Here is a 57,671-nt window from a genome sequence, read left to right as displayed (position 1 = left end):
CCGGCGCTCTCCGCCTTGCGGCGGGCGGCGTTGAAGACCTTCTCGAAGATGTACGGGACGGCCAGGATGAACGACGGCCGGAAAGCGGCCAGGTCGGGCAACAGCGCGCTCGCCTGGAGCACCGGCTGGTGGCCCAGTTTGACCCGCCCGCGAATCGCGGCCACCTCGACCATCCGGCCGAAGACGTGCGACAGCGGCAGGAACAGCAGGGTGGAGGCCTCGTCGCCCGGCTTGGAGTGGAACACCGGCTCCCACCGGCCGATCATCGTGTCCGCCTCGAACATGAAGTTGGAGTGGGTGATCACGCAGCCTTTGGGGCGGCCCGTGGTGCCGGACGTGTAGATGATCGTGGCCACCGAGTCGGGCGTCACCGCCCGCCGGTGCCGGTGCACCACGTCGTCGTCGATGTGCGCGCCCGCCGCGACCAACTGCTCCACCGCGCCCGCGTCCAGCTGCCACAGCCGCTTCATCAGCGGCAGCCGGTCGATCACCGAGCCGATCGTCATGGCGTGGTCCTCGTACTCGACCATGCACGCGGAGACCTCGGAGTCGTGCAGCATCCAGAAGACCTGCTCGGCCGAGGATGTCGGGTACAGCGGCACGGACTGGGCCCCGACGGTCCACAGCGCGAAGTCGAACAGCGTCCACTCGTAGCGCGTACGGCACATCAGGGCGACCCGGTCGCCGAACCGCACGCCGTGCGCGAGCAGCCCTTTGGCCAGCGCCAGCACCTCGTCGCGGAACTGCGCCGACGTCACGTCCTGCCAGCGGCCCTCACTGTCCTTGCGGCCGAGCGCGACGTGGTCGGGGTCGTCGAGGGCATGGTCGAAGACCGCGTCCGCAAGTCCACCGACCTGAGGCGCCGCGGCCATGGGTGGGACAGTGAACTCGCGCAATGGCTGCTCCTTGTGGCGCTCCGCACAGCGCCGTGACCGTACCCCACGATTTCGTCGGGCGGGAGGGTCCCCGTGAACTGTGGACGAAAGACGTAGACACAGGTCAGGGGTGGTGGACGGAGAGCGGACGGCCGCACGGGAGCCGATTACTGACCGGTGGGTAAGGAGTCCGGCTCCCAATCTCCACCGAATCTGTACGGCGTGATCACCGCCGCTCTACGGGCGACGGTCCCGGTCCGTACCGGATGGAACGCTTCCGTCGAGTTTGCGGCGCACGGTGTCCGGTCGGGGGTCGCTGTCGCCGGTCGCCGGTCGGCCGCCGTTGCCGTCAGCCGGGCGCGGGGCCGTGGAGCCGGTCGCCCGCCGCCAGCAGCGAGGCGGCCAGCGCCGTGGCGGCCTCCTTGGCCGCGTCCCTGCGGCGGCCCTGGAGAAGCACGAAGTCGACGGTACCCAGCTCGGGCAGTCCCGCCCGGTCGGGAACGGTCACCAGGCCGGGCGGGATCAGCCCCCGGGTGTGCGCCATCACGCCCAGACCGGCGCGGGCGGCGGCCACCAGCCCGCTGAGACTGCCGCTCGTACAGGCGATCCGCCAGGACCGGCCCGACTGCTCCAGCACCTCCAGGGCCCGCGCCCGGGTGACGGCCGGCGGCGGGAAGAGGATCAGCGGCAGCGGGCGCTCGGGATCCACCCGCAGTCCCTCTGCCGAGATCCACACCATGCGGTCCCGCCAGACCAGCTCGCCGTGCGTGGCGCCAGGGCCGCGCTTGGCGAGCACCAGGTCCAGCCGGCCCGCCTCCAGCCGCTTGTGCAGGGTGCCGGACAGCTCCACGGTGAGCTCGAGGTCCACCTCGGGATGGTCGCGGCGGAACGCCTCGAGGATCTCCGGCAGCCGGGTCAGTACGAAGTCCTCCGACGCGCCGAACCGCAGCCGCCCGCGCAGCCGGGTGCCCGCGAACCAGGCGGCGGCGCGCTCCTGCGCCTGAAGGATCGTGCGGGCGAAGCCGAGCATGGCCTCGCCGTCCTCCGTCAGCTCCACGCTGTGGGTGTCGCGGCTGAACAGCGGCCGGCCGGTTGCGTCCTCCAGCCGGCGCACGTGCTGGCTGACCGTCGACTGGCGAAGCCCGAGCCGGCGGGCGGCCTGCGTGAAGTTCAGCGTCTGCGCCACGGCCAGGAACGTGCGCAGCTGGGTCGGGTCGTACACGCCGTCCATCGTAGACGCGGTCATCGCGGAACGTGATGGCAGTGAGTGCGGTGTACGGGATTCCCGATCGGCCGCGCGGAGAGGAGCATGGAGAGGGCACGACCCTGACCGAGAGCAAGTGGAGCACATGAGCCGCCGCCGTACCCCGCGCCTGCCGTCCTGGCTGCCGATCGACCCGTACATCCTGGCGCTGCTCGGGACCGTGGCTCTCGCGGCACTCCTGCCGGCCTCCGGCCGGGCGGCCGACGTCGCGGGCGGGGCGTCGACCGGCGCGGTGGCCCTCTTGTTCTTCCTCTACGGCGCGCGGCTCTCCACGCGCGAGGCGCTCGACGGACTGCGGCACTGGCGACTGCACGTCACCGTGCTCGCGGCCACGTTCGTGGTCTTCCCGCTGCTGGGACTCGCCGCCCGCGGGCTCGAACCGGCCGTGCTCACGCCCGCGCTCTACAGCGGGCTGCTCTTCCTGTGCCTGGTGCCCTCCACGATCCAGTCGTCGATCGCCTTCACCTCGATGGCGCGGGGCAATGTGCCCGCGGCGATCTGCGCGGGCTCCTTCTCCAGCCTCGCCGGCATCGTCCTCACGCCGCTGCTGGCGGCCCTGCTGCTGGGCGGCGGCGCCGGAGGCTTCTCCGCGGACTCGCTGCTGCGGATCGTGCTGCAACTCCTTGTGCCCTTCCTTGCGGGCCAGTTGCTGCGCCGCTGGGTGAGCGGCTTCCTGGTCCGCCACAAGAAGGTGCTCGGATACGTCGACCGGGGCTCGATCCTGCTCGTCGTCTACACGGCCTTCAGCGAAGGCATGACCGCCGGCGTCTGGCAGCAGGTCACCCCCGTGCGGCTCGGCGCGCTGCTCGCCGTCGAGGCGGTGCTGCTGGCGGCGATGCTGACGGTCACCTGGTTCGGCGCGAAGCGCCTCGGCTTCGGGCGGGCGGACCGGATCGCGATCCAGTTCGCGGGCTCCAAGAAGAGCCTCGCGGCGGGACTGCCCATGGCGACCGTGCTGTTCGGGGCGCAGGCGAGTCTCGCGGTGCTGCCGCTGATGCTCTTCCACCAGATGCAGCTGATGGTCTGCGCGGTGATCGCGAAGCGCCGCGCCCACGACCCGGACCCCACCGCGCCGGCCCCGCGCCGTGCGACGTCCGCGCCCGACGCGCCTGCCGCGCCTGCCGCGCCTGCCGCGCCTGCCGCGCTGCGAAGCCGATGAACGCCGCGAAGCCGGTGAGCCCTGCGAACCGATGAACCTGCGCACCCGGTGAACGCGGTCCGACCGGCCGCGCCGACGCGAAGACGCCGACCGGTCCGGTCCTTGGAGCCGCGGACGCGTACGGTGCCGTGGGCGCGGCGAACTCTGTCGCATCACACGACGGCGACGGCATCGCGGTGACCGCGTGTCCGGCCGCCCGCCGGCTCGGCGGGCGGCCGAACACATGGGCTCAGGGCCCCTGGACGTGTCCGGCGTCACCGCGGCCCCGGGCCGGGTACGGGGTGCACGGCTGGGAAGATCACCCGGTGACGACGTTCGCCATACGCCCTTTCGGCGCCCGCCCCTGCACCCTTGTCGTCTGCCGTGGCTGCTGCTGCGGCGACGCACGCAAGAACCCCGGTACCGACCACGCCGGGCAGCTCGCCAGACTGCGGGACGCCGCCGCCGCGTCCGGGGGGCGGCTCGCGGTGCGGACCAGTGACTGTCTCGGACCGTGCGGTCAGGCCAACGTGATCGTCGTGCAGCCGTCGACCGAGGGCCGCCGCCGCGGGGCGCGTGCCGCGTGGATCGGCTGGGCGCTCGACGACGACGCCACCGACGACGTGCTGGCGTGGGCGGCGGCCGGCGGGCCCGGGATCGCCGAACCGCCGGCGACGCTCACGCTCCAGATGATCCCGCCGCCGTCCGGCGGCGTCCGCACGCGGTAGCCGCGCTCGCCGCCGCCGTCCCGGCGACTCGGGACCGCGCCCGGTCGGCCGGGACGGCGGCGGGACAGGTCCACTTCGGCATCGTCCGCGGCGGAGCGGACGTCGGCGAGCCCACTGGGCGTGCGCCCCGGCGTCGACCGGTCCGCCCGCCCGGTGGTCGGTGTCCTCCAGGTTGCAGCCGACCGCGCCGATGTCCAGCAGCCGGTCCACCAGTTCACGCGGCCGCATGCCGGATCCCGCTTCTGCGTCCACCGTGACCGGGACCGACACCGTCCGAGCGACCGGCCGGCCGCGGCGAACATCTCCTGCCACGGCGCGCCCTCGCCGTCGGGACGACCGAGCACCGCCCAGACGGCGGCGTGGGAACCCGGCTTCGGCCACGACCGCCGCGCCGGCCGCGTCCCATACGTTGGGCAGGACGAGCGTCTCTTTGCCGTGCGGCTCGCGGAGCCTTGCGGCGCGAGCCTTCAGAGGTTCCGCCACGAGCGAGGTCGAGGGGGTGCCCCCGCCGAGCGGCGCTTCCTGCTTCGGGCCTGCCGTCGCGGTGCCGCGTGACCTGACCGTCCTCGACATCCCCGCCGCCCGTTCGGACGCGTGTCGGTTGCCCGCCGTTCGGGTCGCCGGTGGTATGGCAGGGGCCGCTGTCGCAGGGCCGACTCCCGTCAGCCGCGAGGGAAGGGCCCGTCCATGCCAAGGACCGTCATGGGGATACCGCTCAAAGGGACCGCGGGCACGGTGGCCGGGGCGTTGGTGATGCTCCTCGGAGCGGTCGGCCCGGCGTCCGCCGGCGGCCCCGGCGGCGACGCCACCGTGGTCCTGAAGTGGAAGTCCTGCAAGGGCGAGGCGCAGGCCGGGTTCGAATGCGCGGTGGCGAACGTGCCGCTCGACCACGCCCGCCCCGATTACCGCAGCATCGAGCTCGCCGTGATCCGTCACCGCAGCGCCGAGCCGGCCGAGCGGCTCGGCACGCTGTTCTTCAACCCCGGTGGTCCGGGCGGCCCCGGGACCGTCGGGCTGCCGGAACTGTACGAGAAGTTCCCACGCGCACTGCGCGACCGCTACGACATCGTCAGCTGGGACCCGCGAGGCGTCGGCGAGAGCACGGCCGTGCGCTGCTTCGTCACCGCGGAGGAAGCCACCGTCTGGCACGCCCAGGTGCCCCCGTTCCCGGTGGGCGAGAAGGAACAGCGCGCGTTCACAGCGGCGTACTCCGATCTTGCCCAGCGCTGTGAGCGGCGCGATCCGGAGCTGCTCCGCCACGTCTCGACCGCCGACACGGCCCGCGACCTGGACCTGCTGCGCCGTGCGGTGGGGGAGGAACGGCTGCATTACTGGGGCATCTCCTACGGCACACTGATCGGCGCGACCTACGCGAACCTGTTCCCCGAGCGGGTCGGGCGCCTGGTGGTCGACGGGAACGTGGACCCGCGTGCATGGGCGAACGGGGGAGCGACCGGTGAGCCCGAGCTGAACACCTTCCTGCGGCTCGGCTCCCACCGGGGCTCCGCCGAGACGCTGGGACAGTTCCTCGACCACTGCGGCCGCGCACCCGTGGAGCGCTGTGTGTTCTCGGCAGGCAGTCCGAAGGCGACCCGTGCCAAGTACGACTCCCTGCTCCGGCGCTTGGAGAGCCGGCCGGTAGGGGAGTGGACGTACGCACGGACAGTGAGCGAGGTGCGCGGCGAGCTCTACACCGTGCACCCCGGCTGGGCCGGGACCGCGGACACGCTGGAAGCGCTGTGGGACGGCCGGGCGCCCGTGGAGCCCACGGCTTCGGCAGGGCCGGCGCGGTACCCGGGCTTCGAGCAGTCGCTCGCGGTCCTGTGCGCGGAGAGCCCCAACCCGCGGTCGCCGGGACGCTACCTTGACCTGGAACGGCGGGCGGTGGCGGAGGCAGGGGCGCTGGGTCGCTGGTGGGCGTGGGCCAACGAGCCGTGTGCCGCTTGGCCTGCCCGGGCGGCGCACCCTTACACCGGCCCGTGGAACCGGCCGACCGCCCACCCGGTGCTGGTGGTCAACCCGACCTACGACCCCTCCACCCCGTACACCGCGGGCCGCGCGATGGCCGAGGAACTGGGCAGGGCGCGGCTGCTGACACTCGACGGGTACGGGCACACCGCTCTGGACAATCCGAGCGCATGCGTGGCGCGTCATGTGGTGCGCTACTTCCTCACCGGTGCCCTGCCGCCGGAGGGGACCCGGTGTGCCCAGGACCTCCCCCCGTTCGTCGAGCGGGCCGCGGATCCGGCGGCGCCGACCGTGTCGGCGGGCACGCCGTCCGAGCGCCGGCTGCCGGGCGCTGCGACTGAGGGATCGCTGCCGTACAGCGTGTGGCCGCCGGCGGTCTCGGGCCTGTTGCCCGCGTACCGTGCCCCGGCCCCCTGATCAGCGGCCTCCGGACAGGCCGCTGAGCGGCCGCGCACACGGAGGGACCCGGCCGGCGCAGGGGGCGCTCCCCGCCGGCCGGGTCCGTATCCCGTGCAGCGGGGCGCGTCAGACCCCAGTGCGCAGGGCGATGCGCTCGTCGCCCGCGTACACGTTCATGTTGTTGCCGCGCAGGAAGCCGACCAGCGTCAGACCGGTCTCCGCCGCCAGGTCCACCGCCAGCGACGACGGCGCGGAGACGGCCGCCAGCACCGGGATGCCCGCCATCACCGCCTTCTGCGCCAGTTCGAAGGACGCCCGACCGGAGACAAGGAGGATCGACCGGGAGAGCGGCAGCCGGTCGTCCGTCAGCGCCCGGCCGACGAGCTTGTCGACCGCGTTGTGCCGGCCCACGTCCTCCCGGATGTCGAGCAGCTCGCCCTCCGGGGAGAACAGCGCCGCCGCGTGCAGGCCCCCGGTCCGGTCGAACACCCGCTGCGCCGCGCGAAGCCGGTCGGGGAGGCCGGCGAGCAGAGCGGGCTCGACGCGGACCGGGGGAGTGTCGGCGATCGGGAAGTGCGCCGTGGTGCGTACGGCGTCCAGGCTGGCCTTGCCGCACAGGCCGCAGGACGACGTGGTGTAGACGTTCCGCTCGAGGGTGATGTCCGGGACCGGGACACCGTCCGCGAGCGCCACGTCCACCACGTTGTACGTGTTGGTGCCGTCCTCCTTGGCGCCCGCGCAGTACACGATCGACCGCACCTGGGAGCCGGCGTGCAGCACGCCCTCGCTGACCAGGAAACCCGCCGCGAGCGCGAAGTCGTCGCCCGGGGTGCGCATGGTGATGGCGAGCGGCTTGCCGTTCAGCCGGATCTCCAGCGGCTCCTCGGCCACCAGTGTGTCGGGACGGGACGTGACCACCCCGTCCCTGATGCGGATGGTGCGGCGGCGCTCCGTGACCCGTCCCATGGCGATCAGTCCCATTCGTTCGATCAGCGCTGCTGTACGTGTTGGTAGCCGAAACGGCCCTTGATGCAGAGGTTGCCGTGGGTCACCGGGTTGTCGTGCGGCGAGGTGACCTTGACGATCTCATTCTCCTGCACATGCAGGGTGAGGTTGCAGCCGACGCCGCAGTACGCGCACACGGTCGTCGTCTCGGTCTGGGCCGACTCGTCCCAGGTCCCGGCCGCGCGCATGTCGAACTCGGACTTGAAGGACAGCGCCCCCGTCGGGCACACCTCGATGCAGTTGCCGCAGTACACGCACGCCGAGTCGGTCAGCGGCGCGTCGTGCTCCGTGGAGATACGGGCGTCGAAGCCGCGCCCCGCGACGGCGATGGCGAACGTGTTCTGCCACTGCTCGCCGCAGGCGTCGACGCACTTGTAGCAGAGGATGCATTTGTCGTAGTCGCGGACGTAGAGGTCGTTGTCGATCTTCGGTTCCTCGTTCACACGGGCCGCTTCCGGGCCGAAGCGGTCCGGCTTGGCCTCGTACTCCTTGATCCACTCCGCGGCCCGCGGCGTCGTGGACAGGTCCGTGGACGAGGCCAGCAGCTCCAGCACGACCTTTCGGCTGTGCCGGGCGCGCTCCGTGTCGGTCAGCACCGTCATGCCGGGCTCTGCGCGCCGGGAGCACGCGGGCGCGAGGGTACGTGCGCCCTCGACCTCCACGACGCACACCCGGCAGGCGTTCTTGGGGGTCAGCGTGTCGCCCTGGCAGAGCGTCGGTATGTCCTTGCCGGCGGCACGGCACGCGTCGAGGATCGTGTCGCCCTCGGGGACTCTGACCTCCTGGCCGTCGAGGGTGAACTCGACCAGCCGGCGCGGCATGTGGAGGGGGATGGCGGTCATTCGTAGGCTCCCAGCCGGTCGATGGCGGATTCGACGGCGTTCCAGGCGGTCTGCCCGAGGCCGCAGATGGAGGCGTCCCGCATGGCCCGGCCGACCTCGCGCAGCAGGGCGATGTCACCGGCCGCGTCGGCGCCCGTACGGTCCTTGATGCGGTGCAGCGCCTCCTCCTGTCGGACCGTGCCCACCCGGCAGGGCACGCACTGGCCGCAGGACTCGTCGCGGAAGAACTCCGCGATGCGCAGCAGGACGCGCGGCAGTTCGACGGTGTCGTCGAGGACGAGCACCACACCGGACCCCAGCGTCGTACCGGCGGCGCGGGTCCCCTCGAAGGTGAGCGGGATGTCCAGCTCGTCGGGGCGTACGAAGCTGCCGGCGGCCCCGCCGAGCAGGACCGCGCGCATCGTGGCCGGCGGGCCGGCGAGCTCGATCAGCTCGCGCAGGGTGACACCGAACGGCAGCTCGTAGATGCCGGGACGGGCGACGTTGCCGGACAGGCAGAACAGCTTCGTCTCCTCCGTCCGTCCGGTGAGGATCGGCAGGACGTTGACGAGCGTCTCGACGTTGTTCACGGCCGTCGGCTTGCCGAACAGGCCCTTCTCCACGGGGAATGGCGGCTTGGTGCGGGGCTCGCCGCGGTACCCCTCGACGGAGTTGAAGATCGCGGTCTCCTCGCCGCAGATGTAGGCGCCCGCGCCGCGCCGGATCTCGATGTCGAACGCGTAGCCCTGGCCGAGGACGTCCTGGCCGAGGAGCCCGCGGGCGCGGGCGGAGGCGATGGCGTTCTCCAGGAGGCCGAGCGCGCGGGGGTACTCGCCGCGGAGGTACAGGAAGCCCTTGTGGGCGCCGATGGCGTAGCCCGCGATCGTCATCGCCTCGATCAGGGCGTACGGATCGCCCTCCATCAGTACCCGGTCCTTGAAGGTGCCGGGCTCGCTCTCGTCCGCGTTGCAGACCAGGTAGTGGGGGTGGTCGGCCTGTGACGCCGTCGCCTGCCACTTCCGCCCGGTGGGGAACGCGGCCCCGCCGCGTCCCAGGAGCCCCGCGTCGGTGACCTCTCGGATGACACCGGCGGGGCCCAGGGCGAAGGCGCGGCGGAGGGCGGTGTAGCCGCCGTGGGCGCGGTAGTCGTCGAGGGAGGCCGGGTCGACGACGCCGACGCGTGCGAGCAGGGTCAGCGCCGGGTCCCCCGCCTGGGGGACGGCGGCGCCGGCCGACGGCTCCGCGGGGGCGAGGTCCGGGGCGGCGGTGGCGGCGGCGAGGGCGGTGGGGGTGGCGGGAGCGATGACGGCGGTGGCGTAGGCGGGTTCTCCCCCGCCGCGCCCCTCCCCACCCCGTGGCTCCGCCCCGCCCCCCACGCCCGCCCGCACCCCGGCGGCTCCGCCCCCGGCCCCGCGCGCATCGAGCGCCGGCGGGGCTGGACTTGCGTCCCGGCTCTGTCCTGAATCCCGCGGATCGAACGTCGGCGCGGCGGGACGGGCCCCTTGGGCGGGGCTCTGGCCGGTTCGCTCCGCGGGATCAGCCCGGCCGGCGTTCGAGGCCACCGCACGGAGCGCGGTACCGGGGTCGGGGTCGGAGCCCGGAGTGCCGCCACGAAGGGGCGATCCGGGGGCCGGGGCCTGTCCCGGTGCCGGAGAGGGGGAGGTCCCCGCGCGGATCAGCAGGGCCGCCGGTGCGCGTTCGCACAGGCCCAGGCAGGGGCTCGGCTGGACGGAGACGTCCGGGCCGAGGGCGGCCGCCGCCGACAGCGAGCCGCCGCGCGCCGCGCACGCCAGGTCCGTGCACACGTGCAGCACCTTCGCGGGCCGCGGCCGCACCGAGAACATGGAGTAGAACGTCGCCACCCCGTACGCCTCCGCCGGCGGCACCGTCAGACGCCGGCAGATGTAGTCGAGCGCCCCTTCGCTCAGCCATCCCACCCGGTCGTTGACCGCGTGCAGCGCGGGGAGCAGCAGGTCGCGGCGGTCCCTGGCCGCCGCGCCTCCACGCGCCCAGCGCAGCTCGTCGGACGAGCGGCCGGAGCCGCCCTCCCAGCCGGTCTCCGGAGCGCCGAGCAGCGCGTCGACCGCTTCCCGTTCCGCGTCGGTCGCCTTCGCGGTTTCGGTGAACTTCAGGTCCATGCGGGCACCAGCTTCTCGATCCGGACGGCCGAGGCCTTGAACTCCGCGGTGCCGGCGATCGGGCAGTTCGCCTCGATCGTCAGGGAGTTGGTGTCGACCTCGTCGGGGAAGTGCATCGTCATGAAGGCGAGCCCCGGCCGCAGCCCGGGGTCGACCCACACAGGGGCGGTCACGGAGCCACGGCGTGAGGTGACGCGGACCTCCTCGCCGAACCGGACCCCGTACGCCTCCGCGTCCTCGGGGCAGAGTTCGATGTACTCGCCGCGCCGCAGCGGCGAGGCGAAACTGCCGCTCTGCACGCCGGTGTTGTACGAGTCGAGCCGTCGCCCGGTCGTCAGCCGCAGCGGGTACGACTCGTCGGTGAGGTCGACCGGCGGGTCGTGCCGCACGAGCCCGAACTCGGCGGGCGCCCCGCGCCTGGCCGGGTCCTTCTCCCACAGCCTGCCGTGCAGGAAGCTCGACGGCAGCTCGGAGACGTCGGGGCAGGGCCATTGGAGGCCCTGGTGCTCCTCCAGCCTCTCGTACGTCATGCCGTAGTGGTCGGGGGAGAGCGAGCGCAACTCGTTCCAGACGGCCTCCGAGTCGTCGAACTTCCAGTCGTGGCCCAGTCGTTCGGCGATGTCGCAGATGATGGCGATGTCCTCACGGGCCTCGCCCGGCGGCACGAGCGCGGCCCGCACCCGCTGCACCCGGCGTTCGCTGTTGGTGGTGGTGCCGTCCGTCTCCGCCCAGCCCGCCGTCGCGGGCAGCACCACGTCCGCCAGCTCGGCGGTCCTGGTCAGGAAGATGTCCTGGACGACCAGGTGGTCGAGCGACTCGAGCCGCCGTACGGCCTGCCCGCTGTCCGCCTCCGACTGGGCCGGGTTCTCGCCGATGCAGTACACGGCACGGAGCTCGCCGCTCTCCATCGCCTCGAACATCTCGGTCAGCGTCTTGCCGTAGCGGGGCGGGACGGCCGCGCCCCAGGCGCGTTCGAACTTCTCGCGCGTCTCGGGGTGGAGGATGTCCTGGAAGCCGGGCAGCCGGTTGGGGATCGCCCCCATGTCGCCGCCGCCCTGCACGTTGTTCTGACCGCGCAGCGGCTGGACGCCCGCGCCGTACCGGCCGACGTGACCGGTGAGCAGGGCGAGGTTGATCAGCGCCCGGACGTTGTCGGTGCCGTTGTGGTGCTCGGTGATGCCGAGGGTCCAGCAGAGCTGGGCGCGTTCGGCGGTGGCGTAGGCGTGCGCCAGTTCCCGGATCGCCGCGGCCGGCACGCCCGTCACCTTCTGCGCGGCGCTCAGGGTCCACGGCTCGACGAGCTCCGCGTACTCCTCGAAGCGGGTCGTCGCACGCTCCACGAAGGCCCGGTTGACCAGGCCGGCGTGGATGATCTCGCGTCCGACGGCGTGGGCGAGCGGAATGTCGGTGCCGACGTTGAGGCCGAGCCAGCTCTCCGCCCACTCGGCGGTCGAGGTGCGGCGCGGGTCGACCGCGTACATCTTCGCGCCGTTGCGTATCCCCTTCAGTACGTGCTGGAAGAAGATCGGGTGCGCGAAGCGGGCGTTGGAGCCCCACATGACGATGAGGTCGGTGTGGTCGACCTCCTCGTAGGAGGACGTGCCGCCGCCGGAGCCGAAGACCGCGGACAGGCCCGCCACGCTGGGCGCGTGACAGGTGCGGTTGCACGAGTCGACGTTGTTGGTGCCCATCACGACACGGGTGAACTTCTGTGCCACGTAGTTCATCTCGTTGGTGGCGCGGGCGCAGGAGAGCATCGCGAAGGCGTCGGGCCCGTACGCCTCGCGGGTCCGCCGGAAGCCGGCCGCGGCCCGCTCCAGCGCCTCGTCCCAGCTCGCCCTGCGCAACTGCCCGTCGTCGCCGCGGACCAGTGGATGGGTGAGCCTCGGATACCGCTTCTGCGGCTTCTTCTTCATGCTGCGCTCCCTGTGGAGGGGATCGAGGTCGATGCGAGGAGGTCGGCGAGTGCGTGCACGGCGCACAGCTTCGGTACGGGGGTCTTCGTCAGCGCGGCCAGTTCGACGACGGCGGCGAGCAGCACGTCCAGCTCGAGCGGCTTCCCCTTCTCCAGGTCCTGGAGGGTGGAGGTCTTGTGGTCGCCCACGCGCTCGGCGCCGGCGAGACGCCGCTCGACGGAGATCTCCGGCCGGCAGCCGACGGCGGCCGCGACCTCGAGCGTCTCGTGCATCATCGTCTCGACCAGCGCCTTCGTGTCCCGGTGGCGGCAGATCTGCGCCATCGTGGCCCGGGACAGCGCGCTGATCGGGTTGAAGGAGATGTTGCCGAGCAGCTTGATCCAGATGTCGTTGCGCAGATCCGGTTCGACGGGGCACTTGAGCCCGCCGGCGATCATGGCGTCGCTGAACTCGGCACAGCGCGCCGAAAGGGTCCGGTCCGGCTCGCCGATGGAGAACCGGGTGCCTTCCAGGTGCCGTACCACGCCGGGTGCCTCGAGTTCCGTGGCGGCGTAGACGACACAGCCGATGGCGCGTTCCGGCGGCAGGGTCGCGCTGACGGCGCCGTCCGGGTCGACGCTTTCGATGCGGCGGCCGGCGTACGGCCCGGGCAGGCCGTGGAAGTACCACCAGGGGATGCCGTTCTGGGCGGCGACGACGGAGGTCCGCTCGTGCAGCAGCGGGTGCACCAACGGGCCCGACGCCGCGTACGAGTTGGCCTTGAGACCGAGGAAGACATGGTCGACGGGGCCGACGGACGACGGGTCGTCGGTGGCGTTCGGACGGGCGGTGAAGTCACCGCGGGGACTGAGCACACGGACGCCGTCGCGGCGCATGGCCGCGAGATGGGCGCCGCGGGCGATGAGATGGACCTCGGCGCCGGCGCGATGGAGCGCGGCCCCGACATACGCGCCGATGGCTCCGGCGCCGACAACTGCGACTTTCACGGGGCTCTCCGTTCGGTTGACGACCGAGCGAGGGAGGAATGTGATGAGGGTGAGTCGACAGAATATTGTCTACAGTATGCCTTTCGGGGGGTCAAGGGTCGCGTCGCACCGGGCCCGCGAGTGCCGCGCACCCTTCGGGAAGCTCCAAAGTCCGGGGCGGGAAGCTGTGGGATCACATGCCGCCGTACCGGTCGGTAGCAGCCAAGACTGGGTCTTTCCTGCCCACTGATCGAGGAGAACCCCATCCATGACCGGCTCACGTGTCGTCGCGCTCGGGCACTATCAGCCCTCCAAGGTGCTCACCAACGACGACCTGGCGGCCATGGTCGACACCAGTGACGAGTGGATCCGCAGCCGTGCCGGCATCCGGACCCGCCATGTCGCGGGGCCCGACGAGCCGGTCGACGAGCTTGCCGCGCACGCCGCGGCCAAGGCGCTGGCCGCCGCAGGGCTGACGGCCGCCGACATCGATCTGGTGCTGGTGGCGACGTCGACCGCTGTCGACCGCTCGCCCAACATGGCGGCGCGGGTCGCGGCCCGGCTGGGAATGGGCTCGCCCGCCGTGATGGACCTCAATGTCGTCTGCGCCGGCTTCACCCACGCCCTCGCCACCGCCGACCACACCCTGCGGGCCGGGGCGGCCTCCCGGGCGCTGGTCATCGGGGCGGACAAGATGGCCGACATCGTGGACTGGACCGACCGCTCGACCTGCGTACTCGTCGGTGACGGCGCCGGCGCGGCCGTGGTCGAGAGCGTCCCCGACGGAAGGGAGCCGGGCATCGGCCCGGTGCTGTGGGGTTCGGTCCCCGAGATGGGGCACGCGGTGCGGATCGAGGGCACCCCACCGCGCTTCGCGCAGGAGGGCCAGGCCGTCTACCGGTGGGCCACCACGCAGCTGCCGCCGATCGCCCGCAAGGTCTGCGAACGTGCGGGCGTCGCGCCGGAGGACCTCGCGGCCGTGGTGCTGCACCAGGCCAACCTGCGGATCATCGAGCCGCTCGCGCAGAAGATCGGCGCCGTCAACGCCGTCGTCGCCCGCGACGTCGTCGACTCCGGCAACACCTCGGCGGGGTCGATCCCGATGGCGCTGTCCAAGCTGGTCGAGCGTGGTGACATCGGGTCTGGCGACCCGGTGCTGCTCTTCGGTTTCGGCGGCAACCTCTCGTACGCGGGCCAGGTCATCCGCTGCCCCTGACAGTCCGGGGCGGCACACTGAACGGCATGGCGAACAAGCGGAGCGCCGGGCTGCTGCTGTGGCGGCGGCGGGAAGCCGGCGTCGAGGTCCTGATCGGGCACATGGGAGGCCCGTTCTGGGAGACACGCGACGAGGCGGCATGGTCGATTCCCAAGGGTGAGTACACCCCCGACGAGGAGCCGATGGCCGCGGCGCGGCGGGAGTTCGAGGAGGAACTCGGGCTCCAGGCCCCGGAGGGGGAGTGGCATCCGCTCGGCGAGGCACGCCAGTCGAGCGGCAAGCTCGTGACGGCCTGGGCGCTGGAGGGCGATCTGGACACCTCCCTCGTCGTGCCGGGAACCTTCACCATGGAGTGGCCGAGGGGGTCGGGCCGGCTCGGCGAGTTCCCGGAGGTCGACCGGGTGCGGTGGTGCGGGCTGGACGAGGCGCGGCAGAAGCTGGTCAGCGGCCAGCGGGTCTTCCTGGAGCGACTGATTCCGCTCGTCGGACGGGACGGTTGACGTGACCGGTTCGGGACCCGTCGACGTGACCGGCATCTCGGTGTCGGTGACGATTGCGCTCGGTAGACTGTAGACGATAGCCAATTCCTCGATCGCTGTAGTCGTCCGTAGTCGTCCGCTCCATCGCCCGGAAGGGGACCGCCGATGCTGTCCGCAGGACTGCCGCAGGGAACCGTGCCCAAACTGGAACGGCCCGGCCCGCTGCGTGAGCGCGTGTACGAGGCGCTGCTGGAACTGATCACCACCCGCGCGCTGCGGCCCGGCCAGCACCTGGTCGAGAGCGAGCTCGCCGGTCATCTCGGCGTCTCCCGACAGCCCGTGCGCGAAGCGCTGCAACGGCTCAACACCGAGGGCTGGGTCGATCTTCGCCCCGCCCAGGGCGCGTTCGTCCACGAGCCGACCGAGTCGGAGGCCGACCAGCTCCTGTCCGTGCGCACGCTGCTGGAGGCGGAGGCCGCCCGGCTCGCGGCCGCGAACTCCGGCACGGCCGGCATCGAGGCCCTCGAGGAGCTGTGCGCCAAGGGGGAGCAGGCCGTCGCGGACGACGACGTCGACCTGGCGGTCGCCACCAACGCCGCCTTCCACGCCAAGGTGATGGAGCTCGCCGGCAACCTGGTCCTGGCGGAGCTCGCGGGGCAGGTCGACCGCCGTGTCCGCTGGTACTACACCCCGGTCGCCCGGCAGCGGGGGCGCCAGTCATGGATCGAGCACCGCGAACTGATCGCGGCGATCTCCGCCCGTGACGAGACGCGGGCCACGGAGGTCATGCGGGCGCACACGGAGCACACCCGCAAGACCTACCACCAGCACGAGCAGTCCTGACGCGGCGCCCGGCCAGGCGGCCGGGCGGTTCGGGCCGGACCGGCGGTCCGGGCGGCGGGTGAGGGCCGGCGGTCCCGGCGGGGGGTTCGGGCGGGGGTGGGTTCGAGCGGGGGTCAGGGCCGGCCCGCGGACGGCCGCATGTCGCCGTGCCGAGGCCTTCCTGTCGGTGGTAGCACTGAGTGCGCGCCGACGAAGGAGAGCCGTCATGGGAAGAATCGTGATCAGCGAGAACGTCTCGCTCGACGGAGTCGTCCAGGATCCGACCGGTGACGAGGGCTTCGAGCGCGGCGGCTGGTTCGCCCGGATCGGGGACAAGGACCGCGGAGGGTGGGCAGAGGCCGAGTTCGACGAGGCGCTGCGCGCCGATGCCCTGCTGCTGGGGCGGCGGAGCTACGAGTGGTTCGCGGCCCGGTGGCCCTCCCGGAGCGGCGCGTGGGCGGACAGGCTGAACAGCATGCCCAAGTACGTGGTGTCCTCCACCCTCGAAGATCCGGACTGGAACAACTCGTCGGTATTGAAGGGCGAGGTGCCGGGTGCGGTGTCGAGGCTGAAGCAGGAGCTCGCCGGGGAGATCGTCGTCTACGGCAGCCGTCAGCTCGCCCGCACGCTGATGGAGCACGATCTGGCCGACGAGCTGCGGCTGATGGTCCACCCGGTCGTGCTGGGCGCAGGCGAGACGGTCTTTGGCGGGACCAGCGAGGAGATGTCCGTCCGCCTCCTCGACAACCGCACCGTCGGCGACGGTCTCGCCTACCTCACCTACGAGTTCGTCCGCGACGCCTGACGTCCGTACGCCCGCCTCCGTACCCCCTCCAGCCGGGGCGCGCGCGTCCACCCGGCCCCGGTACGGGCAAGGACGACGGGGCTCCGTGCCGGCCTGACGGCCGCTCTTTGTCCCGGGTGTGGAGAAAGTTGGGCCGGAACTGCGCGCAAGTTCTTCCCAGTTCGGTAAAGCGCTGCTACGTTCCCCTCGAAAGCCCGACGGAGACAGCCGACTGGGTCCCCAGCCGAAGGCCAGGGGAGGGGAGGGGCACGTGAGACGGATGACCGCTCGACCCGCGAACGCGCATCAGGCGCGACTGCTCCGGCTGCTGCGTGACGGCGGGCCCAACTCGCGCGCGCAGCTGGGGGACCAGGTCGACCTGTCCCGGTCCAAGCTCGCCGTCGAGGTCGACCGGCTGCTCGAGACCGGACTCGTCGTCGCCGACGGGCTCGCCGCCTCCCGCGGCGGCCGCCGGTCCCACAACATCAGGCTCGCGCCCGCGCTCCGATTCCTCGGTGTGGACATCGGCGCCACGTCGATCGATGTCGCCGTCACCAACGCCGAGTTGGAGGTCCTGGGGCATCTCAACCACCCCATGGACGTCCGCGAGGGCCCGGTCGCCGTCTTCGAGCAGGTGCTGTCGATGGCCGCCAAGCTCAAGGCCTCCGGTCTCGCGGAGGGCTTCGACGGCGCGGGCATCGGCGTCCCCGGCCCGGTCCGCTACCCCGAGGGCGTGCCGGTCGCGCCCCCGATCATGCCCGGATGGGACGGCTTCCCCGTACGGGAGGCCCTCAGCCAGGACCTCGGCTGCCCTGTCATGGTCGACAACGACGTGAACCTGATGGCCATGGGCGAACAGCACGCCGGTGTCGCGCGTTCCGTCGGGGACTTCCTGTGCATCAAGATCGGCACGGGTATCGGCTGCGGCATCGTCGTCGGCGGTGAGGTCTATCGCGGTACGACCGGCAGCGCCGGCGACATCGGCCACATCCAGGTCACCCCGGAGGGCCGCGCCTGCGCGTGCGGCAACCGGGGCTGCCTGGAGGCGCACTTCAGCGGCGCCGCCCTCGCCCGCGACGCCGAGGACGCGGCGCGGGCGGGCCGGTCGGTGGAGCTCCTCACCCGGCTGGAGGCGGCCGGGCGGCTCACGGCCGTGGACGTGTCGGCGGCCGCCGCGGCCGGCGACGCCACGGCACTGGACCTCATCCGTGAGGGAGGGAACCGCCTCGGCCAGGTCATCGCCGGGCTCGTCAGCTTCTTCAACCCGGGTCTCGTCGTGATCGGCGGCGGGGTCACCGGCCTCGGCCACACCCTGCTCGCGAGCGTACGGACCCAGGTCTACCGGCAGTCCCTGCCGCTCGCGACCGGCAATCTGCCCATCGTGCTGGGCGAGTTGGGACCGACCGCCGGCGTCATCGGCGCGGCCCGGCTCATCAGCGACCACCTGTTCTCGCCGGCCTGACAGGGCCGGACGACCCGCAACGCACCACAGCACCGCAACGCACCACAGCACCGCACGGCACGGCACGGCACCACAGCAAAGCACCGCACGGCACCACACCACCGTTGCAGTACCGAACGGCATCACCCGCATCACCCCGCAGTCCCGGAACACCACGGCGCCACCCGCACGCCGACACCAGCACCACCCGCACGCCCCCGTGCCACCCGGCACACCGCGCCGCGAACGGCGGCGCCCCGCACTGGTCGCATGGCACCCCCAGGCCACGCCCGCTCCCACCCGTACGCCCCGGCACGCGTGACGCCAGGGGCGCCCCAGAGCCGCCCGTAACCGCTTCCGTACCCCCGTCCCGCCCTGCCCGCTCACCGGCCGCACCCGCCGAGGGGATTCGTCATGGCACCAGAACCACCCCTGCTCACCATGTCCGGCATCACCAAGTCGTTCCCGGGCGTCCGCGCCCTGGACGGCGTGGACCTCGAGGTCCAGGCCGGTGAGGTCCACTGCCTCCTCGGCCAGAACGGCGCCGGCAAGTCCACCCTGATCAAGGTGCTCGCCGGGGCCCACCAGCCCGACGGCGGAGAGATCACCTGGCGGGGCGAGGCCGTTTCCCTCAAGTCGCCCATCGCCGCCATGCGCCTCGGCATCGCCACGATCTACCAGGAACTCGACCTGGTGGAGGGGCTGTCCGTCGCGGAGAACGTCTTCCTCGGGCACGAGCCCACCACGGCCGGATTCGTCGTGCGCGGCGGGACCGCCCGCACCGCTGCCGCCGGTCTCCTCAAGAGGCTCGGCCACCCGGAGATCGACCCCTCACGGCTCGTCGGCGACCTCTCCGCGGCGCAGCAGCAGATCGTCTCCATGGCCCGCGCCCTCTCCCACGAGGTACGGCTCATCGTGATGGACGAGCCGTCCGCCGCGCTCGACCCCGACGAGGTCGACAACCTCTTCCGCATCGTGGGCGACCTGACGGCGGAGGGGGTCGCCGTCGTCTACATCTCCCACCGTCTGGAGGAGATCCGGCGGATCGGCGACCGGGTCACCGTCCTCAAGGACGGCAGGGCCGTCGCGGTCGGCCTGCCGGCCAAGTCCACCCCGACCCGCGACGTGGTCGCCCTGATGACCGGGCGCAACGTCGAGTACGTCTTCCCCGAGCGTCCCGCCGTCGGCGCCGCCGCGGGCAGGGAACCGGTGCTGAGGGTCGAAGGGCTCACCCGGCACGGCGAGTTCGCGCCCGTCGACCTGGAGCTGCGGCCCGGCGAGATCGTCGGCCTGGCGGGACTGGTCGGTTCCGGACGCAGCGAGATCCTGGAGACCGTCTACGGCGCACGCAGGGCCGACGCCGGCCGGGTTCTCGTCGACGGCACCGTCCTGCGGCCCGGCAGCGTCCGTGCCGCCGTCCGCGCCGGCATCGGCCTCGCCCCCGAGGAACGCAAGGCGCAGGGCCTGCTGATGCTCGAGTCGGTCACCCGCAACGTCTCGATCTCCACCCTCTCCCGCTTCTCCCGTTCGGGCTGGCTCGACCACCGTGCCGAACGGGCCGCCGCGCAACAGGCCACCAGGGAACTCTCGTTGCGCCCCGACAACCCCGACGCCCGTATCCGCACCCTCTCCGGCGGCAACCAGCAGAAGGCGGTGCTCGCCCGCTGGCTGCTGCGCGGCTGCAAGGTGCTGCTGCTGGACGAGCCGACCCGCGGGGTCGACGTCGGCGCCCGCGCCGAGCTCTACGCAGTGATCCGCCGGCTGGCCGACGAAGGCCTCGCCGTACTTCTCGTATCCAGCGAAGTGCCCGAAGTCCTGGGCCTCGCCGACCGGGTGCTGGTGCTCCGCGAAGGCAGCGTCGTGCACACGGCGGACGCCCGGGAGCTCGACGAGCACCGCGTACTCGACCTCGTGATGGAAGGGAGCTGAGACGGCATGACGCAGCCGGCCACCCCGGCGCAGCAGGACGCGCCGATGCCTGCCGCCAAGTCCGCACCGGACAAGGGGGGTTCACGCCGTCCGCTCGGACTGCGCCTCGACGTCCGCAATCTGTCGCTGCTCGGTGTGCTCGCCGTGCTCGTGGCGGTCGGCGGCATCACCAAACCGGACGAGTTCCTCGCGACGAGCAATCTCCAGCTCGTCCTCACGCAGGCGTCCGTCATCGGTGTCGTCACCGTCGGCATGACCTTCGTGATCACCAGCGGAGGGATCGACCTGTCCGTCGGCGCCATCGTGGCGCTCGCCTCGGTGTGGGCGACGACGGTGGCGACCCAGGAGTACGGCTTCACCGGCATCCTCTTCACCGCCGTGATCGTGGGCGTCGGCTGCGGGCTGGTGAACGGCCTGCTCATCGCCTACGGCCGGATGGTGCCCTTCATCGCCACCCTCGCGATGCTCGCCTCCGCCCGCGGTCTCGCCCTGCAGATCACGGACGGCAAGACCCAGATCGTCACCGTCGACTCCGTGCTCGACCTCGGCATCAGGGACGCCTACATCCTCGGCATCCCGCCCCTGGTCCTGGTCTTCGCCGCGGTCACCGTCATCGGCTGGCTCGTCCTCAACCGCACCACCTTCGGCCGGCGCACCGTCGCCGTCGGCGGCAACGCGGAGGCCGCCAGGCTCGCCGGGATCGACGTCCGCCGCCAGCGGCTCTATCTCTACCTGCTGTCCGGCCTGTGCTGCGGCATCGCCGCCTTCATGCTGATCGTGCTGGCCGGCTCCGGCCAGAACACCAACGGCAACCTCTACGAACTCGACGCCATCGCCGCGGCGATCATCGGCGGCACCCTGCTCAGCGGCGGCCGCGGCACCATCGTCGGTTCCGTCCTCGGTGTCCTCGTCTTCACCACGATCACCAACATCTTCGCCCTCAACAACCTCGAGAGCGCCGTCCAGCAGATCGCCAAGGGCGCCATCATCGTCGCCGCCGTACTGGTCCAGCACCGGACCCTGCGCGGCGGAGACGCCTGACGCGCCGCAGCGTGCGCGGGGGCCGGGCCTGACACCGCCGCCGCGCACCCCCTCTCCGTACGTCCGCAGCACCCGCCAAGACCGCCCAGTTGAAGGGGTAGACCCGCCATGCCAGAAACCCCGTCCACCAGCCGCAGAGGACTGCTCTTCGGCACCGCCGCGATCTCCGCCGGCGCACTGCTCACCGCGTGCACCAGCAACGAGCCCAAGAAGCAGGAGGCCGCCACCGACAACGCGCCGGTCGCCGACGACAAGCCCGGCAAGGCCGTCACCATCGGCTTCGCGGGGCCGCAGGCCGACCACGGCTGGCTGAACGCCATCAACCAGAACGCCAAGTCCCGCGCGGAGCGGTACTCCGACGTCACCCTGGAGATCACCGAAGGGTCCAACGACACCGCCGCCCAGATCGGGCAGGTCCAGACCCTGATCAACAAGAAGGTCGACGTCCTGGTGATCCTGCCGGCCGACGGCAAGGCCCTCACCCAGGTGGGTCTCCAGGCCATGAAGGCGGGCATCCCGGTCGTCAACCTGGACCGCATCTTCGCCTCACCGCAGGCCTACCGATGCTGGATCGGCGGCGACAACTACGGCATGGGCCTCAACGCCGGCAACTACATCGGCGAGCAGCTCAAGGACAAGCCGAACGCCAAGGTCATCGAGCTCGCCGGGCTGGACAACCTGGAGCTCACCAAGCAGCGCACCCAGGGCTTCGACGACGCCCTGAAGAACTACCCCAACATCAAGAAGGTCGCCCGCCAGGCGGCCGACTTCACCGTGGAGTCGGGCCAGGCCAAGATGGCCCAACTGCTCCAGGCCCAGTCGCAGTTCGACGCCCTGTGGAACCACGACGACGACCAGGGCGTGGGCGCGCTGCGCGCCATCGCGCAGGCGGGTCGCAAGGACTTCCTGATGGTCGGCGGCGCCGGCGCGAAGTCCGCGATGGACGCCATCAAGGCCGACGACAGCGTCCTCAAGGCCACTGTCCTGTACCCGCCGACGATGGCGGCGTCCGCCATCGACCTCGCCCGCGCCCTCGGTCAGGGCAAGGGCGTCAGCGGCATGGCCGAACTGGAGATCCCGGCCTCCCTCACTCTCTACTCGGCCGTCGTCACCAAGGACAACGTCGACGAGTACCTGCCCACCGGTTTCAACTGACCGGAGGCGCGCCCGCCCCCACCGAGCACACCGACGAGACCGTTGACTCCGACGAGGAGGATTCCGTATGCAACAGAGGGACAGTGAGGCCGCACCGCCGACACTCGGCGTCGGCATGGTCGGATACGCGTTCATGGGCGCCGCCCACTCCCAGGGGTGGCGCACCGCGGGACGTGTCTTCGACCTGCCGCTGCGGCCGGTCCTCGCCGCGATCGCCGGCCGTGACGCCGCCGCAGTGCGTGCCGCGGCCGGCAAACACGGCTGGGCCGCGGCGGAGACCGACTGGCGCGCCCTCGTGGCCCGCGACGACGTGCAACTCGTCGACGTCTGCACACCGGGCGACAGCCATGCGGAGATCGCGATCGCGGCGCTGGAGGCGGGCAAGCACGTCCTGTGCGAGAAGCCCCTGGCGAACTCGGTCGCCGAGGCGGAGGCCATGGTCGCGGCGGCCGCCCGGGCGCGGGCGAACGGCCAGCTGGCGATGGTCGGCTTCAACTACCGCAGGGTGCCTGCTCTCACCTACGCCCGCCGGCTGATCGCCGAGGGCAGGATCGGCACCCTGCGGCACGTGCGGGTGACCTACCTCCAGGACTGGCTGGTGGACCCGGACTTCCCGCTGACCTGGCGCCTCGAGCGCGAGCACGCGGGGTCCGGGGCGCTCGGCGACCTCGGCGCCCACATCGTCGACCTGGCGCAGTACCTGGCGGGGGAGACGCTGGTGGGGGTCTCCGCCCAGCTGGAGACGTTCGTCAAGGAACGCCCGCTGCTCCAGGGCGCCTCCGCCGGCCTGACCGCGTCGGGCGGCACGCGGCGGGGGCCGGTCACGGTCGACGACGCGGCCGTCTTCACCGGCAGGCTGGAGTCCGGGGCGCTGGCCACGTTCGAGGCGAGCCGGATGGCCTCGGGCCGCAAGAACGCCCTGCGGCTGGAGATCAACGGCGAGCAGGGCTCGCTCGCGTTCGACCTCGAGCGGCTCAACGAGCTCTCCTTCCACGACCACCACGAGCCCGCCGCCACGGCCGGCTTCCGCAGGATCCTCGTCACGGAGGCGGAGCACCCGTATCTGGAGGCCTGGTGGCCGCCGGGCCACGCGCTCGGCTACGAGCACACGTTCGCGCACCAGGCCCGCGACCTGGTCGAGGCGATCGCGTCCGGCACCGACCCCGTTCCCTCGTTCGCCGACGGGCTCCAGGTCCAGCGGGTGCTCGCGGCGGTGGAGGAGAGCGCACAGAAGAACTCCGTCTACACCCCCGTACAGGCGGTGGAGGCGGTACAGGCTTGACGGCCGGCACAGATCCGGCAGGACCCGGTTTGGAGGCGCCATGCCACGCCCGTTCACACTGTTCACCGGCCAGTGGGCCGATCTGCCGCTCGAGGAGGTCTGTTCACTCGCCCGCGACTTCGGCTACGACGGTCTGGAACTGGCCTGCTGGGGCGACCACTTCGAGGTCGACAAGGCCCTGGCCGACCCGTCCTACCTCGACGGCAGGCACGCCCTGCTGGAGAAGTACGGCCTCAAATGCTGGGCCGTGTCCAACCATCTGGTCGGCCAGGCGGTCTGCGACAACCCCATCGACGAGCGCCATCAGGGGATCCTGCCCGCCCGGATCTGGGGCGACGGGGAACCGGAGGGCGTACGGCGGCGGGCCGCCGCGGAGTTGAAGGACACCGCGCGGGCCGCCGCGGCCTTCGGGGTCGACACCGTCGTCGGTTTCACCGGCTCGTCGATCTGGCATCTCGTCGCGATGTTCCCGCCGGTGCCCGAGCGGATGATCGAGCGCGGCTACGAGGACTTCGCCGAACGCTGGAACCCGATCCTCGACGTCTTCGACGCCGAGGGCGTCCGCTTCGCCCACGAGGTGCACCCCAGCGAGATCGCCTACGACTACTGGACCACGAAACGCGCCCTGGAGGCGGTCGGCCACCGGCCGGCCTTCGGGCTCAACTTCGACCCGAGCCACTTCGTCTGGCAGGACCTGGACCCGGTCGGCTTCCTGTACGACTTCCGGGACCGGATCTACCACGTCGACTGCAAGGAGGCCCGTAAGCGTCTGGACGGGCGTAACGGGCGGCTCGGTTCGCACCTTCCGTGGGGCGACCCGCGGCGCGGCTGGGACTTCGTGTCCGCCGGACACGGGGACGTGCCCTGGGAGGACGTGTTCCGGATGCTGCGCTCGATCGGCTACGAGGGACCCATCTCGGTGGAGTGGGAAGACGCCGGCATGGACCGCCTGATGGGCGCTCCGCAAGCGCTTGCCGACCTGAAGCGCTTCGACTTCGATCCGCCGTCGGCCTCGTTCGACGCCGCCTTCTCGGGCGGCGACAGCTAGAAACGCCCAGGTACGGCCCGGTGGCGAGGAATGCCGCCGGGCCGGTCAGGGCTGCCCGGACACGCCTTTGTCCTGTGCTGGGAAAAAGTTCAACTTCTCTGCTGCACAAGGGCTTTCGGTCCAGGACCAACCCGGCTACGGTCCCATCTCGTGTACACGACATAGGTGGTTCGGGAGTGACGGCGCACTCCGGTTCCACGGCACACCGCCCCGTTCGACCGGCCTTACCGGAGGACATTCGTGCACAGAACAAGGCCCAGGGCCCGCAAGGCCCTCGCACTCCTCACCGGCGGTCTCCTGGCCGCCGGCTCGCTCGCCCTCACCGCGCCGACCACCGCGTCCGCCGCCGACCCCCAGACGGCGGTCGCAGCGGCCGCGGAGGAATTCCAGCAGGTCACACTCGCCAAGGGCGGTGAAGAGACCGGCGAACCCATGTCGCTGGCCGTCCTGCCCGACCGCAGTGTGCTGCACACCTCCCGCAGCGGCGAGCTGCGTATGACGGACGCCGCCGGCAACACCCGCGTCGTCGGCACCGTCCCCGTCTACTCGCACGACGAAGAGGGGCTCCAAGGCGTCGGCCTGGACCCGAACTTCACGCAGAACCGTTTCATTTACCTCTACTACGCACCGCACATGGACACCCCCGCGGGCGACGCCCCCAACGAGGGCTCCGCGGCCGACTTCGCCAAGTACGACGGCGTCAACCGGCTCTCGCGGTTCGTGCTCCGTGAGGACGGCACGCTGGACAACGCCAGCGAGAAGAAGATCATCGACATTCCGGCGACCCGCGGCATCTGCTGCCACGTCGGCGGCGACATCGACTTCGACGCCGAGGGCAACCTCTACCTGTCGACCGGCGACGACTCCAACCCCTTCGCCTCCGACGGCTACACGCCCATCGACGACCGGCCCGGACGCAACCCCGCGTACGACGCCCGCCGCACCTCCGGCAACACCAACGACCTGCGCGGCAAGATCCTGCGCATCAAGGTCGGGGCCGACGGCTCCTACTCCATCCCCGAGGGCAACCTCTTCGCCCCCGGCACGGACAAGACCCGCCCCGAGATCTACGCGATGGGCTTCCGCAACCCGTTCCGCTTCAGCGTCGACAAGAAGACCGGCGTCCTCTACGTCGGCGACTACGGCCCCGACGCCGGCACCGCCGACCCGAAGCGCGGACCGGCCGGCCAGGTCGAGTTCGCCCGCGTCACCGGCCCCGGAAACTTCGGCTGGCCGTTCTGCACCGGCGACAACGACCCGTACGTCGACTACGACTTCGCCACCAAGACCTCCGGTGCGACGTTCGACTGCGCGAACCTGAAGAACACCTCGCCGCACAACACCGGCCTGGTCGACCTGCCGCCCGCGCAGCCGGCCTGGATCCCGTACGACGGCGGCTCCGTCCCCGAGTTCGGCAGCGGCTCCGAGTCCCCGATGGGCGGCCCGGTCTACCACTACGACGCCGCGCTCGACTCCCCGGTGAAGTTCCCCGAGGCGTACGACGGTGACTTCTTCGCCGGAGAGTTCGGCCGGCGCTGGATCAAGCGCATCGACACGGCCGAGGACGGCGCGGTCCGCTCGATCAACCCCGTTCCGTGGACCGGCACCCAGATCATGGACATGGCCTTCGGCCCGGACGGCGCGCTGTACGTCCTCGACTACGGCACCGCCTGGTTCGGCGGCGACGAGAACGCCGGCCTGTACCGCATCGAGAACGCCACCGGCGGCCGCTCCCCGGTCGCGGAGGCCTCCGCGGACAAGACGTCCGGCCAGGCGCCGCTGCGCGTCACCTTCTCCTCGGCCGGAACCACCGACGCGGACGGCGACGCCCTCACCTACAGCTGGGACTTCGGCGACGGCGCCACCTCCACGGAGGCGAACCCCGTCCACAACTACACCAAGAACGGCACCTACACGGCGACCGTCACGGCGAAGGACCCGACGGGCCGCACCGGCTCCGCCAGCGTCCACGTCGTCGTCGGCAACACGGCGCCCAAGGTCAAGCTCGAACTGCCCGCTGAGGGCGCCCTGTTCGACTTCGGCGACGAGATCCCGTTCAAGGTGACCGTCACCGATCCCGAGGACGGCACCATCGACTGCACCAAGGTCACGGTGAACTACGTCCTCGGCCACGACAGCCACGGCCACCCCATCACCTCCGCCAAGGGCTGCGAGGGCACCATCAAGACCTCCGCCGACGGCGGACACGACCCCAACGCCAACATCTTCGGAGTCCTCGACGCCGAGTACACCGACGGCGGAGGCGGCGGTCAGGCCGCGCTGACCAGCCACGACCAGGCCCAGCTCCAGCCCCGCCACCGGCAGGCCGAGCACTTCGACGGCCAGTCCGGCATCAAGACGTACGACAAGGCGGCCGCCCACGGCGGCAAGACCGTCGGTGACATCGACAACGGCGACTGGATCTCCTTCGAGCCGTACAACCTGACCGGCTCCAAGAAGCTCACCGCCCGCGTCTCCTCCGGCGGCGCCGGAGGCATCCTCGAGGTGCGCACCGGCTCCGCGGCCGGCAAGCTCCTCGGCTCCGCACCGGTCCCCGTCACCGGCAGCTGGGAGACCTTCCAGGACATCGACGTGGCCCTGCGGGGTGTCCCCGAGCGGACCACGGAACTCTTCCTGGTCTTCAAGGGAGGCGCCGGAGCGCTGTACGACGTGGACGACTTCAAGCTGTCCGAGACCCCCGTCGACAAGGCCGCCGAACGCGTCCTCGTCTTCTCGAAGACCGGCGGCTTCCGCCACGACTCCATCCCGGCGGGCATCACGGCCCTGAAGGAACTCGGCGGCTCCGCCGGGATCACCGTCGACACCACCGAGGCGGCCGGCCAGTTCACGGCCGCCAACCTCGCCAAGTACGACGCGGTCGTGTTCCTCTCCACCACGGGTGACGTGCTCAACGCCGAACAGCAGAAGGCGTTCGAGGACTACGTCACGGCAGGCGGCGGCTACATGGGCGTCCACGCCGCGGCCGACACCGAGTACGACTGGGAGTTCTACGGCGGCCTCGTCGGCGCCTACTTCGCCTCCCACCCGCACATCCAGCCCGCCACCGTCCGCGTCGAGGACCACGACCACCCGGCCACCTCGCACATCGACGGCCCCTGGGAGCGCACCGACGAGTGGTACAACTACCGCACCAACCCGCGTGAGCAGGCCCGCGTCCTCGCCACCCTCGACGAGACCACCTACCAGGGCGGCACCATGAAGGGCGACCACCCGATCGCCTGGTGCCAGACCTACGAGGGCGGCCGCGCCTTCTACACCGGCGGCGGCCACACCAAGGAGTCCTACACCGAGCCGGCCTTCCGTCAGCACCTCCTCGGCGGGCTGAAGTACGCGACCGGCCAGGTGACGGCCGACTGCAAGCCGCGGACCGGCTACCGGACCATCTTCAACGGCGAGACCCTCGAGGGCTGGAAGCAGGCCGGGCCGGGCAAGTTCAACGTCGTCGACGGCGAACTGCGCACCGAGGGCGGCATGGGCATGCTGTGGTACCAGGCCAAGGAACTCGGCTCGTACTCGCTGAAGCTCGACTGGAAGATGGAAGGCGACGACAACTCCGGCGTGTTCGTGGGCTTCCCGGCCTCCGACGACCCGTGGTCCGCCGTCAACAACGGCTACGAGGTCCAGATCGACGCCACCGACGCCGCCGACCGCACCACCGGCGCGGTCTACGGCTTCAAGTCGGCCGACCTCCAGGCCCGTGACCAGGCGCTGAAGCTGCCCGGTCAGTGGAACAGCTACGAGATCCGGGTCGAGGGAGAGCGTCTGCGGGTCTTCCTCAACGGAGTGAAGATCAACGACTTCACCAACACCGACCCGGTCCGCAGCCTCAAGGACGGCTACATCGGCATCCAGAACCACGGGGCCGACGACCAGGTGTCCTTCCGGGACATCCAGCTGAAGGAGCTGCCCTCCTAGGCCGCAGGCCAGGGCCGCCCATTTGCCGGCGGCGGGCGGGGAGGCGCCGTACCCCCCGCCCGCCGTCCTCCACCACATCGGAACATCGACTGGCAGGGAGGCAGCCCGTGACAGACGGGAATGCACGCACCGGAGTCTGGTTCGTCGGAGCACGCGGCTCAGTGGCCACCACAGCCGTCGCCGGATGCGCGGCGGTCACCGCCGGGCTGCACCCGCCGACCGGCATGGTCACAGAGACCCCGGCCTTCGCCGGGGCCGGGCTGCCACCCCTGTCCTCCCTCGTCTTCGGCGGACACGACACCGCCCACTGCCCGCTGCCCAAGCGCGCGGAACACCTCACGGAAGCGGGCGTCCTGCCGCACGGGCTCGCCTCCGCGGTGCGGGCCGAACTGGCCGCCGCCGACGCCGGGATACGGCCCGGCGGACCGGGCGCCGGCGACACCCGCGGCGACGAGGAACTCATCACCGCCTTCGCCGCCGACATCGACGACTTCCGCACACGCAACAGCCTCGCCCGTGTCGTGGTCGTAGGCGTCTCCTCCACCGAGCCGCTGCCCGAACCGGGCGCCCTGCGGCTGCCGCCCAGCTCCCTCTACGCGGCCGCCGCCGTGCGGGCCGGCTGCCCCTACGTCAACTTCACCCCCTCCACCGGGCTGCGCACCGACGCCCTCACCGACGCCGTCGCGGCCAGTGGACTTCCCCACGCCGGCCGCGACGGCAAGACCGGCCAGACACTGCTGCGGGCTGTGCTCGCCCCGATGTTCGTGCAGCGGGCCCTGGACGTACGGGCCTGGTCGGGCACCAACCTGCTCGGCGGCGGGGACGGGGCGGCCCTGGCCGACCCCGCCGCCGCGGCGGCGAAGAACGCCGGCAAGGAACGCGTCCTCGCCGACACCCTCGGGCACACACCGCAGGGCGAGGTCCACATCGACGACGTCCCCGCGCTCGGCGACTGGAAGACCGCCTGGGACCACATCGCCTTCGAGGGCTTCCTCGGGTCGAGGATGATCCTCCAGACCATCTGGCAGGGCTGCGACTCCGCACTGGCCGCACCGCTGGTCCTGGACCTGGCCCGGCTGCTGGCCCGGGCCCACGAGGCGGGCCTGTCCGGGCCGCTGCCCGAACTGGGCTTCTACTTCAAGGACCCGGACGGCGGACCGGCGGGCCTCTCGGAGCAGTTCGCCGCCCTCCTCGGCTTCGCGGACCGTCTGCGGGAGGCCGGGTGAGGCCGCGCGACTGGGCCGAACTGCTGCGGGTGTCCGCCCTGTTCACCGTGCCCGGTGACGCCCTCGCGGGGGCTGCGTCGGCCGGAGCGCGGCCCAACCGCGGCACGGCGCTCGCCGTGGGCGCCTCGCTCTGCCTGTACGAGGCGGGCATGGCGCTCAACGACTGGTCCGACCGCGACGAGGACGCGATCGACCGGCCCCACCGCCCGATCCCGTCCGGACGGATCTCTCCTCGTGCCGCCCTGGGCGCGGCCGGAGCACTGACGGCGGCGGGCCTCGGCCTCGCCGCCCGCGCCGGCCGCCCCGCCCTCGCCGTGGCGACGGCGCTCTCGGCGACGGTCTGGGCGTACGACCTCCACCTCAAGCACACGAAGGCCGGCCCGGCGGCGATGGCCGCGGCCCGCGGTCTGGACCTGCTGCTGGGCGCGGCGGCAACGTTGTCCGCGGGCGGCCGCCCGGCGGCGGGCGGCGGCGCGGTTGCGGGCGGTGGCGTGGTGGCGGCACGGCCGGACACGGCGGTACGAGGGACCCGGCGGGCCGCCGCGACCGCTGCCGCGACCGCCGGGTCGTCGTCCACCGCGCGGACGGCACGGGGGGCGGCGTCCGCCGCGGCCCGTCACCGGTTCCGGGCAGGGCGCGGCGGAGGGTCCGTCCGCGCCGCCGCGCCCGCAGCCGCGGTGCTGGCCGCGCACACGTACGCCGTCACCACCGTGTCCCGCAACGAGACGCAGGGCGGCTCGACCCGCGCCCCGCTCGCCGCGCTCGCGGCGACCGGCGCGGTCGCCGCCTTCGCCGCGCGGCCTCGCGGGACGGCTGCGCCGGCCGCCGCCGTGGCGCTCGCCGCCGCGTACGCCCGTACCGCCGCCGTCCCCTACCTCCACGCCGCGCTCAACCCGTCCCCGCCGTTGACCCAGCGCGCCGTCGGCGGCGGAATCCGCGCCATGATCCCGCTCCAGGCCGCCCTCGCGGCCCGCTCCGGGGCGGGCCTCACCGGCCTCGCGGTGATGGGCCTCGTACCGCTCGCCCGCAAGCTCGCACGGAAGGTGAGCCCGACATGAGCCCCGACCCCATCCCGGAACCGGACCCGGCGAGCGGCACCCACCCGGGCCGGGCCGCCCGTTCCGGCCCGGACACCCGCCCCGGTACCGGCCCGGCCACCGGCACCCGCCGGGGAACGGGAGCTGCCGGCGACGCCGGTCCGGCCGGCCAGGGAAACCTGGCCACCGGCACTGGCCCGGACGCCCGCACGAGCCCGGACACCCGTTCCGGCCCGGACACCCGTTCCGGCCCGGACACCCGCACCGGTACCGGTACCGGCACGGCCGCCGGCACCCGCACGAGCCGGGACTCCCGCTCCGGCTCGGGCAGCCGCCCGGGAAGCCCGGCGAGCGGTGCCGACCCCGGTACCCGCCCTGGAAGCCCCGCCGGCCGCCCGGGTCCGGACGACCGCACCGGTACCGGCACGGCCGGTGGTGCCGCCACCGGCACCCGCACGGGCCCGGACACGCGCACCGGCCCGGACGCTCGCACGGGCCGGGACGCCCGGACCGGCCCGGGCATCGGCCCCGGTACCGGCCCGGCCCCCGACGCCCGGTCCGACGCCGGCGCGGCCGGCGATCGGCTCCGGTTCGGCTATGGCACCAACGGGCTGACGGACCTCCGGCTCGACGACGCACTCGGGCTGCTCGCCGACCTCGGATACGACGGGGTCGGGCTCACCCTCGACCACATGCACCTCGACCCCCTCGCCCCCGGACTCGCCGCGCGCACCGGCCACGTCGCCCGCCGGCTCGGCGAACTCGGTCTCACCGCCACGGTCGAGACGGGCGCCCGATACGTACTCGACCCGCGTCGCAAGCACGGCCCGTCGCTCCTCGACCCCGACCCAGAAGCACGCGCCGCCCGCACCCGGCTGCTGGTCACCGCCGTCAAGGTGGCGGCGGACCTCGGCGCGCACGCCGTGCACTGCTTCAGCGGCATCACTCCGCCCGGCACCGACGCGGACACCGCGTGGAAGCGGCTGGAGGAGGCGATCCTGCCCGTGCTCGACGCCGCCGCCTTCGCCGGCGTCCCCGTCGCCGTCGAACCCGAGCCCGGCCACCTCCTGGAGAACCTCGCCGGCTTCCATCAGCTGCGCACCTCCCTCGGCAACCCCGCACCCCTCGGCCTCACCCTCGACATCGGCCACTGCCAGTGCCTGGAGCCCGAGCCGCCCGCGGACTGCGTCCGCGCGGCCGGTCCCTGGCTGCGGCACGTCCAGATCGAGGACATGCGGCGCGGCGTCCACGAACATCTGCCCTTCGGCGACGGCGAGATCGACTTCCCGCCCGTGCTCGACGCCCTCGCCGCCACCGGCTACCAGGGTCTGACCGTCGTCGAACTGCCCCGCCACTCCCACGCGGGCCCCGAACTGGCCCGCCGGTCCATCGAGTTCCTCCGTACCGCCGTCGCGAAGGGAGCACCGGCATCGTGACGCAGACCGCGCCCTGGACCCGTAAGGACGTCGAGGCCCGGCTGGCCGACGACACGGCCCGCGCCTGGCTCGGCGAAGCGCTCGCCGAGGCCGCCCGCGCCGCCCAGGCGCCGCCGACGCCGCCTTCCCCGTACACCTCGCACACCTGGGAACTGCGGTTCGCCGCCGCCGGCCGCCAGTGCGGGCAGGACAACGCGGACGCCGTCCGCACCCTGCTGCTCACCCAGGCGCGTGCGGGCATCGACACCCTGACCCGGCTCTACCAGCAGGGCAGTGCCGCCGAACGCCGCGCCGTGCTCCAGGCGTTGCCGTCCCTCGTCCAAGGACCTCACGCCGTGCATCTGCTCGACGACGCCCTGCGCACCAACGACACCCGGCTCGTCTCGGCCGCCGTCGGCCCCTACGCCGCCGCCCACCTCGACCCGCACGCCTGGCGGCACGCCGTGCTCAAGTGCCTGTTCACCGGTGTGCCCCTCGACGACGTCGCCGACCTCGAACGGCGGGCCCGCGGCGACGGCGAACTCGCCCGCATGCTCACCGACTACGCCGCCGAGCGCACCGCGGCCGGCCGCGACATCCCCCATGATCTCCACCGCGTGCTGACCCTGACCGGCGAGAAGCCCCAGCGGCCCCAGGAGCTGTGATGCGCATCTTCGACCCCCACATCCACATGACGTCCCGCACCACCGACGACTACGAGGCCATGTACGCCGCCGGTGTGCGCGCCCTCGTCGAGCCGTCGTTCTGGCTCGGCCAGCCCCGCACCTCCCCGGCGAGCTTCTTCGACTACTTCGACGCCCTGCTCGGCTGGGAGCCGTTCCGCGCTGCCCAGTACGGCATAGCCCACCACTGCACCATCGCGCTCAACCCCAAGGAGGCCAACGACCCCCGCTGCACGCCCGTCCTCGACGCGCTGCCCCGCTATCTCGTCAAGGACTCGGTCGTCGCGGTCGGCGAGATCGGCTACGACTCGATGACCCCCGCGGAGGACACGGCGCTCGCCGCCCAGCTCCAGATGGCCGCCGACCACGGCCTGCCCGCCCTGGTCCACACCCCGCACCGCGACAAGCTCGCCGGCCTGCACCGCACCGTCGACGTGATCCGCGAGTCGAACCTGCCCACCGAGCGGGTCCTCCTCGACCACCTCAACGAGACGACCGTGAAGCATGCCGCCGACAGCGGCTGCTGGCTCGGTTTCTCCATCTACCCGGACACCAAGATGGACGAGGACCGCATGGTCACGATCCTGCGGGACCACGGGACGGAGAAGGTGCTCGTCAACTCCGCCGCCGACTGGGGCAGGAGCGACCCGCTGAAGACCCGGAAGGTCGGCGACGCCATGCTCGCTGCCGGCTTCACCGAGGACGACGTCGACCAGGTCCTGTGGCGCAACCCGGTGGCCTTCTACGGGCTCAGCGGCCGCCTCCAGCTCGACATCCCGGAGCCGGAGGGCCTGCACGAGGGCAACTCCATCCTCCGCGGCGGGGAATGAGGGGAGCCGAGGATGCGCTTCCGTCACCCCGACGGCTCGACCGTCCACCTCTCCTACTGCACCAACGTCCACCCCGCGGAAACCCTGGAGGGCGTCCTCGCGCAACTGCGTGACCACTGCGAGCCGGTGCGCAAGCGCCTCGGCCGGGACCGGCTCGGCATCGGCCTGTGGCTCGCGAGGGACGCCGCCCGCGCCCTCGTCACCGATCCTGCGGCACTGCGGGGACTGCGCGCCGAGCTGGAGCGGCGGGGCCTCGAGGTCGTCACACTCAACGGCTTCCCGTACGAGGGCTTCGGCGCGGAAGAGGTCAAGTACCGCGTCTACACACCGGACTGGACCGACCCCGCACGCCTGACCCACACCACCGACCTCGCCCGGCTCCTCGCGGCGCTGCTGCCCGACGACGTCACCGAGGGCACCATCTCCACCCTCCCGCTCGCCTGGCGCACCGGCTTCGACGAGGAGGCCGCCGCCACCGCCCGCACCGCGCTGACCACCCTCGCCGAGCGGCTCGACGCCCTCGAGGAGCTGACCGGCAAGTCCGTCCGGGTCGCCCTGGAACCGGAACCCGGCTGCACGGTGGAGACCACCGCCGACGCGATCGGCCCGCTCACCGCCGTCCCGGGCGACCGGATCGGCGTCTGCGTCGACACCTGCCATCTCGCCACCTCCTTCGAGGACCCGGAATCCGCCCTCGCCGCTCTCGCCGCGGCAGGCGTCACCGTTCCGAAGGCGCAGCTGTCCGCCGCGCTGCACGCGGAGCATCCGCACCTGCCGGAAGTACGCGAGGCGCTGGCCGCCTTCGCGGAGCCGCGTTTCCTGCACCAGACCCGTACCCTCACCGCCGCCGGTTTGCGCGGGACGGACGACCTGGACCAGGCCGTCGCCGGCGGCGCGCTCCCGGACGGCGGGCCCTGGCGGGCGCACTTCCACGTCCCCCTGCACGCGCCGCCCGCCGAGCCGCTCACCTCGACGCTGCCCGTCCTCGAGGACACCCTGACCCGTCTCGTGGGCGGCCCGGAGCCGCGGACCCGCCACCTCGAGGTCGAGACGTACACCTGGCAGGCCCTCCCGCCGGAGCTGCGGCCCCGCACCCGCGGTCAGCTCGCCGACGGCATCGCCGCCGAACTCACCCTGGCCCGCGACCTGCTGACCGACCTCGGCCTCAAGGAACTGCCATGAGCGACACGCGCCCCACCCCGCTGCTGGTCCTGGACGTGGTCGGCCTCACGCCGAGGCTGCTGGACCACATGCCCCGCCTCAAGGCGCTCGCCGCCGCCGGCTCGCAGGCCAACCTGACCACCGTGCTGCCGGCCGTCACCTGCGCGGCCCAGTCGACGTTCCTGACCGGCGTCCTCCCGTCCGAGCACGGCATCGTCGCCAACGGCTGGTACTTCCGCGAACTCGGCGACGTCCTGCTGTGGCGCCAGCACAACGGTCTGGTGGCGGGCGACAAGATCTGGGACGCGGCCCGCCGTGCCCACCCCGGCTACACGGTCGCCAACATCTGCTGGTGGTACGCGATGGGCGCCGACACCGACATCACCGTCACCCCCCGGCCCGTCTACTACGCCGACGGCCGCAAGGAACCGGACTGCTACACCCGCCCACCGGCCCTCCACGACGAACTCACCGAGAAGTTCGGCACGTTCCCCCTCTTCCACTTCTGGGGCCCGGGTGCCGACATCGTCTCCAGCCGGTGGATCGCCGACGCCACCCGCCACATCATGCGCACCCGCCGTCCCGACCTGACCCTGTGCTACCTGCCGCACCTGGACTACGACCTCCAGCGCTACGGCCCCGACGACCCCCGCTCGCTGCGGGCCGCCGCGGACCTCGACGCCGTCATCGGCCCGCTGCTCGACGACGCCGAGCGTGAGGGCCGCACGGTGGTCGCCCTGTCGGAGTACGGCATCACCCGGGTCAGCCGTCCCGTCGACATCAACCGGGCGCTGCGCCGGGCCGGTCTGCTGGAGGTCCACACCCAGGACGGCATGGAGTACCTCGACCCGATGACGTCCCGCGCGTTCGCCGTCGCCGACCACCAGCTCGCCCACGTCTATGTGCGCCGCCCCGAGGACCTCGACGCCGTCCGTGAGGCGCTCGACGGGCTGCCGGGGCTCGGTGAACTCCTCGACGACGAGGGCAAGAAGGCCCACGGGCTCGACCATCCCCGCTCCGGCGAGCTGGTCGCGGTCGCCGAACCCGACGCCTGGTTCACGTACTACTACTGGCTCGACGACGACCGCGCCCCCGACTTCGCGCAGCTCGTCGAGATCCACCGCAAGCCGGGCTACGACCCCGTCGAGCTGTTCATGGACCCGCACGACCCCTACGTACGGCTCAAGGCCGCCAAGGCCGTGGCCCGCAAGAAGCTCGGCATGCGCTACCGCCTCGCGGTCGTGCCGCTCGACCCGTCACCCATCCGCGGCAGCCACGGCCGCCTCCCCGCGAGCGACGAAGAAGGTCCGCTCCTCCTGTGCTCCACCCCCCGCGCCGTCACCGGCCGCGTAGCGGCCACCGATGTGAAGTCCCTGCTGCTGCGGCTCGCCGGCCTCGACTGAGGCGGCGACCGTCACGCGTCCGCACCCCGTGAAGGAAAGAGAGATCATCGTGACCGCGTTCAACGACGATTCCGTCACCGGCGACAGCCTGCGCCGCTCGCTCGGCGTCAGCCGCCGCCGTTTCCTCAGCACCTGCACCGCCGCCGCTGCCGCGGCGATCGCCGCCCCCGTCCTCGGAGCCTCGCCGGCCCTGGCCGTGGACACGGCGGACGACAGAGCCGAGGACCACGGCCGTTCCGCTCTGGTCCCGCCCCACAAGCGCGGCATCATCCTCTACACCGTCCGTGACGCGACCGGCCGCGACCCGCTGTCCACGGATCTGCCGTCGGGCTTCCGCGAGGTCTTCCGGCAGCTGTCCCGCTACGGCTACAAGCAGGTCGAGTTCGCCGGCTACCGCCAGCACGCGAACGCCCCGGGCGGCGCGAACCTGGAGACCGTCGAGGGCGCGAAGCTCATGCGGTCCTGGCTGGACGAGTACGGGCTGACGGCGCAGGGCAACCACGGCTTCATCCCCGGCTCCTGGCCGCTGACCCCGTCGGACCTCGACACCTTCAAGCGCCATCTGGAGATCGCCAACATCCTCGGCATGGGCCACATGGGCACCGGCGGTGACCCGACCGGCAGCTCCTACCGCGCCGACTGGGACGTCGCCGCGGAGAAGTGGAACGCGCTGGGCGCCATCGCCCGCCGCGAGGGCATCAAGCTCTACACCCACAACCACGACTCGGCGTACGGGTTCCTGCTCGACGGCGGCCCGCTGGACGCCCAGGGCCGGCCGACCCGCAGTTCCGGCATCCGCAAGCTCGAGTACTTCCTGGAGGTGACCGACCCGCGCGACGTCTGGCTGGAGATGGACATCTACTGGGCGCACGTGGCGCAGTACAAGTTCCACACGTACACCGCCCACGACGGCTCCACGGTGGAGCAGGTCTTCGACCCGGCCGGTCTGGTGGTCCGCCACAACGTGCGCTACCCGCTGTTCCACGCCAAGGACGGCACGGTCAACACCCAGAACGGCCAGGGCTACGACATGGTGACGTTCGGCGAGGGCGACATCGACTACCGCAGGTTCTTCCGGCGGGTGGGGGCGAAGAACTACCACAACCCGATGATCGAGCACGACGGCGCGCCCAGCTCGACGGTTCCGGGGCAGTCCCTCGAGGTCGCCCGCAAGAGCTACGAGAACCTCGCGGCGCTGCGCGCCCGGCACTGACGGCGCGTCACCGTTCCGCCGGTGCGCCGGGCGCTCCGGCGGAACGGTCACGTCCGGAACCGTCGCAGAAAGACGCTACCGACCAGTAGTGAGAATGTCGTCTCCCGGCCATCATTAAGCGCGAGCATGTCAAACCGTCCGCCCCGTGAGGGCGGACGGCACTCCTCGAGCTGCCCGAAAACCCAGGAGACCCCCCATGCATGCACGCAGCACCCGCACGGCCGGCGCGGCCGCCGGCGCCCTCGCCGTGGCCTTCACCGTGGCCGTCCCCGCCACGACCGCACACGCCGCCACGACCACCGCCGCACCCGCCCAGGCACAGGTACAGGCGCAGAGCGTCGACTACGACACCTGGCGGCGCGACGTCGCCGCGGTCGTCGCCAAGGCCCGCCCCTACATCGAGGAACGCACCGCCGACGCGGCCGGCGAGAAGCAGGCCATCGTCCTCGACATCGACAACACCTCGCTGGAGACGCACTTCCACCCGTTCTGGAAGCTGCCCACCCCTGCCATCCAGGAGATGCGCGAGCTCGCCCGCTACGCCGACTCCCGTGGCGTCGCCGTCTTCTTCGTGACCGCCCGCCCCGGCATCATCCACTCGCTCACCGACTGGAACCTGAAGCAGACGGGCTACCCGGTCGACGGACTCTACGTCCGCGACCTGCCGGACCTCTTCGGCGAGGTCAGCGCCTACAAGACGGAGAAGCGCGCGGAGATCGAGGCCAAGGGCTACACGATCATCGCCAACATCGGCAACAACACCACCGACCTCGTCGGCGGGCACGCGGAGCGGACGTTCAAGCTCCCCGACTACGACGGCCAGTTGTCGTAGGTCCTCGGGCAGACACCTCGTACGACGGCCGGGCGGCCGCGGTGACCGGTCTCCCGGCCGCCGCGGCCGCCCGGGCCGCACTTCCCACCGTGGTCCGCTCAGCCCATGTCCCGGCTGATCGGCTGTGGATTGGCCGCGATCCGGCCCTTGCGCGGCCGCCCCGGCGGATGCAGGAATATCGCCACGAAGCCCGCGAACAGCGAGATGGAACCGGCCAGGACGAACGCTCCCGCGTAGTCCCAGGCGCCCACGACCACCGCGCCCATGCCGGAACCCAGCAGGCCCGACACCAGCTTCGAGCTGTAGACGAGGCCGTAGTTGGAGGCGTTGTTGTTCTCGCCGAAGTAGTCCGCCGTCATCGCCGCGAACATCGGGAAGATGGCGCCGCCGCCGAAGCCCGAGATGCTGGAGAACAGCAGGAACAGCGGCAGGTTGTGGATGTTGCCCGACCACAGGATGCCGTACTGCGACAGGCCGAGCACGATGCAGACGAAGATCAGGCACTGCTTGCGGCCGTAACGGTCCGAGAGCCAGCCGATCACGCCGCGCCCGGTGCCGTTCACGATCGCCTTGAGGGACATCGCCGTCGCGACGATGCCGCCCGCGAAACCGGCCTCGTCACCGAACGGCACCTGGAAGGCGATACCGAAGATGTTCACACCGGACGTGCACAGCAGACAGAACCACATCAGCGCCACCCGGCCGGTCTGCCACGCCTCCCTGGGCGTGTACTGCTTCACCGCCGGCGGGTTCTTCTCCAGCGCCCGGCGTGCCCGCGGGTCGTCGGGCTTGCGCAGCGGGTCGACCTCAGCGGGCCACCAGTTCTTCGGCGGGTCCTGGAAGAAGTAGCCCGCGACGGCGACCGTCGCGGCCAGGAAAAGACCGACGCAGACGAGCACCCAGCGGAAGTTCGTCAGGTCCATGTAGCCGGTGAAGATGAAGACGAACGGCACCGAACCGTAGGCGAAGCCGCCGTTGACGAAGCCGGTCTTGCCGCCCTTTCGCTCCGGATACCACTTGCCGACCATGTTGACGCAGGTCGCGTAGACCATGCCCGCGCCCATGCCGCTGAACATGCCGAAGCCGATGTAGGCGACGACGACATGAGGTGCGAACGCCAGGGAGACGTAGCCCAGCAGGGTGCCCACCGCGCCCAGCATCATCGCCCACCGGGCCGGCAGCTTGCCGCTCTCGCGCAGCTTGCCGGCCGGGAAGGCCACCGCGGCCTGGAAGAAGACCCACACGCCGAGCATCCAGAAGATGTGGGCACTGCTCCAGCTGTGCGCGGTGTGCAGGGTGTCCTCGGCGGACGCGAACGCGTACTCCGCCGAGCTGATGCCCATCATGCCCACCCACGGCAGGATGACCATCCACTTGCGCTTGCGGCCCATGATGTCGATATCGGTCTCGCCGATCCGGTACATGCGCCCGTTGGCGTCCGTCACCTCCCTGAAGGGGACGGATGTGGAGATGTCGGTTGTCGTCATGGTGATCGAACCCCTCGCGTGGAAGAAGTCTGGCCAGCGCCCCCTGTCCGTTTCTCTTCGCACCGGGGTCCGCGGCGAGCGGTCACCGCAGACCCCGTGGTTCGAGCCGTCGCTCAGGTCATCGACCGCCCCCCAACAGGCCCGCGGCCCGGGCCCAGGCGTACTTCGCGCCGAGCGCCGCGACCGGCTTCTCCGTCGTGTACGGGTAGGCGACGACACCGCGCTCGAAGAGGTGCTGGCACGCCTCCTCGACCTCGACGTCCCCGGCGAGCGACGCCACCACCGGCTTCTCGATCCCGCGCTCCCTGAACTCCTCCACCACGCGCGCGGTGAGCTCCGCGAACACCATCGGAGGGGTGACGATCGTGTGCCAGTAGCCCAGCACCAGCGCGTGGATCCGGGGATCCTCCAGACCCAGCCGGATCGTCGCCTCGTACGTCGAGGGCGGTTCGCCGCCGGTGATGTCGATCGGGTTCCCGGCAGCGCCGAACGGCGGGATGAAGGCCTTGAAGGAGGCGTCCAGGTCCGGCGGGATCTCCATGAGGGACAGCCCGTTGTCGACGATCGCGTCGGACAGCAGCACCCCCGAGCCGCCGGCCCCAGTGATGATCACGATGTTGTCGCCCCGCGGCACGGGGAGGACGGGCAGCGCCCGCGCGTACTCCAGCATCTCGTTGAGCCCCGGCGCGCGGATCACCCCCGCCTGCCGCAGCACGTCGTCGTAGACCGCGTCATCGCCGGCCAGCGCGCCCGTGTGCGAGCCGGCCGCCTTCGCGCCCGCCGCCGTACGGCCTGCCTTGAGGACGACCACCGGCTTCTTCCGCACCGTCTCGCGTGCGGCCTCGACGAACGCCCGCCCGTCCTTGAGGTCCTCCAGATGCATCGCGATGCACTGGGTGTTGGGGTCCTCGCCGAACCAGGTGAGCAGGTCGTCCTCATCCAGGTCCGACTTGTTGCCCAGACCGACGATCGCCGAGACACCCGTGCGTGTGGTCCGCGCGAAGCCGAGGATCGCCATGCCGATGCCGCCCGACTGCGAGGTGAGCGCCACACCGCCCTTGACGTCGTAGGGCGTGCAGAACGTGGCGCACAGGTCCTGCCAGGTGGAGTAGTAGCCGTAGATGTTCGGCCCCAGCAGCCGCACGCCGTACCGCTCGGCGATCGCCACGATCTCCGCCTGGAGCTCGTGCTCGCCGGTCTCGGCGAAACCGGACGGGATCAGCACCGCGTTGGGGATGCCCTTGCGGCCGACCTCCTCGAGAGCGGACGCCACGAACTTCGCGGGGATCGCGAAGACCGCCACATCGGGCTCGCCCGGAACATCCATCACGCTCTTGTACGCCTTACGGCCGAGTATGTCATCGGCCTTGGGGTTCACCGGATGGATCTCGCCCGGGAAACCGCCGTCGATCAGGTTCCGCATGACCGAATTGCCGATCTTGCCCTGCTCGTTGGAGGCGCCGATCACCGTTACGGACCGGGGCTGCATCAGCCGCCGCATCGAGGTGAGCATCTCCTCGCGGGAGTACTTGCGGCGCTCGGCCGGGACCTCGGTGCCGATCAGGATCCGTACGTCGGCGGCCATAACCCCCTCCGCGGAGGCGAACACCGGATTGAGGTCGACCTCCGCGATCTCGGGGAAGTCGGCGGCCAGTTCGGAGACGCGGACCACCACGTCGGCGAGCGCCTCCCGGTCCACGGCCGCACCGCCGCGCACCCCGCGCAGGATCTCCGCGGCGCGGATGCCGTCCATCATCGACAGCGCGTCCTCCCTCGACGCGGGCGCCAGCCGGAAGGTGACGTCCTTCAGCACCTCGACGAGGACACCGCCGAGGCCGAACGCCACCACCTTCCCGAACGTCGGGTCGGTGACCGTGCCGACCAGCACCTCGGTCCCGGCCGGCACCATCTGCTGCACCTGCACACCGAGGATCCGGGCCTCGGGGTCGTACTTCTTCGCGTTGGACACGATGGCGGTGAACGCGCCGCGCACCTCCGCGCAGGACTTCAGCCCGACCTGCACGCCACCCGCGTCCGTCTTGTGCAGGATGCCGGGGGAGACGATCTTCATGGCGACCGGGAATCCGATCCGGTCCGCCAACGCCACCGCCTCGTCCGCCGTCTCCGCCAGCCCCTCGGCCGGGGTCGGGATCCCGTACGCGTCGGTGACCGCCTTGCCCTCGGGGGCCGTCAGTGCCGTGCGGCCCTCGGCGAGCGCGCCCGCCAGGATCGCCCGTACCGCCGCCTGCCGCTCCGCGTGCTCCGCCACTAGATGACTCCGTTCGACTTGAGCAGGCCGAGCTCCTCGTCGCCGAGGCCCAGCTCGCCGACGTACACCTCTTCGTTGTGCTGGCCGAGCAGCGGGGACGTGACCACGTCCACGGGCGAGTCGGACAGCTTCAGCGGGCTGCCCACCGTGGTGAACGTGCCGCGCTCCGGGTGCTCGACCTCGACGACCATCTCGTTCGCCGCCAGCGACGGGTCCTCGATGATCTCCTTGGTCGAGAGGATCGGCCCGCAGGGGATGTTGCGGGCGTTGAGCTTCTCCAGCACCTCCCACTTGGGGAGCGTCGCGGTCCACTCCTCGATCAGCTGGAACATCTTGTTCAGCTTGGGCAGTCGCGCCTCCGGGGTCGCCCACTCGGGGTCCTCCGCCAGCTCGGGCCTGCCGATGAGCTCCGAGATGGGCTGCCAGCCGACCGGCTGCACGATGACGTACACGTAGTCGTTGGGGCCGCCGGGCGAGCACTTGACCGCCCAGCCAGGCTGGCCGCCGCCGGAGGCGTTCCCGGAACGGGGCACCTCGTCGCCGAAGTCTTCGTTCGGGTACTCGGCGAGCGGCCCGTGCACGAGCCGCTGCTGATCGCGCAGCTTCACCCGGCAGAGGTTGAGCACGGCGTGCTGCATCGCCACGTTGACCCGCTGGCCGCGCCCGGTGCTCTCGCGCTGGAACAGCGCGGCGAGTATCCCGGCGACGGCGTGGATGCCGGTGCCCGAGTCACCGATCTGGGCGCCCGTCGCCAGTGGCGGCCCGTCCTCGAAGCCGGTGGTCGACATGGACCCGCCCATCGCCTGGGCCACCACTTCGTACGCCTTGAAGTTGGTGTACGGGCCCTCCCCGAACCCCTTGATGGAGGCGTACACGATCCGGGGGTTGATCTCCTGGATCCGTTCCCAGGTGAAGCCCATCCGGTCCACGGCGCCGGGGCCGAAGTTCTCCACCATGACGTCGCTGCGGCGGATCAGCTCGGTGAGGATCTCCTTGCCGCGCTCCGACTTGGTGTTGAGGGTGATGCTGCGCTTGTTGCAGTTGAGCATCGTGAAGTAGAGCGAGTCGACGTCCGGTATGTCGCGCAGCTGCTTGCGCGTGATGTCGCCGCTCGGGGCCTCCAGCTTCACCACGTCCGCGCCGAGCCAGCCGAGCAGCTGCGTCGCGGAGGGCCCGGACTGGACGTGCGTCATGTCGAGGACGCGGACGCCCTCAAGAGCCTTGGTCATGGTCCTGGTCGTGTTCTGGGTCATGGCCGGCGCTCCCTACTTGTACATGGTCTGGTTCATGGTTCCGGGGGCGTACGCGTCGGGGTCCACCCACACGTTGATCAGCGACGGCAGTCCGGACTCGCGGGCGCGGTGCAGCGCGGGCGCGATGTCGGCGGGGTCGCGGACCTCCTCGCCGTAGCCGCCCAGCATCCGGGCGAACTCGTCGTAGCGGACGTCGCCGAGGGTGTTGCCGACCCGCTCGCGCTCCAGGCCGTACTTCTGCGCCTGGCCGTAACGGATCTGGTTCATGGAGGAGTTGTTGCCGACGATCCCGACGAAGGGGAGGTTGTAGCGGACCAGCGTCTCGAAGTCCCAGCCGGTCAGCGAGAACGCGCCGTCACCGAACAGGGCCACCACCTCCTTGTCGGGGCGGGCCTGCTTGGCGGCCAGGACGAAGGGGACGCCGACGCCGAGGGTGCCGAGCGGCCCCGGGTCCATCCAGTGGCCGGGGGACTTGGGCTGGACGACCTGGCCGGAGAAGGTGACGATGTCGCCGCCGTCGCCGATGTAGACCGAGTCCTCGGTGAGGAAGTCGTTGATCTCGCTGACCAGGCGGTACGGGTGGATGGGGGAGGCGTCGGAGCGCAGCTGCGGCAGCCGCTTGTCGAGCGCGGTCTGCTCGGCGGCGCGCAGCTCCTCGAGCCACGCCTTGCGCTTGACGGCCCCGCCGTTGAGGCGTCCGGACACCGCTTCCGTGACGGACTTGAGGATCAGGCCGGCGTCACCGACGATCCCGAGGTCGATGTCCCGGTTCTTGCCCACGGTCCGGTAGTCCAGGTCGATCTGCACCACCGTGGCGTCCGGCGACAGCCGCTTGCCGTAACCCATCCGGAAGTCGAACGGGGTGCCGACGATGACGATAACGTCGGCGTTGGAGAAGGCGTAGCGGCGCGAGAGCTGGAAGTGGTGCGGGTCGCCGGGCGGCAGGGTGCCGCGCCCGGCGCCGTTCATGTACGCGGGCATGTTCAGGGTGCGCACCAGCTCGACGGCGGAGTCGGTGCCGCGGGTGGTCCACACCTGGCTGCCGAGCAGGATCGCCGGCTTCTCGGCGTGGACCAGCAGGTCGGCGAGCTTCTCCACGGCCTCCGGGTCGCCGGGGCTGCGGGTGGAGGCCCGGTAGTGGCCGGCCTTCGGGACGCGCGCCTTCTCGACGGGGACCTTGGCGTCGAGCACGTCGCGCGGGATCTCCAGGAAGGAGGGGCCGGGCGCGCCGTGGTAGCACTCGCGGAACGCCATCGAGACCATGTCGGCGGCGCGCGCCGTGTCCGGCACGGTGGCGGCGAACTTGGTGATCGGCGTCATCATGTCGACGTGCGGGAGGTCCTGGAGCGAGCCCATCTTGTGCTGGGTGTGCGCTCCCTGACCGCCGATCAGCAGCATCGGTGACTCGGCGCGGAAGGCGTTGGCGACGCCGGTGACGGCGTCCGTGGTGCCCGGCCCCGCGGTGACGACCGCGCAGCCCGGCTTGCCGGTGATGCGGGCGTAGCCGTCGGCGGCGTGGGCGGCGACCTGTTCGTGGCGTACGTCGACGACTTCGATGCCTTCGTCCACGCAGCCGTCGTAGATGTCGATGATGTGGCCGCCGCAGAGGGTGTAGATGACCTCCACGCCCTCGGCTTTGAGCGCCTTGGCCACCAGGTGTCCACCCGAGATGAGTTGCTGGCTGTTGTCGTCGGGCATGGCGAAGTCCTGTCCCTTCGTAGGGGAGTCGGTGTGCTGGTCAGGAGGCGCCGGTGCGCCGCCCGGTGTGCTTCGCGGTAGATTGCATACAGTCGACGAATACTGTATGAAGCTTGTTATCCCGCATCCGGTGGGTGGTGTCCAGGGGGCGTGCGGCACTTTCATTCGTTTCGGACGAAGCACTGGGAGCCCGGCATGGATCTGTTCGAGCACCAAGCAAGGGAACTCTTCGGGGAGTACGGCATCCCCGTACCGGAAGCAGAGACCGCGCAGACCGCCGCGCAGGCCCGCGCGGCGGCGGAACGGCTCGGCGGCCGCGTCGTGGTCAAGGCCCAGGTGAAGACCGGAGGCAGGGGCAAGGCCGGCGGGGTGAAGCTCGCCGCCGACGCCGCGGCCGCGGAGGTGACCGCCCGCCAGATCCTCGGCATGGACATCAAGGGCCACACCGTGCGCACGGTGATGCTCGCCCAGCCGGTCGACATCGAGGCCGAGTTCTACGTCTCCTACGTCCTCGACCGCGCCGCCGGCGCCTTCCTCGCCATCGCGTCCGCCGAGGGCGGCATGGACATCGAGGAGGTCGCCGCCACCCGTCCGGAAGCCGTCGCCCGTATCCCCGTCGCCCCAGCCGAGGGCGTCACCGCGGCCAAGGCGGCCGAGATCGCCGCGGCGGCCGGGCTGCCGCAGGAGACCGCGCGTGTGCTCCAGGACCTGTGGCAGGTCCTGGTCCGCGAGGACGCCCTCCTGGTCGAGGTCAACCCGCTCGTGCGTACCACGGCCGGCGACATCCTCGCCCTCGACGGCAAGGTCACCCTCGACGACAACGCCCGCTTCCGGCAGGCCCGCTGGGGCGACGACGACGCCACCCTGCACGAGGACCCGCTGGAGGCGGTGGCCGCAGCGAAGGGCCTCAACTACGTCAAACTCGACGGCACCGTCGGCGTCATCGGCAACGGCGCCGGTCTGGTCATGTCGACCCTCGACGTCGTCGCCGGCTGCGGCGCCAGGCCCGCCAACTTCCTCGACATCGGCGGCGGAGCCTCCGCCGCGGTGATGGCCGACGGGCTCTCCGTCATCCTCTCCGACCGGGACGTCAACAGCGTGCTCGTGAACGTCTTCGGCGGCATCACGGCCTGCGACGCCGTCGCCGAAGGCATCGTGCAGGCCCTCGACTCCGTACGCCTGACCAAACCCCTCGTCGTACGGCTCGACGGCAACAACGCCGCCCGCGGCCGCGCCATCCTCGAGGAACGCGCCCATCCCCTCGTCCAGCAGTCCACCACCATGGACGGCGCCGCCCGCCGGGCCGCCGACCTCGCGATCTGACCGAGCCGAACGGGCGCGGCGGCGCCGAAAGGGAGGCCGCGCGGAGGCTGCGAGTGGCGGTACCTCCCAGCGGTAGCTGGGGGAGAGCAGCCGAGCGCGATCGACCGCCGACGCCGACCCGGGCGCCCCGGAGGCCGACCGACCTGCAACAGAAGGGACCGGGAATCATGGCAGTCTTCCTCACCAAGGAGAGCAAGGTCCTCGTCCAGGGCATGACCGGCGCCGAGGGCATGAAGCACACCCGCCGGATGCTGGCGTCCGGCACCGACGTGGTCGCGGGGGTCAACCCACGCAAGGCGGGCCACGTCGTCGACTTCGACGAGCGTGCCGTCCCCGTCTTCGGGGGCGTCCGCGAGGCGGTGGCGGCCACCGGCGCGGACGTCGCCGTGGTCTTCGTACCGCCCCCGTTCGCCAAGGCCGCCGTCATGGAGGCCGCCGACGCCGGCATCGGGCTCGCGGTCGTCATCACCGAGGGCATCCCCGTCCATGACGCCGTCGCCTTCCAGGCGTACGCCGCCGAACGCGGCACCCGGATCATCGGGCCCAACTGCCCCGGCCTCATCAGCCCCGGCCAGTCGAACGCCGGCATCATCCCCGCCGACATCGCCGCCGAGCCCGGCCGCATCGGGCTCGTCTCCAAGTCCGGCACGCTCACCTACCAACTCATGTACGAGCTCCGCGACATCGGCTTCTCCTCGGCGGTCGGCATCGGTGGCGACCCCGTGGTCGGCACCACCCACATCGACTGCCTCGCCGCCTTCGAGAAGGACCCCGACACCGAACTCATCGTGCTGATCGGCGAGATCGGCGGTGACGCGGAGGAACGAGCCGCCGCCTACATCACCGAGCACGTCACCAAGCCCGTCGTCGGCTACATCGCAGGCTTCACCGCCCCCGAGGGCAAGACCATGGGTCACGCCGGAGCGATCGTGTCGGGCTCCAGCGGCACCGCCGAGGCCAAGAAACGGGCCCTCGAAGCGGCCGGCGTCCGGGTCGGCTCCACACCGACGGAGACGTCACGCCTGGTGCGCGAGCGGCTCGCGGTGTCCCATGGCTGAGAGCTCACCCTCATTCAGGGCCAGTTGTGAGTAAGCCGGTTACTCACGGGTAACCCCTCCGTCGACCGGGATCACCGGGCGGCCGGCGTGTGCGAGCCGGCCGCCCCTCCCCGTCGCCGAACGTCCTCCCGCCCCGTACGACACGTCACGAGCGGAGTTCACCTTCATGGCACCCACCCTCACCCTCAAGCCGGGCACGGCCTGGACCGACGCCTGGCAGCGCTGCACCGCCGTCGCCCCCGAAGCGTTCCGGGACGACCGCGTCCTCAACCTCTGGGCCGCGCGGTGGCATGCGGACGGCCGCGCCCTCCCCGCCACCAGCCCCGTCGACCAGAGCCCCGTAGCCGGCCCGCCCCGGCTGGACACGACCGCCGCCCGAGGGGCCGTACGCGCCTCGCTCGACCAGCACCGCGCCTGGCGTCACATCCCCCTGCCGGAACGCCGTGCCCGCGTCGCCGCCACCCTCGACGCCCTCACCGAGCACCGCGAACTGCTCGCCCTCCTCCTCGTCTGGGAGATCGGCAAGCCCTGGCGGCTCGCCCAGGCCGACGTCGACCGCGCCATCGACGGGGTCCGCTGGTACGTCGAGGGCGTCGAAACCATGCTGGACGGCCGCTCGCCCCTCGCCGGCCCGGTCTCCAACATCGCCAGCTGGAACTACCCCATGTCCGTCCTCGTCCACGCCATGCTCGTCCAGGCGCTGGCCGGTAACGCGGTGATCGCCAAGGCCCCGACCGACGGCGGCGTCGCCTGCCTCACCCTCGCCTGTGCGCTCGCAGCCCGCGAAGGCGTGCCCCTGACCCTGGTCAGCGGCAGCGGCGGGGAACTCTCCGAGGCACTGGTCCGCTCCCCGGAGATCGGCTGCGTCTCCTTCGTCGGAGGACGGGACACCGGCGCCCGCATCGCCACCGCCGTGGCCGACCTCGGCAAACGCCACATCCTGGAGCAGGAGGGCCTCAACACCTGGGGCGTCTGGAACTACACCGACTTCTCCGCCCTCACCGCCGTCATCCCGAAGCTCTTCGACTACGGCAAGCAGCGCTGCACCGCCTACCCCCGGTTCGTCGTCCAGCGCGAGTCCTTCGCCGACTTCCTCGCCGCCTACCTGCCCGCCGTGCGCTCGATCCGCACCGGCCACCCCCTCGCCGTCGAACACCCCGACGACCCGCCGCCCACCCTCGACTTCGGGCCGCTCATCAACGCGGCCAAGGCCAAGGAGCTGGCCGACCAGGTCGCCGAGGCCGTCGACCGCGGAGCCGTACCCCTGCACCGGGGCTCCCTCGCCGACGGCCGCTTCCTCCCCGGCCAGGACACCTCCGCCTACCTGCCGCCCGTCACCCTGCTGAACCCGCCCCCGTCCTCCCCGCTGCACCACGCCGAACCCTTCGGTCCCGTCGACACCATCGTCCTCGTCGACACGGAGGCGGAACTGCTCGCCGCGATGAACGCCTCGGGCGGCGCGCTCGTGGCGACCCTCTCCACGGACGACCCGGCGACCTTCCGGCGCCTCGCCCCCCAGATCCGCGCCTTCAAGACCGGCCACAACAAGCCCCGTTCGCGCGGCGACCGCGACGAGCTCTTCGGCGGCTTCGGCGCCTCCTGGCGCGGCGCGTTCGTCGGTGGCGAGCTGCTGGTGCGGGCCGTGACGGAAGGCCCGGCGGGGGAGCGGCCGCCGGGCAACTTCCCCGACTACCAGCTCAACGCCTGACGGGGCGTCTGCTCCCCGCGGCCGGACGCTCGCACGTCCCGGACGGCACCCTCGACGCGCCCGGGACGGGATGATCCTTAGCCCGTTCGCACCTTTCACGCCCGCACGTTCGCCGCGGTGTGTCCGCCGCGGCGACCTGCGGCACTGCCGGAAGAAGACCGGATCCTGCGTCCTACCGGGTGACCCCGCGCCGGGACCTCGCATTGCGATGATCACCGACTGTGGGTTGCCTCGTACACGGAGCACAGCAGAGGAGCCGCGCAGAGGGCCGGACACTGCTCCGCTGGAGGAAGACATGCGCATCGCCCGTACCGGTCTCAAGGTCGCCGTCATCGTCGGCACCCTCGCACTCTCCGCGCCGGTCGCCGCGGCAGAGGGCGGCGACATCGAGATCAGCCCGCGGAACGCCCCGGGGACCACGGTCACCGTCACCACCACCGCCTGCGGCAAGGAGACCTACGGCAAGGGGGAGTCGGAGGCCGGTGGGCAGTTCCACCTCTTCGAGGGGGAACGTAAGGGGACCCTGGTGGGCGAGTTCCAGCTGCCCGAGGACGCCGCTCCGGGAACCGACACGGTGACCCTGAAGTGCCCGCCGCGTACCAAGGTCACCGGTACCCACCGGATCGGCGACCGCCCCAGCGGAGGGGTCGAGGCCGGCTTCGGCGACGCCACCGGCACGAGCGCACAGCTCGCACTCGGCGGACTGCTCCTCGCCGGAGCGGTCGCCGGCGGAGCGGTCAGGACGCGCCGCGGCTCCGGCGGAGTCCGGAGCTGACGCCACCACCTCTGCCCACCGGCCCCCGGTCACCGTCACGGTGACCGGGGGCCGGCCGGGTCCCACGCACACCTCCGCCCCGCCGCCGAGCAAAGGCCCGCCCCCGATGGACGACACCCCGACGACAGGGGTCGCCGACGCGGCCCGCGTCCCCTCCTACAAGCTGCTCGTCTGCGCCGCGATCGCCGGGGCCGTGCTGGTGGGCAGCGCGCTGCACGAGGACGGCCCACCGCAGCCGTCGCCGGTGCAACAGCGGGCCCCCGCCGCGGCGCCCGCGCCGGAGCGCGCGCCGCAGCCCCCGGCCGTCGAGGCTCTGGCCGCCGCGGATCCCGTCCGCCTGCTGATCCCGGCCATCGGCGTGAACGCCCCGCTGACCCGCCTGGAGTTGAACGAAAAGGGCGCGCTGCGGCCGCCGCCGGCCGCCGCGCCCGCTCTCGCCGGCTGGTACGGCGACGGTGCGACCCCGGGGGAGAACGGCACGGCCGTCACCGCCGGACATGTGGACACCCCCGCCGGGCGCGGGGTCTTCTACCGGCTCGGTGCTCTGGTCAAGGGCGACACCATCGACGTCGTGCGCAAGGACCGGCGCACAGCCGTCTTCACCGTCGACGCGGTGGAGGTCCACGACAAGAACGACTTTCCGGACGAGAAGGTCTACGGCGATTCCGGCCGGCCCGAGCTGCGGGTGATCACGTGCGGCGGCGACCGGTCCGCCGGAGGCGGCTACGAGGGCAACGTCGTGGTCTACGCGACGCTCACGTCCGTCAAGTAGCCACCCGTGCCCCGCCCTGCCGGCGATTCGGCGCCTGCCGGATGCGTTGACGCTCCGAGGTGGCTGACGGCCGGACCACGCTGGACCGCGCCGGACCGTGCGCCTTCCGGATGTCCTCGTGGTCGGCGGCGCCGGCCGGCCGGACCCGGCGGTCCGCGCTCGAACGCCGGACGGGCCCCGGCGGTCCGTGGGCCCGGCCGCGGGGGTCCGCTCGCGAAGCCCGGCCGGACCACCACCGAACCGCACCGGACCGCGCCGGACCACCACCGAACCGCGCCGGACCACGCCGGCCGCGCCGGACAGCGCCTGCCGGTCAGCCGATGCCCTGGCGGTCCGGTTCGAGGGCGAAGTCGCCTTCGGCCGGCTCCCGTACCGACTGCCGCACCGCGCGGACCAGCATGTCCCGGTGGCGCTCGAGCGGCGCACGCCGCTCAGGAGGCACGAGCTGGAGCAGGTCCTCGAACCCGGCCATCATCCGCCGCGTGACCTGCGGGTTGCCCACCGCGCACCCCCGCAGCTCTGCGAAGCCGAGGTCGACCAGGTCATCCCACCCGGACACCGGCTGGACCAGCCGCACCCGGCCCTTCCTGTCCTGGTGGTACACCGTGCCGAGCGGCCGGTGGGCGACCACGGCGAGATACTGCACGATCCGGTCCAGGCACTGCACGGCCGTGGTCGGGTCGTTCACGGCCGACGACAGGGCCCGCAGCCCGATGTCGGTCAACTGCCGCAGCCCGAAGCTCAGGTCACGCTGAAAGGTGCGCTCGACCCCGACCGACACGGCGGACTGCAGCGCACGCCGGGCCGCGAACGGCAGCGGTCGTCCCGCGCCGCCGTGGACCGTGAGCACGGGTGTCCCGGGCACGACGAAGTCCCCGACCCGGGGGATGAGCCGCAGCACCACGTCATGGCGCCGGGCCACCCGCACGAGCCGGATGACCTCGACGTCCCGCAGGGCTCCCGACCGCCCCTGGTGACTGATGCGGACGGTCTCCTCCCCGAGCGGCTCCCCGGGCGCGACGGGCTTCGGCATACGCGCCAGCGCCCCGAACGCCTCCTTGGTCACCCGGTCCACCACGGGCCCCACCTTCATCAGCTGGAGCGTCTGCGTCACATAGGCGATGAACAGCAGCAGACTCAACGCGACCATCAGCAGGGTCAGGATGCTCTGCACCACCGGCACGGACGTGACCTCCCGGGGGTTGCGTTCGCTCTCGAACGCCGTCAGCACCAGCAGCGACAGCAGGAACGTGGAGAGGAACACCGAGAAGGTGAGTTTGCTGATGCGGCTCCTGATGAAGATGCGCACGACGCGGGGGCTGTAGTTGCCGGCCGCCATCTGCACGGCGACGAGCGAGATGCTGAAGACCACACCGATGAAGGTCATCATCGCGGACGCGATCGTGGTGACGATGGTCTTGGCGTCGTCGGCGATCGCCATGAGCTCGCGAAGGCTCCGGAAGTCTTCTTCGCGGCGCAGCGTGTCGACGATCAGGGTGTCGACGGCGTCGGCGAGAGCCCAGACGACGAAGACGAGGACCAGCGACACGGTGGGCGCGAACCAGAACGTCTCGCGCAGATGCTCGCGCAGCATGGACAAGGCCCGGGGCGGACGGTAGGTGCGACGTTGACTCACCCGGCCGACGGTAGCCAAACGCAGCGCATCTGCTCGGATACACGCGGTAGCGCAGCTCTCGGAGTGCCGCCCGCACCCCACTGACCACGCAATATGCAGGTGAGAGGCACCGCGAACCCCTGGTATTGTTGTCCATGTCGCCGCGGGAGACCGGGGCGAATCACCTGAGTCCGGGTGGCGGAATGGCAGACGCGCTAGCTTGAGGTGCTAGTGCCCTTTATCGGGCGTGGGGGTTCAAGTCCCCCCTCGGACACCAGCAGGACCCCAGTTCATCTGGGGTCCTTTTGCTTTTCCGTGAGCGCGTGACGGAGTCCCGCATGCCCCGGAGGGGAGCCCCTACTGTGATCGTCATGACCTCTCAGCGGCTCGGTGGACCCTCGCGCACCCGGATGGCAGCCGCAGCGGCCGCGGTCGTGACGGTCGCGGCGGGGCTCGGGGTCAGGATGATCGCGCAGGGGAGCGTCGCGAAGTACGCGGGGGACGCCCTGTACACCGTTCTGATCCTCACGCTCGTCGTGCTCGTGGCGCCTCGGTCGCGGCCCGTCGCGGCCGCCGGGGCGGCGCTCGCGTTCAGCTGGGTGGTCGAGTTCCTGCAACTCACCGGCGTGCCGGCCGAGTTGTCAGGGCGGAGCGTGGTTGCCCGGCTCGTCCTGGGGTCCACCTTCAATCCGCCCGACCTTCTCTGGTACGCCGTGGGCGCCGCCCTGGGATGGCTTGCCCACGCCTCGCTCGCGCGCCGGTCCGGCCCGCCTCCCCCTCCGGTCCCCGCCCGCGTGTAGGTGCGGAAGGCCGCCGGCCGTGAGCGGGGAAGGCCGCCGGCCGTAGGGGCGGAAAGGCCGCCTACCCGCATCGCCCCCGGCCCGCCGGCTCATCTGAGCGCCCTCGTCACGATCTGATCTCGCCCGCCGTCGGAGTCTTGCCAACCCGGGCGTGTAAACGTTTCCATCTGTCCGTGTAAACGTTTCCATGCGTCCCGGACGCATGGGGCGAAGGCTCTCGGGATCCACAAGGAGGTGGTCCGGACATGGCCGGCATCAAGGATGTGGCCGCCGCCGCGGGACTGTCCGTCGCGACGGTCTCGCGGGCGCTCAACAACCACCCCTCCGTCAGCCCCGAGGCCAGGGCCCGCGTCCTCGCCGCCGTCGACGCGCTCGGCTACCGGCCCAACGCGGTCGCCCGGTCGCTGCGCACCGACCAGACCCGCACCATCGGTCTCGTCATCAGCGACGTCCTCAACCCGTACTTCACCGAGCTGGCCCGCTCCGTCGAGGAGGAGGCACGCACCCGCGGCTACAGCGTCATCATCGGCAACGCCAACGAGCAGCCCGACCTCCAGGACCACCACGTCCGCACCCTGCTCGAGCGCAGGATCGACGGTCTGCTCGTCTCGCCCGCCGACGGGCGCTCCCCGCTGATGCTCGACGCGGCCGGCGGCGGTACCCCCATGGTCTTCGTCGACCGGTGGATCCCCGGCGTCGACGTCCCCGTCGTCCGCGCGGACGGCCGCGCCGCCGTCCGCGACCTCGTCGCCCACCTGCACGGCCTCGGCCACCGACGGCTCGCGATCATCGCAGGACCCGCGGCCACGACCACCGGACAGGAGCGCGTCGACGCCTTCCGGGCAGCGCTGCACGCCTTCGGACTGCCGCTGCCCGACGAGTACATCGGCCAGGGCGACTTCCAGGCCGACAGCGGACGCCGCGCCACCGAGCGCTTCCTCGACCTGCCCCGGCCGCCCGAGGTCGTCTTCGCGGCGGACAACCTGATGGCACTCGGCGCACTCGACGCCATCCGCGCCCGTGGGCTGCGCGTCCCCGACGACATCGGACTCGCCGCCTTCGACGACATCCCGTGGTTCGTCCACACCGACCCGCCGATCACGGCGATCGCCCAGCCGACCGCCGATCTGGCCAGAGCCGCCGTACGGGCGCTGGTCGACCTGATCGAAGGCAGACCCCCGCAGTCCGTCACCCTCCCCGCCACCCTCGTCGTACGCCGTTCCTGCGGCGAGCCGCCGGCCCCCGTCCCCACCACGTCCCAGCAAAGGAGCAACTTGTGAGCAGCCCGGACGAGTTGCTGCGCATCGAAGGCATCCGCAAGACCTTCCCCGGTGTGGTCGCTCTCGACTCCGTCGACTTCGACCTGCGCCGCGGCGAGGTCCACGTCCTCCTCGGCGAGAACGGAGCCGGCAAGAGCACCCTCATCAAGATGCTCTCCGGCGCCTACCGGCCCGACAGCGGGCGCATCCTCGCCGAGGGGCGGGAGGTGCGCATCCACAGCGCCCAGGACGCGGAGCGCCTCGGCATCGCCACCATCTACCAGGAGTTCAACCTGGTGCCCGACCTGACGGTCGCCGAGAACATCTTCCTCGGCCGCCAGCCACGGCGCTTCGGCATGATCGACCGCAGGACGATGGAGGCCCGGGCGCAGAAGCTCCTCGACCGGGTCGGAGTCCAGGTGTCCCCGAGGGCACGCGTACGCGAACTCGGCATCGCCCGACTCCAGATGGTGGAGATCGCCAAGGCCCTCAGCCTCGACGCCCGCGTCCTGATCATGGACGAGCCGACCGCCGTGCTGACCACGGAGGAGGTCGACAAGCTCTTCCGTATCGTGCGGCAACTGCGCGAGGACGGCGTCGGCATCGTCTTCATCACCCACCACCTCGAGGAGATCGCCGCCCTCGGCGACCGCGTCACCGTCCTGCGTGACGGCCGGTCCGTGGACCAGGTGCCCGCCTCGACGCCCGAGGACGAACTCGTACGGCTCATGGTGGGCCGCTCCATCGAGCAGCAGTACCCGCGCGAACGGGCGGAGACGGGCGAGCCGTTGCTGTCCGTCCGCGGACTGACCCGTGACGGTGTCTTCCACGACGTCAGCTTCGAGGTACGGGCCGGCGAGGTCGTCGGCCTCGCCGGACTGGTGGGCGCCGGCCGCACCGAGGTCGCCCGCGCCGTCTTCGGCGCCGACCCCTACGACCGGGGCAGCGTCCAGGTCTCCGGCCGCACGCTGCCCACCCACGACGTGGGCGCCGCGATGGGCGCCGGGATCGGACTCGTACCCGAGGACCGCAAGGGACAGGGTCTGGTCCTCGACGCCTCCGTGCAGGAGAACCTCGGCCTGGTCACCCTGCGTTCGGCGACCCGCGCCGGACTCGTCGACCTCAAGGCGCAGCGCACGGCCGCCGCCCGCATCGCCGAGCAGCTCGGCGTCCGCATGGCGGGCCTCGGCCAGCATGTACGCACCCTGTCGGGCGGCAACCAGCAGAAAGTCGTCATCGGCAAGTGGCTGCTCGCCGACACCCGCGTACTGATCCTCGACGAACCCACCCGAGGCATCGACGTCGGCGCCAAGGTCGAGATCTACCAGCTCGTCAACGAGCTCACCGCCTCCGGCCACGCGGTCCTGATGATCTCCAGCGACCTGCCGGAAGTGCTCGGCATGAGCGACCGGGTGCTGGTCATGGCCCAAGGCCGGATCGCCGGCGAACTCGACGCGGAACAAGCCACCCAGGACGCGGTGATGGCCCTCGCCGTCACCACCGCCACTCCCGCGAATGACCCCGCAGTGAACGAAGAGGAGAGCCCCCGTGGCCACTGACACGCTGAAGAACGACAGGGGCGCGAGCGGCGCCCCGGCGGGAGGCTCCGCGCTCCGTCGCATACTCCTCGACAACGGCGCACTCACCGCCCTCGTCGTCCTGCTCGTCGCGATGTCGCTGCTCTCCGGAGACTTCCTGACGACGCAGAACCTGCTCAACGTCGGCGTCCAGGCCGCCGTCACCGCGATCCTCGCGTTCGGTGTCACCTTCGTCATCGTCTCCGCCGGCATCGACCTGTCCGTCGGCTCCGTCGCCGCGCTGTCCGCCACCGTGCTGGCCTGGACGGCGACCAGCGAGGGCGTGCCGGTGTGGCTGGCCGTCGTCCTCGCCGTCGCGACCGGCGCGGCCTGCGGCCTCGTCAACGGCGCGCTCGTCTCGTACGGCAAACTGCCGCCGTTCATCGCCACGCTCGCGATGCTGTCGATCGGCCGCGGACTGTCCCTCGTCATCTCCCAGGGCAGCCCCATCGCGTTCCCCGAGTCCGTGACCGGGCTCGGCGACACGCTCGGCGGCTGGCTCCCCGTCCCCGTCCTCGTGATGATCGCGATGGGGCTGCTCACCGCGCTGATCCTCGGCCGCACCTACATCGGCCGCTCCATGTACGCCATCGGCGGCAACGAGGAGGCCGCCCGGCTGTCCGGCCTGCGCGTCAAGCGGCAGAAGCTCGTCATCTACGCCCTGTCCGGTCTCTTCGCCGCCGTCGCCGGCGTCGTCCTCGCCTCCCGGCTCGCCTCCGCCCAGCCGCAGGCCGCACAGGGCTACGAGCTCGACGCCATCGCCGCCGTCGTCATCGGCGGCGCCAGCCTCGCCGGCGGCGTCGGCAAGGCGTCCGGCACCCTGATCGGCGCGCTGATCCTCGCCGTGCTGCGCAACGGCCTCAACCTCCTGTCGGTGTCCGCCTTCTGGCAGCAGGTCGTCATCGGTGTCGTCATCGCCCTCGCGGTGCTGCTGGACACGCTCCGCCGCCGTGCCGGCGCCACGGGGGGCGGCGCGGCCGCTGCCGGGACCGGAAGCCCCGGCGGAAAGAAGAAGGGCGCCGCGAAGTTCGCCGTCGCCGCGGCGATCGTCGCCGCCGTCGTCGGCGCGGTCTCGCTCCTCAACACCGGCCCGTCGTCGACGAACACGAAGATCGGCATGTCGCTGTCCACGCTCAACAACCCCTTCTTCGTGCAGATGAAGGAGGGCGCGCAGGCCGAGGCCGAGGCCGCGGGCATCGACCTCACCGTCACCGACGCGCAGAACGACGCCTCCCAGCAGGCCAACCAGCTGCAGAACTTCACCAGCTCCGGAGTGAAGTCGGTCATCGTCAACCCGGTCGACTCCGACGCCGTCGGCCCTGCCGTGCGCGGCGCCAACAAGGCCGACATCCCCGTCATCGCCGCCGACCGTGGCGTGAACAAGGCCGAGACCAGCACCCTGGTGGCCTCCGACAACGTCGCCGGCGGCAAGCTCGCGGCGAAGACACTGGCCGAGAAGCTCGGCGGCAAGGGCAGCATCGTGATCCTTCAGGGCACGGCCGGGACCTCCGCCAGCCGCGAGCGCGGCGCGGGCTTCGCCGAGGGCCTCAAGGACTACCCGGGCATCAAGGTGCTTGCCAAGCAGCCCGCGGACTTCGACCGCACCAAGGGCCTCGACGTCATGACCAACCTGCTCCAGGCCAACTCCGGCATCAACGGCGTCTTCGCCGAGAACGACGAGATGGCGCTGGGCGCGGTCAAGGCGCTGGGCAGCAAGGCCGGCAGCTCGGTCTCCGTCGTCGGCTTCGACGGCACCCCCGACGGCCTGAAGGCGGTCGAGGCGGGCACCCTGTACGCGTCGATCGCCCAGCAGCCCGCGGAACTGGGGAAGATCGCCGTCAAGAACGCGATCCTGGCGGCGCAGGGCAAGAGCGTGGAGAGCATGGTGAAGGTCCCGGTCAAGGTCGTCACCCGCGAGAACGTCGCC

44 protein-coding genes, 1 tRNA gene and 1 pseudogene (2 of these 46 running past the window's edge) are annotated in these 57,671 nt (G+C 71.7%); 33 read left to right on the top strand and 13 right to left on the bottom strand.

All coding sequences use genetic code 11. The features are described 5' to 3' along the window. On the bottom strand, positions 1 to 872 hold the beginning of the coding sequence (locus AB0K36_RS08520) for an AMP-dependent synthetase/ligase (RefSeq protein ID WP_364590254.1). It extends 928 nt beyond the left edge of the window; the window shows 872 of its 1,800 coding nt (coding positions 1-872); its start codon is at positions 870 to 872; its stop codon lies off the left edge, out of view. Positions 873 to 1,224: 352 nt separating this feature from the next. After that, the gene (locus AB0K36_RS08515) at positions 1,225 to 2,106 is read right to left on the bottom strand and encodes a LysR family transcriptional regulator (RefSeq protein WP_364590251.1); all 882 of its coding nucleotides are present in this window, start codon (positions 2,104 to 2,106) and stop codon (positions 1,225 to 1,227) included. Between the two features lie 118 nt (positions 2,107 to 2,224). On the opposite strand from AB0K36_RS08515, the gene AB0K36_RS08510 reads away from it, so the two are divergent. Then, positions 2,225 to 3,298: a bile acid:sodium symporter family protein gene (locus AB0K36_RS08510; RefSeq protein ID WP_364590150.1), complete on the top strand. Its 1,074-nt coding sequence runs from the start codon at positions 2,225 to 2,227 to the stop codon at positions 3,296 to 3,298. 305 nt (positions 3,299 to 3,603) lie between these two features. Continuing rightward, the gene (locus AB0K36_RS08505) at positions 3,604 to 4,005 is read left to right on the top strand and encodes a (2Fe-2S) ferredoxin domain-containing protein (RefSeq protein WP_189464528.1); all 402 of its coding nucleotides are present in this window, start codon (positions 3,604 to 3,606) and stop codon (positions 4,003 to 4,005) included. A 180-nt stretch (positions 4,006 to 4,185) separates the two neighbouring features. Here the strand turns inward: AB0K36_RS08505 and AB0K36_RS08500 are convergent. Continuing rightward, a pseudogene (locus AB0K36_RS08500) lies at positions 4,186 to 4,578 on the bottom strand (isocitrate lyase/phosphoenolpyruvate mutase family protein); the annotation flags it as partial. Between the two features lie 129 nt (positions 4,579 to 4,707). Here AB0K36_RS08500 and AB0K36_RS08495 point away from each other — a divergent pair. After that, positions 4,708 to 6,390: an alpha/beta hydrolase gene (locus tag AB0K36_RS08495; protein WP_364590147.1), complete on the top strand. Its 1,683-nt coding sequence runs from the start codon at positions 4,708 to 4,710 to the stop codon at positions 6,388 to 6,390. Positions 6,391 to 6,498: 108 nt separating this feature from the next. Here AB0K36_RS08495 and fdhD read toward each other — a convergent pair whose 3' ends face one another. The 5 genes from fdhD to AB0K36_RS08470 are packed head-to-tail and all read right to left on the bottom strand — an operon-like array spanning position 6,499 to position 13,238. Continuing rightward, the gene (gene fdhD / locus AB0K36_RS08490) at positions 6,499 to 7,338 is read right to left on the bottom strand and encodes a formate dehydrogenase accessory sulfurtransferase FdhD (RefSeq protein WP_364590248.1); all 840 of its coding nucleotides are present in this window, start codon (positions 7,336 to 7,338) and stop codon (positions 6,499 to 6,501) included. Between the two features lie 23 nt (positions 7,339 to 7,361). Next, the gene (locus tag AB0K36_RS08485) at positions 7,362 to 8,219 is read right to left on the bottom strand and encodes a 2Fe-2S iron-sulfur cluster-binding protein (RefSeq protein ID WP_364590144.1); all 858 of its coding nucleotides are present in this window, start codon (positions 8,217 to 8,219) and stop codon (positions 7,362 to 7,364) included. Continuing rightward, a complete protein-coding gene (locus AB0K36_RS08480; protein ID WP_364590141.1) occupies positions 8,216 to 10,336 on the bottom strand; it encodes an NADH-ubiquinone oxidoreductase-F iron-sulfur binding region domain-containing protein in 2,121 nt (706 codons plus the stop codon). The genes AB0K36_RS08485 and AB0K36_RS08480 overlap by 4 nt, the downstream gene beginning before the upstream one ends. Next, the gene (locus tag AB0K36_RS08475) at positions 10,327 to 12,252 is read right to left on the bottom strand and encodes a molybdopterin oxidoreductase family protein (protein WP_364590138.1); all 1,926 of its coding nucleotides are present in this window, start codon (positions 12,250 to 12,252) and stop codon (positions 10,327 to 10,329) included. The genes AB0K36_RS08480 and AB0K36_RS08475 overlap by 10 nt, the downstream gene beginning before the upstream one ends. After that, entirely contained in the window at positions 12,249 to 13,238 is a 990-nt protein-coding gene (locus AB0K36_RS08470) for a 2-dehydropantoate 2-reductase (protein WP_364590135.1), read from the bottom strand. Before AB0K36_RS08470 ends, AB0K36_RS08475 begins: the two co-directional genes overlap by 4 nt. Before the next feature lie 247 nt (positions 13,239 to 13,485). Between AB0K36_RS08470 and AB0K36_RS08465 the strand changes: the two genes are divergently transcribed. The 20 genes from AB0K36_RS08465 (at position 13,486) to AB0K36_RS08370 (ending at position 38,150) form a co-directional block, all read left to right on the top strand. After that, a complete protein-coding gene (locus AB0K36_RS08465) occupies positions 13,486 to 14,433 on the top strand; it encodes a beta-ketoacyl-ACP synthase III (RefSeq protein WP_364590132.1) in 948 nt (315 codons plus the stop codon). A 26-nt stretch (positions 14,434 to 14,459) separates the two neighbouring features. Continuing rightward, positions 14,460 to 14,933, top strand: a complete 474-nt coding sequence (locus tag AB0K36_RS08460) for an NUDIX hydrolase (protein ID WP_364590129.1) — start codon at positions 14,460 to 14,462, stop codon at positions 14,931 to 14,933. A gap of 144 nt (positions 14,934 to 15,077) precedes the next feature. Then, a complete protein-coding gene (locus AB0K36_RS08455) occupies positions 15,078 to 15,755 on the top strand; it encodes a GntR family transcriptional regulator (RefSeq protein WP_189464532.1) in 678 nt (225 codons plus the stop codon). A gap of 205 nt (positions 15,756 to 15,960) precedes the next feature. Further along, positions 15,961 to 16,539, top strand: a complete 579-nt coding sequence (locus AB0K36_RS08450) for a dihydrofolate reductase family protein (protein WP_364590126.1) — start codon at positions 15,961 to 15,963, stop codon at positions 16,537 to 16,539. A gap of 259 nt (positions 16,540 to 16,798) precedes the next feature. Continuing rightward, positions 16,799 to 17,980 (top strand): ROK family transcriptional regulator, encoded by a 1,182-nt coding sequence (locus tag AB0K36_RS08445; protein WP_364590125.1) that lies wholly within the window; start codon positions 16,799 to 16,801, stop codon positions 17,978 to 17,980. A 393-nt stretch (positions 17,981 to 18,373) separates the two neighbouring features. Continuing rightward, entirely contained in the window at positions 18,374 to 19,888 is a 1,515-nt protein-coding gene (locus AB0K36_RS08440; protein WP_364590122.1) for a sugar ABC transporter ATP-binding protein, read from the top strand. A 6-nt stretch (positions 19,889 to 19,894) separates the two neighbouring features. Further along, complete coding sequence (locus AB0K36_RS08435) at positions 19,895 to 20,929, top strand: ABC transporter permease (RefSeq protein ID WP_364590119.1); 1,035 nt, start codon at positions 19,895 to 19,897, stop codon at positions 20,927 to 20,929. A gap of 108 nt (positions 20,930 to 21,037) precedes the next feature. Further along, on the top strand, positions 21,038 to 22,084 hold the full coding sequence (locus tag AB0K36_RS08430) for a substrate-binding domain-containing protein (RefSeq protein WP_189464536.1): 1,047 nt from the start codon (positions 21,038 to 21,040) through the stop codon (positions 22,082 to 22,084). A gap of 67 nt (positions 22,085 to 22,151) precedes the next feature. Further along, on the top strand, positions 22,152 to 23,366 hold the full coding sequence (locus AB0K36_RS08425) for a Gfo/Idh/MocA family protein (protein ID WP_364590116.1): 1,215 nt from the start codon (positions 22,152 to 22,154) through the stop codon (positions 23,364 to 23,366). A 40-nt stretch (positions 23,367 to 23,406) separates the two neighbouring features. After that, positions 23,407 to 24,414, top strand: a complete 1,008-nt coding sequence (locus AB0K36_RS08420) for a sugar phosphate isomerase/epimerase family protein (RefSeq protein ID WP_189464538.1) — start codon at positions 23,407 to 23,409, stop codon at positions 24,412 to 24,414. A 240-nt stretch (positions 24,415 to 24,654) separates the two neighbouring features. Further along, on the top strand, positions 24,655 to 28,350 hold the full coding sequence (locus AB0K36_RS08415) for a ThuA domain-containing protein (protein ID WP_364590112.1): 3,696 nt from the start codon (positions 24,655 to 24,657) through the stop codon (positions 28,348 to 28,350). Positions 28,351 to 28,457: 107 nt separating this feature from the next. Continuing rightward, the gene (locus AB0K36_RS08410; protein ID WP_364590109.1) at positions 28,458 to 29,576 is read left to right on the top strand and encodes an inositol-3-phosphate synthase; all 1,119 of its coding nucleotides are present in this window, start codon (positions 28,458 to 28,460) and stop codon (positions 29,574 to 29,576) included. Further along, entirely contained in the window at positions 29,573 to 30,634 is a 1,062-nt protein-coding gene (locus AB0K36_RS08405) for a UbiA family prenyltransferase (RefSeq protein ID WP_364590106.1), read from the top strand. Before AB0K36_RS08410 ends, AB0K36_RS08405 begins: the two co-directional genes overlap by 4 nt. Positions 30,635 to 31,224: 590 nt before the next feature. Beyond that, positions 31,225 to 32,049 (top strand): sugar phosphate isomerase/epimerase family protein, encoded by an 825-nt coding sequence (locus AB0K36_RS08400; RefSeq protein ID WP_364590245.1) that lies wholly within the window; start codon positions 31,225 to 31,227, stop codon positions 32,047 to 32,049. Continuing rightward, positions 32,046 to 32,693, top strand: a complete 648-nt coding sequence (locus AB0K36_RS08395; protein ID WP_364590103.1) for an EboA domain-containing protein — start codon at positions 32,046 to 32,048, stop codon at positions 32,691 to 32,693. Before AB0K36_RS08400 ends, AB0K36_RS08395 begins: the two co-directional genes overlap by 4 nt. Beyond that, entirely contained in the window at positions 32,693 to 33,541 is an 849-nt protein-coding gene (locus AB0K36_RS08390; RefSeq protein ID WP_364590100.1) for a TatD family hydrolase, read from the top strand. Before AB0K36_RS08395 ends, AB0K36_RS08390 begins: the two co-directional genes overlap by 1 nt. 12 nt (positions 33,542 to 33,553) lie before the next feature. Next, the gene (eboE, locus tag AB0K36_RS08385; RefSeq protein WP_364590098.1) at positions 33,554 to 34,723 is read left to right on the top strand and encodes a metabolite traffic protein EboE; all 1,170 of its coding nucleotides are present in this window, start codon (positions 33,554 to 33,556) and stop codon (positions 34,721 to 34,723) included. Next, on the top strand, positions 34,720 to 36,105 hold the full coding sequence (locus AB0K36_RS08380; protein ID WP_364590095.1) for an alkaline phosphatase family protein: 1,386 nt from the start codon (positions 34,720 to 34,722) through the stop codon (positions 36,103 to 36,105). Before eboE ends, AB0K36_RS08380 begins: the two co-directional genes overlap by 4 nt. A gap of 49 nt (positions 36,106 to 36,154) precedes the next feature. Further along, positions 36,155 to 37,318: a sugar phosphate isomerase/epimerase family protein gene (locus AB0K36_RS08375; RefSeq protein ID WP_364590092.1), complete on the top strand. Its 1,164-nt coding sequence runs from the start codon at positions 36,155 to 36,157 to the stop codon at positions 37,316 to 37,318. Between the two features lie 196 nt (positions 37,319 to 37,514). Beyond that, positions 37,515 to 38,150 (top strand): HAD family acid phosphatase, encoded by a 636-nt coding sequence (locus AB0K36_RS08370; RefSeq protein ID WP_364590089.1) that lies wholly within the window; start codon positions 37,515 to 37,517, stop codon positions 38,148 to 38,150. A 98-nt stretch (positions 38,151 to 38,248) separates the two neighbouring features. On the opposite strand, the gene AB0K36_RS08365 is transcribed toward AB0K36_RS08370, so the two are convergent. From AB0K36_RS08365 to AB0K36_RS08350, 4 genes are all read right to left on the bottom strand, one after another. Continuing rightward, positions 38,249 to 39,637, bottom strand: a complete 1,389-nt coding sequence (locus tag AB0K36_RS08365; protein WP_364590086.1) for an OFA family MFS transporter — start codon at positions 39,635 to 39,637, stop codon at positions 38,249 to 38,251. Positions 39,638 to 39,755: 118 nt separating this feature from the next. Further along, positions 39,756 to 41,906, bottom strand: a complete 2,151-nt coding sequence (locus tag AB0K36_RS08360) for an acetate--CoA ligase family protein (RefSeq protein WP_364590083.1) — start codon at positions 41,904 to 41,906, stop codon at positions 39,756 to 39,758. Continuing rightward, positions 41,906 to 43,135: a formyl-CoA transferase gene (frc, locus tag AB0K36_RS08355; RefSeq protein WP_364590242.1), complete on the bottom strand. Its 1,230-nt coding sequence runs from the start codon at positions 43,133 to 43,135 to the stop codon at positions 41,906 to 41,908. The genes AB0K36_RS08360 and frc overlap by 1 nt, the downstream gene beginning before the upstream one ends. Before the next feature lie 36 nt (positions 43,136 to 43,171). After that, positions 43,172 to 44,857 (bottom strand): thiamine pyrophosphate-binding protein, encoded by a 1,686-nt coding sequence (locus AB0K36_RS08350; protein ID WP_364590080.1) that lies wholly within the window; start codon positions 44,855 to 44,857, stop codon positions 43,172 to 43,174. A gap of 195 nt (positions 44,858 to 45,052) precedes the next feature. Between AB0K36_RS08350 and sucC the strand changes: the two genes are divergently transcribed. The 5 genes from sucC (at position 45,053) to AB0K36_RS08325 (ending at position 50,493) form a co-directional block, all read left to right on the top strand. Beyond that, the gene (sucC, locus tag AB0K36_RS08345; RefSeq protein ID WP_364590077.1) at positions 45,053 to 46,180 is read left to right on the top strand and encodes an ADP-forming succinate--CoA ligase subunit beta; all 1,128 of its coding nucleotides are present in this window, start codon (positions 45,053 to 45,055) and stop codon (positions 46,178 to 46,180) included. 167 nt (positions 46,181 to 46,347) lie between these two features. Next, positions 46,348 to 47,238, top strand: a complete 891-nt coding sequence (gene sucD, locus AB0K36_RS08340; protein ID WP_364590074.1) for a succinate--CoA ligase subunit alpha — start codon at positions 46,348 to 46,350, stop codon at positions 47,236 to 47,238. 166 nt (positions 47,239 to 47,404) lie between these two features. Further along, positions 47,405 to 48,946, top strand: coding sequence for an aldehyde dehydrogenase family protein (locus AB0K36_RS08335; protein WP_364590071.1), 1,542 nt, complete (start codon positions 47,405 to 47,407; stop codon positions 48,944 to 48,946). Between the two features lie 295 nt (positions 48,947 to 49,241). Then, a complete protein-coding gene (locus tag AB0K36_RS08330) occupies positions 49,242 to 49,721 on the top strand; it encodes a sortase (RefSeq protein WP_364590068.1) in 480 nt (159 codons plus the stop codon). 106 nt (positions 49,722 to 49,827) lie between these two features. Further along, on the top strand, positions 49,828 to 50,493 hold the full coding sequence (locus tag AB0K36_RS08325; protein ID WP_364590065.1) for a class F sortase: 666 nt from the start codon (positions 49,828 to 49,830) through the stop codon (positions 50,491 to 50,493). 313 nt (positions 50,494 to 50,806) lie between these two features. Here the strand turns inward: AB0K36_RS08325 and AB0K36_RS08320 are convergent, their stop codons facing one another. After that, the gene (locus AB0K36_RS08320) at positions 50,807 to 52,087 is read right to left on the bottom strand and encodes a DUF2254 domain-containing protein (RefSeq protein WP_364590239.1); all 1,281 of its coding nucleotides are present in this window, start codon (positions 52,085 to 52,087) and stop codon (positions 50,807 to 50,809) included. A gap of 210 nt (positions 52,088 to 52,297) precedes the next feature. On the opposite strand from AB0K36_RS08320, the gene AB0K36_RS08315 reads away from it, so the two are divergent. From AB0K36_RS08315 to AB0K36_RS08295, 5 genes are all read left to right on the top strand, one after another. Continuing rightward, positions 52,298 to 52,385: transfer RNA gene (locus AB0K36_RS08315), tRNA-Leu, on the top strand. A 94-nt stretch (positions 52,386 to 52,479) separates the two neighbouring features. Next, entirely contained in the window at positions 52,480 to 52,908 is a 429-nt protein-coding gene (locus AB0K36_RS08310) for a ribosomal maturation YjgA family protein (RefSeq protein ID WP_364590062.1), read from the top strand. Positions 52,909 to 53,153: 245 nt separating this feature from the next. Continuing rightward, positions 53,154 to 54,188 carry a LacI family DNA-binding transcriptional regulator gene (locus tag AB0K36_RS08305; protein WP_364590059.1) on the top strand — a complete coding sequence of 345 codons (1,035 nt, stop codon included), beginning with the start codon at positions 53,154 to 53,156 and terminating at the stop codon, positions 54,186 to 54,188. Next, positions 54,185 to 55,726, top strand: coding sequence for a sugar ABC transporter ATP-binding protein (locus tag AB0K36_RS08300; protein ID WP_364590056.1), 1,542 nt, complete (start codon positions 54,185 to 54,187; stop codon positions 55,724 to 55,726). Before AB0K36_RS08305 ends, AB0K36_RS08300 begins: the two co-directional genes overlap by 4 nt. Beyond that, a protein-coding gene (locus tag AB0K36_RS08295) for an ABC transporter permease/substrate-binding protein (RefSeq protein ID WP_364590053.1) crosses the window boundary here: on the top strand, positions 55,716 to 57,671 show its 5' portion. Its footprint extends 12 nt past the window's final position; 1,956 of the gene's 1,968 nt are visible here — the first part of the coding sequence; it begins with the start codon at positions 55,716 to 55,718; its stop codon lies beyond the right edge, outside the window. The genes AB0K36_RS08300 and AB0K36_RS08295 overlap by 11 nt, the downstream gene beginning before the upstream one ends.

This window comes from Streptomyces kurssanovii (genome assembly GCF_040677245.1).
Lineage (GTDB): Bacteria > Actinomycetota > Actinomycetes > Streptomycetales > Streptomycetaceae > Streptomyces > Streptomyces kurssanovii.
The sequence above is the reverse complement of the archived record's forward strand: the minus strand, read 5'-3'. Positions and strand labels throughout refer to the sequence as shown.

Bases quoted from the DNA above. Each gene is read 5' to 3' on its own strand.
- AB0K36_RS08420 (WP_189464538.1), top strand. From the start codon at position 23,407: ATGCCACGCCCGTTCACACTGTTCACCGGCCAGTGGGCCGATCTGCCG.
- AB0K36_RS08515 (WP_364590251.1), bottom strand. From the start codon at position 2,106: ATGGACGGCGTGTACGACCCGACCCAGCTGCGCACGTTCCTGGCCGTG.
- AB0K36_RS08445 (WP_364590125.1), top strand. From the start codon at position 16,799: ATGACCGCTCGACCCGCGAACGCGCATCAGGCGCGACTGCTCCGGCTG.
- sucD (WP_364590074.1), top strand. From the start codon at position 46,348: ATGGCAGTCTTCCTCACCAAGGAGAGCAAGGTCCTCGTCCAGGGCATG.
- AB0K36_RS08465 (WP_364590132.1), top strand. From the start codon at position 13,486: ATGACCGGCTCACGTGTCGTCGCGCTCGGGCACTATCAGCCCTCCAAG.
- sucC (WP_364590077.1), top strand. From the start codon at position 45,053: ATGGATCTGTTCGAGCACCAAGCAAGGGAACTCTTCGGGGAGTACGGC.
- AB0K36_RS08440 (WP_364590122.1), top strand. From the start codon at position 18,374: ATGGCACCAGAACCACCCCTGCTCACCATGTCCGGCATCACCAAGTCG.
- AB0K36_RS08335 (WP_364590071.1), top strand. From the start codon at position 47,405: ATGGCACCCACCCTCACCCTCAAGCCGGGCACGGCCTGGACCGACGCC.
- fdhD (WP_364590248.1), bottom strand. From the start codon at position 7,338: ATGGGACGGGTCACGGAGCGCCGCCGCACCATCCGCATCAGGGACGGG.
- AB0K36_RS08450 (WP_364590126.1), top strand. From the start codon at position 15,961: ATGGGAAGAATCGTGATCAGCGAGAACGTCTCGCTCGACGGAGTCGTC.
- AB0K36_RS08365 (WP_364590086.1), bottom strand. From the start codon at position 39,637: ATGACGACAACCGACATCTCCACATCCGTCCCCTTCAGGGAGGTGACG.
- AB0K36_RS08305 (WP_364590059.1), top strand. From the start codon at position 53,154: ATGGCCGGCATCAAGGATGTGGCCGCCGCCGCGGGACTGTCCGTCGCG.
- frc (WP_364590242.1), bottom strand. From the start codon at position 43,135: ATGACCAAGGCTCTTGAGGGCGTCCGCGTCCTCGACATGACGCACGTC.
- AB0K36_RS08435 (WP_364590119.1), top strand. From the start codon at position 19,895: ATGACGCAGCCGGCCACCCCGGCGCAGCAGGACGCGCCGATGCCTGCC.
- AB0K36_RS08390 (WP_364590100.1), top strand. From the start codon at position 32,693: ATGCGCATCTTCGACCCCCACATCCACATGACGTCCCGCACCACCGAC.
- AB0K36_RS08310 (WP_364590062.1), top strand. From the start codon at position 52,480: ATGACCTCTCAGCGGCTCGGTGGACCCTCGCGCACCCGGATGGCAGCC.
- AB0K36_RS08510 (WP_364590150.1), top strand. From the start codon at position 2,225: ATGAGCCGCCGCCGTACCCCGCGCCTGCCGTCCTGGCTGCCGATCGAC.
- AB0K36_RS08475 (WP_364590138.1), bottom strand. From the start codon at position 12,252: ATGAAGAAGAAGCCGCAGAAGCGGTATCCGAGGCTCACCCATCCACTG.
- AB0K36_RS08380 (WP_364590095.1), top strand. From the start codon at position 34,720: ATGAGCGACACGCGCCCCACCCCGCTGCTGGTCCTGGACGTGGTCGGC.
- AB0K36_RS08325 (WP_364590065.1), top strand. From the start codon at position 49,828: ATGGACGACACCCCGACGACAGGGGTCGCCGACGCGGCCCGCGTCCCC.
- AB0K36_RS08330 (WP_364590068.1), top strand. From the start codon at position 49,242: ATGCGCATCGCCCGTACCGGTCTCAAGGTCGCCGTCATCGTCGGCACC.
- AB0K36_RS08495 (WP_364590147.1), top strand. From the start codon at position 4,708: ATGGGGATACCGCTCAAAGGGACCGCGGGCACGGTGGCCGGGGCGTTG.
- eboE (WP_364590098.1), top strand. From the start codon at position 33,554: ATGCGCTTCCGTCACCCCGACGGCTCGACCGTCCACCTCTCCTACTGC.
- AB0K36_RS08425 (WP_364590116.1), top strand. From the start codon at position 22,152: ATGCAACAGAGGGACAGTGAGGCCGCACCGCCGACACTCGGCGTCGGC.
- AB0K36_RS08430 (WP_189464536.1), top strand. From the start codon at position 21,038: ATGCCAGAAACCCCGTCCACCAGCCGCAGAGGACTGCTCTTCGGCACC.
- AB0K36_RS08480 (WP_364590141.1), bottom strand. From the start codon at position 10,336: ATGGACCTGAAGTTCACCGAAACCGCGAAGGCGACCGACGCGGAACGG.
- AB0K36_RS08350 (WP_364590080.1), bottom strand. From the start codon at position 44,857: ATGCCCGACGACAACAGCCAGCAACTCATCTCGGGTGGACACCTGGTG.
- AB0K36_RS08320 (WP_364590239.1), bottom strand. From the start codon at position 52,087: ATGCTGCGCGAGCATCTGCGCGAGACGTTCTGGTTCGCGCCCACCGTG.
- AB0K36_RS08370 (WP_364590089.1), top strand. From the start codon at position 37,515: ATGCATGCACGCAGCACCCGCACGGCCGGCGCGGCCGCCGGCGCCCTC.
- AB0K36_RS08460 (WP_364590129.1), top strand. From the start codon at position 14,460: ATGGCGAACAAGCGGAGCGCCGGGCTGCTGCTGTGGCGGCGGCGGGAA.
- AB0K36_RS08485 (WP_364590144.1), bottom strand. From the start codon at position 8,219: ATGACCGCCATCCCCCTCCACATGCCGCGCCGGCTGGTCGAGTTCACC.
- AB0K36_RS08455 (WP_189464532.1), top strand. From the start codon at position 15,078: ATGCTGTCCGCAGGACTGCCGCAGGGAACCGTGCCCAAACTGGAACGG.